Origin of the sequence: Streptomyces sp. CHD11, assembly GCF_018638295.1 — a bacterium.
Lineage (GTDB): Bacteria > Actinomycetota > Actinomycetes > Streptomycetales > Streptomycetaceae > Streptomyces.
Genome location: NZ_JABTTS010000012.1, coordinates 56,107 through 113,777, shown reverse-complemented (window position 1 = coordinate 113,777; position 57,671 = coordinate 56,107). Strand labels below are relative to the sequence as shown.

General features: G+C 70.7%; 47 protein-coding genes and 4 pseudogenes (2 of these 51 only partly in view). 33 read left to right on the top strand and 18 right to left on the bottom strand.

The window, feature by feature from the left end; genetic code table 11:
* Positions 1-1,260, bottom strand: the 5' end (the start) of a protein-coding gene (locus HTV45_RS15825; protein WP_215206416.1) for an ATP-dependent helicase. The gene continues 3,627 nt to the left of window position 1, outside the view; 1,260 of the gene's 4,887 nt are visible here — the first part of the coding sequence; it begins with the start codon at positions 1,258-1,260; its stop codon lies off the left edge, out of view.
* A gap of 92 nt (positions 1,261-1,352) precedes the next feature.
* Between HTV45_RS15825 and HTV45_RS15820 the strand changes: the two are divergent.
* The 7 genes and pseudogenes from HTV45_RS15820 to recX all read left to right on the top strand — a co-directional run.
* Positions 1,353-2,105: pseudogene (locus tag HTV45_RS15820) on the top strand (AraC family ligand binding domain-containing protein); the annotation flags it as partial.
* A gap of 113 nt (positions 2,106-2,218) precedes the next feature.
* Positions 2,219-2,977 (top strand): AzlC family ABC transporter permease, encoded by a 759-nt coding sequence (locus tag HTV45_RS15815; RefSeq protein WP_215206415.1) that lies wholly within the window; start codon positions 2,219-2,221, stop codon positions 2,975-2,977.
* The gene (locus tag HTV45_RS15810) at positions 2,974-3,282 is read left to right on the top strand and encodes an AzlD domain-containing protein (protein WP_215206414.1); all 309 of its coding nucleotides are present in this window, start codon (positions 2,974-2,976) and stop codon (positions 3,280-3,282) included. Before HTV45_RS15815 ends, HTV45_RS15810 begins: the two co-directional genes overlap by 4 nt.
* A 122-nt stretch (positions 3,283-3,404) precedes the next feature.
* Entirely contained in the window at positions 3,405-3,599 is a 195-nt protein-coding gene (locus HTV45_RS15805) for a DUF3046 domain-containing protein (protein WP_215206413.1), read from the top strand.
* Positions 3,600-3,657: 58 nt separating this feature from the next.
* On the top strand, positions 3,658-4,920 hold the full coding sequence (locus tag HTV45_RS15800; protein WP_215206412.1) for an AI-2E family transporter: 1,263 nt from the start codon (positions 3,658-3,660) through the stop codon (positions 4,918-4,920).
* A 228-nt stretch (positions 4,921-5,148) separates the two neighbouring features.
* Positions 5,149-6,279, top strand: coding sequence for a recombinase RecA (gene recA / locus HTV45_RS15795; protein ID WP_215206411.1), 1,131 nt, complete (start codon positions 5,149-5,151; stop codon positions 6,277-6,279).
* 3 nt (positions 6,280-6,282) lie between these two features.
* A complete protein-coding gene (gene recX / locus HTV45_RS15790; RefSeq protein ID WP_215206410.1) occupies positions 6,283-7,068 on the top strand; it encodes a recombination regulator RecX in 786 nt (261 codons plus the stop codon).
* 291 nt (positions 7,069-7,359) lie between these two features.
* Here recX and HTV45_RS15785 read toward each other — a convergent pair whose 3' ends face one another.
* Together HTV45_RS15785 and HTV45_RS15780 are read right to left on the bottom strand one after the other, a co-directional pair.
* A complete protein-coding gene (locus HTV45_RS15785; RefSeq protein ID WP_215206409.1) occupies positions 7,360-8,985 on the bottom strand; it encodes an FAD-dependent monooxygenase in 1,626 nt (541 codons plus the stop codon).
* 335 nt (positions 8,986-9,320) lie between these two features.
* A pseudogene (locus HTV45_RS15780) lies at positions 9,321-9,445 on the bottom strand (IS5/IS1182 family transposase); the annotation flags it as partial.
* A gap of 351 nt (positions 9,446-9,796) precedes the next feature.
* On the opposite strand from HTV45_RS15780, the gene HTV45_RS15775 reads away from it, so the two are divergent.
* Complete coding sequence (locus HTV45_RS15775; protein WP_215206408.1) at positions 9,797-10,240, top strand: hypothetical protein; 444 nt, start codon at positions 9,797-9,799, stop codon at positions 10,238-10,240.
* Between the two features lie 552 nt (positions 10,241-10,792).
* Here the strand turns inward: HTV45_RS15775 and istB are convergent.
* The 3 genes and pseudogenes from istB to HTV45_RS15760 all read right to left on the bottom strand — a co-directional run.
* Positions 10,793-11,611 (bottom strand): IS21-like element helper ATPase IstB, encoded by an 819-nt coding sequence (gene istB, locus HTV45_RS15770; RefSeq protein WP_215206407.1) that lies wholly within the window; start codon positions 11,609-11,611, stop codon positions 10,793-10,795.
* Complete coding sequence (istA, locus tag HTV45_RS15765; RefSeq protein ID WP_215206406.1) at positions 11,611-12,891, bottom strand: IS21 family transposase; 1,281 nt, start codon at positions 12,889-12,891, stop codon at positions 11,611-11,613. The genes istB and istA overlap by 1 nt, the downstream gene beginning before the upstream one ends.
* A 248-nt stretch (positions 12,892-13,139) precedes the next feature.
* A pseudogene (locus tag HTV45_RS15760) lies at positions 13,140-14,264 on the bottom strand (IS256 family transposase); the annotation flags it as partial.
* A gap of 342 nt (positions 14,265-14,606) precedes the next feature.
* Between HTV45_RS15760 and HTV45_RS34270 the strand changes: the two are divergent.
* The 3 genes from HTV45_RS34270 to HTV45_RS35220 all read left to right on the top strand — a co-directional run bounded on the left by HTV45_RS34270 (position 14,607) and on the right by HTV45_RS35220 (position 15,832).
* Complete coding sequence (locus HTV45_RS34270; RefSeq protein WP_251692148.1) at positions 14,607-14,939, top strand: hypothetical protein; 333 nt, start codon at positions 14,607-14,609, stop codon at positions 14,937-14,939.
* A complete protein-coding gene (locus HTV45_RS15755) occupies positions 14,936-15,340 on the top strand; it encodes a reverse transcriptase domain-containing protein (RefSeq protein ID WP_251692147.1) in 405 nt (134 codons plus the stop codon). Before HTV45_RS34270 ends, HTV45_RS15755 begins: the two co-directional genes overlap by 4 nt.
* Positions 15,341-15,568: 228 nt before the next feature.
* Positions 15,569-15,832: a group II intron maturase-specific domain-containing protein gene (locus tag HTV45_RS35220; protein ID WP_215206405.1), complete on the top strand. Its 264-nt coding sequence runs from the start codon at positions 15,569-15,571 to the stop codon at positions 15,830-15,832.
* Between the two features lie 57 nt (positions 15,833-15,889).
* Here the strand turns inward: HTV45_RS35220 and HTV45_RS15745 are convergent, their stop codons facing one another.
* Positions 15,890-16,660, bottom strand: coding sequence for a transposase family protein (locus tag HTV45_RS15745; protein ID WP_215206404.1), 771 nt, complete (start codon positions 16,658-16,660; stop codon positions 15,890-15,892).
* Between the two features lie 678 nt (positions 16,661-17,338).
* Here HTV45_RS15745 and HTV45_RS15740 point away from each other — a divergent pair.
* Positions 17,339-18,523 carry an IS701 family transposase gene (locus HTV45_RS15740; protein ID WP_251692162.1) on the top strand — a complete coding sequence of 395 codons (1,185 nt, stop codon included), beginning with the start codon at positions 17,339-17,341 and terminating at the stop codon, positions 18,521-18,523.
* 258 nt (positions 18,524-18,781) lie between these two features.
* Positions 18,782-19,576 (top strand): annotated as a pseudogene (locus HTV45_RS15735) (transposase).
* Positions 19,577-19,646: 70 nt separating this feature from the next.
* Here the strand turns inward: HTV45_RS15735 and HTV45_RS15730 are convergent.
* The 4 genes from HTV45_RS15730 to HTV45_RS15715 form a co-directional block, all read right to left on the bottom strand.
* Entirely contained in the window at positions 19,647-20,555 is a 909-nt protein-coding gene (locus HTV45_RS15730) for an amino acid ABC transporter permease (RefSeq protein ID WP_215206402.1), read from the bottom strand.
* Complete coding sequence (locus HTV45_RS15725; protein WP_215206401.1) at positions 20,552-21,220, bottom strand: amino acid ABC transporter permease; 669 nt, start codon at positions 21,218-21,220, stop codon at positions 20,552-20,554. Before HTV45_RS15725 ends, HTV45_RS15730 begins: the two co-directional genes overlap by 4 nt.
* 84 nt (positions 21,221-21,304) lie before the next feature.
* Positions 21,305-22,147 (bottom strand): glutamate ABC transporter substrate-binding protein, encoded by an 843-nt coding sequence (locus tag HTV45_RS15720; protein WP_215206400.1) that lies wholly within the window; start codon positions 22,145-22,147, stop codon positions 21,305-21,307.
* A gap of 81 nt (positions 22,148-22,228) precedes the next feature.
* Positions 22,229-23,005 (bottom strand): amino acid ABC transporter ATP-binding protein, encoded by a 777-nt coding sequence (locus HTV45_RS15715; RefSeq protein ID WP_215206399.1) that lies wholly within the window; start codon positions 23,003-23,005, stop codon positions 22,229-22,231.
* A gap of 287 nt (positions 23,006-23,292) precedes the next feature.
* Between HTV45_RS15715 and HTV45_RS15710 the strand changes: the two genes are divergently transcribed.
* On the top strand, positions 23,293-23,979 hold the full coding sequence (locus HTV45_RS15710; protein ID WP_215206398.1) for a response regulator transcription factor: 687 nt from the start codon (positions 23,293-23,295) through the stop codon (positions 23,977-23,979).
* A gap of 14 nt (positions 23,980-23,993) precedes the next feature.
* Entirely contained in the window at positions 23,994-25,427 is a 1,434-nt protein-coding gene (locus HTV45_RS15705) for a HAMP domain-containing sensor histidine kinase (protein ID WP_215206397.1), read from the top strand.
* Here HTV45_RS15705 and HTV45_RS15700 read toward each other — a convergent pair.
* The gene (locus tag HTV45_RS15700) at positions 25,406-26,401 is read right to left on the bottom strand and encodes a TAXI family TRAP transporter solute-binding subunit (protein ID WP_215206396.1); all 996 of its coding nucleotides are present in this window, start codon (positions 26,399-26,401) and stop codon (positions 25,406-25,408) included. The two genes, HTV45_RS15705 and HTV45_RS15700, sit on opposite strands and share 22 nt — an antisense overlap.
* Positions 26,402-26,488: 87 nt before the next feature.
* On the opposite strand from HTV45_RS15700, the gene HTV45_RS15695 reads away from it, so the two are divergent.
* The 4 genes from HTV45_RS15695 (at position 26,489) to HTV45_RS15680 (ending at position 29,917) form a co-directional block, all read left to right on the top strand.
* Positions 26,489-26,896, top strand: coding sequence for a MazG nucleotide pyrophosphohydrolase domain-containing protein (locus HTV45_RS15695; RefSeq protein WP_215206395.1), 408 nt, complete (start codon positions 26,489-26,491; stop codon positions 26,894-26,896).
* A gap of 78 nt (positions 26,897-26,974) precedes the next feature.
* Positions 26,975-27,559: a hypothetical protein gene (locus tag HTV45_RS15690; RefSeq protein ID WP_215206394.1), complete on the top strand. Its 585-nt coding sequence runs from the start codon at positions 26,975-26,977 to the stop codon at positions 27,557-27,559.
* A 49-nt stretch (positions 27,560-27,608) separates the two neighbouring features.
* Positions 27,609-29,126, top strand: coding sequence for a tRNA (N6-isopentenyl adenosine(37)-C2)-methylthiotransferase MiaB (gene miaB, locus HTV45_RS15685; protein WP_215206393.1), 1,518 nt, complete (start codon positions 27,609-27,611; stop codon positions 29,124-29,126).
* A 77-nt stretch (positions 29,127-29,203) separates the two neighbouring features.
* Entirely contained in the window at positions 29,204-29,917 is a 714-nt protein-coding gene (locus tag HTV45_RS15680; protein ID WP_215206392.1) for a class III extradiol dioxygenase subunit B-like domain-containing protein, read from the top strand.
* A 327-nt stretch (positions 29,918-30,244) separates the two neighbouring features.
* On the opposite strand, the gene HTV45_RS15675 is transcribed toward HTV45_RS15680, so the two are convergent.
* Positions 30,245-30,520 (bottom strand): antitoxin, encoded by a 276-nt coding sequence (locus tag HTV45_RS15675; RefSeq protein WP_215206391.1) that lies wholly within the window; start codon positions 30,518-30,520, stop codon positions 30,245-30,247.
* 499 nt (positions 30,521-31,019) lie between these two features.
* Here HTV45_RS15675 and miaA point away from each other — a divergent pair, with 499 nt between their 5' ends.
* From miaA to hflX, 6 genes are all read left to right on the top strand, one after another.
* A complete protein-coding gene (gene miaA / locus HTV45_RS15665; protein WP_215206389.1) occupies positions 31,020-31,958 on the top strand; it encodes a tRNA (adenosine(37)-N6)-dimethylallyltransferase MiaA in 939 nt (312 codons plus the stop codon).
* A 107-nt stretch (positions 31,959-32,065) separates the two neighbouring features.
* Positions 32,066-32,566, top strand: a complete 501-nt coding sequence (locus HTV45_RS15660; RefSeq protein ID WP_215206432.1) for a hypothetical protein — start codon at positions 32,066-32,068, stop codon at positions 32,564-32,566.
* 100 nt (positions 32,567-32,666) lie between these two features.
* Complete coding sequence (gene dapF / locus HTV45_RS15655) at positions 32,667-33,536, top strand: diaminopimelate epimerase (RefSeq protein ID WP_215206388.1); 870 nt, start codon at positions 32,667-32,669, stop codon at positions 33,534-33,536.
* 300 nt (positions 33,537-33,836) lie between these two features.
* Entirely contained in the window at positions 33,837-36,005 is a 2,169-nt protein-coding gene (locus HTV45_RS15650; protein WP_215206387.1) for a bifunctional (p)ppGpp synthetase/guanosine-3',5'-bis(diphosphate) 3'-pyrophosphohydrolase, read from the top strand.
* A 112-nt stretch (positions 36,006-36,117) separates the two neighbouring features.
* The gene (locus HTV45_RS15645) at positions 36,118-37,644 is read left to right on the top strand and encodes a M1 family metallopeptidase (RefSeq protein WP_215206386.1); all 1,527 of its coding nucleotides are present in this window, start codon (positions 36,118-36,120) and stop codon (positions 37,642-37,644) included.
* Positions 37,645-37,800: 156 nt separating this feature from the next.
* Positions 37,801-39,294, top strand: coding sequence for a GTPase HflX (hflX, locus tag HTV45_RS15640; protein ID WP_215206385.1), 1,494 nt, complete (start codon positions 37,801-37,803; stop codon positions 39,292-39,294).
* Positions 39,295-39,355: 61 nt separating this feature from the next.
* On the opposite strand, the gene HTV45_RS15635 is transcribed toward hflX, so the two are convergent.
* Complete coding sequence (locus tag HTV45_RS15635; protein ID WP_215206384.1) at positions 39,356-40,567, bottom strand: serine protease; 1,212 nt, start codon at positions 40,565-40,567, stop codon at positions 39,356-39,358.
* Between the two features lie 130 nt (positions 40,568-40,697).
* Positions 40,698-41,918 carry a serine protease gene (locus HTV45_RS15630; protein WP_215206383.1) on the bottom strand — a complete coding sequence of 407 codons (1,221 nt, stop codon included), beginning with the start codon at positions 41,916-41,918 and terminating at the stop codon, positions 40,698-40,700.
* Positions 41,919-42,833: 915 nt separating this feature from the next.
* Here HTV45_RS15630 and HTV45_RS15625 point away from each other — a divergent pair.
* The 3 genes from HTV45_RS15625 (at position 42,834) to HTV45_RS15615 (ending at position 47,389) form a co-directional block, all read left to right on the top strand.
* Entirely contained in the window at positions 42,834-44,705 is a 1,872-nt protein-coding gene (locus tag HTV45_RS15625) for an IucA/IucC family protein (protein WP_308309654.1), read from the top strand.
* A complete protein-coding gene (locus tag HTV45_RS15620; protein WP_215206431.1) occupies positions 44,600-45,271 on the top strand; it encodes a GNAT family N-acetyltransferase in 672 nt (223 codons plus the stop codon). Before HTV45_RS15625 ends, HTV45_RS15620 begins: the two co-directional genes overlap by 106 nt.
* Positions 45,272-45,406: 135 nt before the next feature.
* Positions 45,407-47,389, top strand: coding sequence for an ATP-dependent DNA helicase (locus tag HTV45_RS15615; RefSeq protein ID WP_215206381.1), 1,983 nt, complete (start codon positions 45,407-45,409; stop codon positions 47,387-47,389).
* A gap of 424 nt (positions 47,390-47,813) precedes the next feature.
* On the opposite strand, the gene lexA is transcribed toward HTV45_RS15615, so the two are convergent.
* Positions 47,814-48,593, bottom strand: a complete 780-nt coding sequence (gene lexA / locus HTV45_RS15610) for a transcriptional repressor LexA (protein ID WP_215206380.1) — start codon at positions 48,591-48,593, stop codon at positions 47,814-47,816.
* 522 nt (positions 48,594-49,115) lie between these two features.
* Here lexA and nrdR point away from each other — a divergent pair.
* Complete coding sequence (nrdR, locus tag HTV45_RS15605) at positions 49,116-49,673, top strand: transcriptional regulator NrdR (protein ID WP_215206379.1); 558 nt, start codon at positions 49,116-49,118, stop codon at positions 49,671-49,673.
* 164 nt (positions 49,674-49,837) lie between these two features.
* Positions 49,838-52,732, top strand: a complete 2,895-nt coding sequence (locus HTV45_RS15600) for a vitamin B12-dependent ribonucleotide reductase (RefSeq protein ID WP_215206378.1) — start codon at positions 49,838-49,840, stop codon at positions 52,730-52,732.
* A 132-nt stretch (positions 52,733-52,864) separates the two neighbouring features.
* Here HTV45_RS15600 and HTV45_RS15595 read toward each other — a convergent pair whose 3' ends face one another.
* Positions 52,865-53,398: a TerD family protein gene (locus HTV45_RS15595; RefSeq protein ID WP_215206377.1), complete on the bottom strand. Its 534-nt coding sequence runs from the start codon at positions 53,396-53,398 to the stop codon at positions 52,865-52,867.
* Positions 53,399-53,554: 156 nt separating this feature from the next.
* Here HTV45_RS15595 and HTV45_RS15590 point away from each other — a divergent pair, with 156 nt between their 5' ends.
* From HTV45_RS15590 to HTV45_RS15580, 3 genes are all read left to right on the top strand, one after another.
* A complete protein-coding gene (locus tag HTV45_RS15590; protein WP_215206376.1) occupies positions 53,555-54,160 on the top strand; it encodes a YdbC family protein in 606 nt (201 codons plus the stop codon).
* Between the two features lie 117 nt (positions 54,161-54,277).
* Positions 54,278-54,937 carry a histidine phosphatase family protein gene (locus HTV45_RS15585; protein WP_215206375.1) on the top strand — a complete coding sequence of 220 codons (660 nt, stop codon included), beginning with the start codon at positions 54,278-54,280 and terminating at the stop codon, positions 54,935-54,937.
* Between the two features lie 122 nt (positions 54,938-55,059).
* The gene (locus tag HTV45_RS15580) at positions 55,060-55,971 is read left to right on the top strand and encodes an ADP-ribosylglycohydrolase family protein (RefSeq protein ID WP_215206374.1); all 912 of its coding nucleotides are present in this window, start codon (positions 55,060-55,062) and stop codon (positions 55,969-55,971) included.
* A 345-nt stretch (positions 55,972-56,316) separates the two neighbouring features.
* Here the strand turns inward: HTV45_RS15580 and HTV45_RS15575 are convergent, their stop codons facing one another.
* Positions 56,317-57,671 carry the 3' portion of an MFS transporter gene (locus HTV45_RS15575; protein WP_215206373.1) on the bottom strand. It continues 193 nt past the right edge of the window, so 1,355 of the gene's 1,548 nt are visible here — the last part of the coding sequence; its start codon lies beyond the right edge, outside the window — the gene reads right to left on this strand; it ends in the stop codon at positions 56,317-56,319.

Genomic DNA, 57,671 nt, shown 5'->3' with positions numbered 1-57,671 from the left:
GTACTTCGGGAACACCACGCCCGTGGAGACGGCGCCCACCTGGTGTCCGGCGCGGCCGACGCGCTGGAGTCCGGAGGCGACCGACGGTGGCGACTCGACCTGGATCACCAGGTCGACGGCGCCCATGTCGATGCCCAGTTCCAGGCTGGAGGTGGCGACCACCGCGGGCAGCCGGCCCGCCTTGAGGTCCTCCTCGACCAGGGCGCGCTGCTCCTTGGACACCGAGCCGTGGTGCGCACGCGCGATGACGGCGGGCGCGCCCTGGGCGGCCCCGGAACCGCCCATGAGCTGGGCGGGGGTGTGGTGCTCCTCCAGGGGCTCCCCGGTGGCCCGCTCGTGGGCGATCTCGTTGAGCCGGTTGCACAGGCGCTCGGCGAGGCGGCGGGAGTTCGCGAACACGATGGTCGAGCGGTGGGACTGCACCAGGTCGGTGATGCGCTCCTCGACATGCGGCCAGATCGACGGGCGCTCGGCCCCCTCCGCGGCGTCGGCGGCCGGGGAGCCGCCCAGCTCGCCCAGGTCCTCGACCGGCAGCACCACGGAGAGGTCGAACCTCTTACCCGACTCGGGCTGCACGATCTCCACCTTGCGGCGCGGAGAGAGGAAACGGGCGACCTCGTCCACCGGGCGGACGGTCGCCGAGAGGCCGATACGGCGGGCGGGGCGGGGCAGCAGTTCGTCCAGCCGCTCCAGCGTGAGTGCCAGATGGGCGCCGCGCTTGGTGCCGGCGACCGCGTGCACCTCGTCGAGGATCACCGTCTCCACACCCGTCAGCGCGTCCCGCGTGGCGGATGTCAGCATCAGGAACAGCGACTCCGGGGTGGTGATCAGGATGTCCGGTGGCCGGGTGGCCAGCGCGCGGCGCTCCGCGGGCGGGGTGTCGCCGGAGCGGATGCCGACCTTGATCTCGGGCTCGGGCCGGCCCAGGCGCACGGCCTCCTGGCGGATGCCCGTCAGCGGGCTGCGGAGGTTGCGCTCGACGTCGACGGCCAGGGCCTTCAGCGGCGAGATGTACAGCACGCGGCAGCGCTTCTTCGGATCGGCCGGCGGGGGTGTGGAGGCCAGCTGGTCCAGGGCGGCGAGGAAGGCCGCCAGGGTCTTCCCGGAGCCGGTGGGGGCGACCACCAGCACGTCCGAGCCCTCTTCGATGGCCTGCCAGGCACCGGCCTGCGCGGCGGTGGGCGCCGAGAAGGCCCCCGTGAACCAGCCGCGGGTCGCGGGGGAGAAGCCGTCCAGGGCTCGCTGCGGATCGCTGACCATGCGTCCATCGTGCACCCGGTCACTGACAATCGGCGCCGAGCCGGGCGGTGGGCGCCCGGCGCAGGCGACGGGGACCGCGTGACAATGGCCGTATGGCTGACCAGCGGAAGGAGCGTGCGCGGCACTGGCAGTACGACGAACTGCCCGGTGTCGATCTGCTGCGTGCCCGCTACGTGCGGAAGACGTTCGTCCGGCACACCCACGAGCACTTCGTGATCGCCGCCATCGCCGACGGGGTGGAGGTCTTCCACCACGGTGCGGGCGACCAGTACGCGGGTGCCGGTTCCCTCGCGCTGGTGAACCCGGACACCCCGCACACCGGCCGGGCGGGCGTCCCCGAGGGATGGCGGTACGGGGCGGTGTACCCGTCGCCCGGGGTGGTGGCCGCTATCGCCGCCGAGACCACCACACTGCGCGGCGCGCCGGGGTTCGCGACGCCCGTCCTCGACGACCCGTACACCGTCCGGCTGGTGCACCAGGTGTTGCGGGCCACCGACGAGGGCAACGCGCTCGCCGCCGACACGCTGCTCCGGGTCGCGGTGACGCGGCTGCTGCGGCTGAACGGCGGGACGCTGCCCCGGCGTGAGGTCCGTACGGCGGGCGCCCGTCTCGCGGCACGGGCGCGGGCGGTGCTGGAGGAGCGGATGGCCGCGCCGCCGACGCTGGAGCGGCTGGCCGCGGAACTCGGCACCGGCCCGTTCGCCCTGCTGCGCGCGTTCCGTGACACCTACGGGATGCCGCCGCACACCTGGCTCACCGACGCGCGGGTGCGGCGGGCACGGCGGCTGCTGGACGCGGGGACGGCGCCGGCGCAGGCGGCCCTCACCGTCGGGTTCACCGACCAGCCGCATCTGAACCGGCACTTCAGCCGGATCGTCGGAGTGCCCCCGGGCTCCTATCAGCGCGAGCGCAAGAACGTACAAGACGCGGGTCCCGGCCTTCTCGTACCGTCCGGGGCGTGGCAGCGGAACGAACAGCGCGATGCGCGGATGTACAGGACGGACGGGACGGCGCGGGAGGGAAACCCGACAGCGCCGTCGTACGGGACGCCCTCGGCGTCGGGATCGCCGTCGGACTCTCGGGGTTCGCCTTCGGAGTGACCTCGGCCGGCAGTGGGCTCACCCTGCTCCAGACCTGTGTGCTCAGCCTGCTGGTGTTCACCGGCGCCTCCCAGTTCGCGCTGGTGGGCGCGCTGGCCGCCGGCGGGGGTCCGTTCACCGCGGCCGCGGGCGCGTTCTTCCTGGGGGTGCGCAACGCCTTCTACGGGCTGCGCCTGTCGCAGTTGCTGGCGCTGCCGCGCGCGGTGCGTCCGTTCGCCGCGCAGTGGGTCATCGACGAGACGGCCGCCGTGTCGCTCGCCCAGCCCACCCGGCGCAGTGCGCGCATCGGGTTCGTGGTGACCGGGCTCAGCCTGTACCTCCTGTGGAACCTGACCACGCTGCTCGGCGCCCTGGGCGCGGAGGCGATCGGGGACACCGACGCGTGGGGGCTGGACGCGGCCGGTCCCGCGGTGTTCCTGGCGCTGCTCGCCCCGATGCTGCGGACCGGCACCGAGCGGGCCGTCGCCGGGCTCGCCGTTCTCCTGGGGCTCGGTCTGCTGCCCGTCCTGCCGGCCGGAGTGCCGGTCCTGGTGGCCGCGCTCGCGGCCCCGGCAGTCCTGTGGGCGCGCGGCCGCGGGCGCGCGTCGCGTGGTGACGCACCGGGGGAGAACCGTTGAACATCTGGATCGCGATCGGTGTCACCGTCGTCGGCTGCTATGCCGTGAAGCTCGCGGGGCTGCTGGTGCCCGCCGGAGTCCTGGAACGGCCTCTCGTCCGGCGGCTCGCCGCGCTGCTCCCGGTCGCCCTGCTCGCCGCCCTGACCGCCCAGCAGACCTTCTCCGACGGGCAGGCCGTGGTCCTGGACGCCCGTGCGGCCGGAGTCGCGGCCGCGGCGGTGGCGCTGCTGCTGCGTGCCCCGTTCCTGCTCGTGGTGGCCGCGGCCGTCGTCGTGACGGCGGGGGTGCGGGCGCTGGGCGGGTGACACGGCCGCGCGGTGCCCGTCGGTGCGGCGCACCGGGTGCCGGCGGTGGACACGGGCGGGCACGGGGCGGGCACCCGGTGCGCGTGGCCGGGGGCCACCCCCACGGGCGGGATACTGGGGGCATGCGGTTGACGGTTTTCTGGGAGCGGATGGCGGAGCACTTCGGCGCGGGGTACGCCGACACCTTCGCGCGCGACCATGTCATGTCCGAACTCGGCGGGCGCACAGTGCACGAGGCGCTGGCGGCCGGCTGGGACGCCAAGGACGTCTGGCAGGTGATCTGCACGGTGATGGACGTCCCCCGGTCGAAGCGCTGATGGTCACAGTGTCCGCCCGGAGGCGGACACGGCCGTCGGCGTAGGTGAGACTTGGGCCGTGGCATCCACTGACGAGACCGGGCCGGCGGCCCAGCAACCCACTCTGCCCGGCGCGCCTTCGCCCGCCGGTCCTCCGGTGGACCCCACGGCCAGGCCCGGAGCCCGGATGCCGGGGTGGCTTCCGCGCGCGATGGTGCTGGCGCTCGCGCTGGTCGCCGTGTTCCAGCTGGGCAGCTGGGCCTTTCACCAGCTCACCGGCCTGCTGCTGAACATCCTCATCGCGTTCTTCCTGGCGCTCGCCGTCGAGCCCGCGGTGAGCTGGATGGCGGCGCGCGGGGTGCGCCGGGGTCTGGGCACCTTCCTCGTCTTCCTGGGCATCCTGGTCGCGTCGGCGGGTTTCGTCACGCTGCTGGGGTCCATGCTGGCCGGACAGATCGTCAAGATCGTCGAGGATTTCCCCGAATACCTCGACTCCGTGATCAACTGGGTCAACGCGCACTTCCACACCGAGCTGCGGCGGGTGGACATCCAGGAGGGCCTGCTGCGCTCCGACTGGCTGCGCAACTACGTCCAGAACAGCGCCACCGGTGTGCTCGACGTCTCCGCCCAGGTCCTCGGCGGTCTCTTCCAGCTGCTGACCGTCGGCCTGTTCTCGTTCTACTTCGCGGCGGACGGGCCCCGGCTGCGGCGCACCGTCTGCTCCATGCTGCCGCCCGCACGGCAGGCGGAGGTGCTGCGCGCCTGGGAGATCGCTGTGATCAAGACCGGCGGCTATCTGTACTCGCGCGGACTCATGGCCCTCGTCTCCGGCTCCGCGCACTACGTCCTGCTGGAGTTCCTCGAGGTGCCCTACGCGCCCGTGCTGGCCGTGTGGGTCGGCCTGGTGTCGCAGTTCATCCCCACCATCGGCACGTATCTGGCGGGCGCCCTGCCGATGCTGATCGCCTTCACGGTCGCGCCCTGGTACGCGCTGTGGGTGCTGATCTTCGTGGTGATCTACCAGCAGTTCGAGAACTACGTGCTCCAGCCCAAGCTGACCTCCAGGACGGTCGACATCCACCCGGCGGTCGCCTTCGGGTCGGTCGTCGCGGGCACCGCGCTGCTGGGTGCCGTCGGCGCGCTGATCGCCATCCCCGCCGTCGCCACCCTCCAGGCGTTCCTCGGTGCGTACGTGAGGCGGTACGACGTCACGGACGACCCCCGGGTGCTCGGCCACCGCGGCCCCGGGGGCGAGCGGGGAGCGTTCACCCGGGTCCGCCGCCTGTGGGCCCGGCGGCCCGGCGTGCCGCGCCCACGCGACGGTGACACCGGGGTCTCCTGAGGCAGACCGCCGCCCGTGGGGCCCGGCGTGGCGTGGCTTGACATGCAAATCGAACATCCATTCTTATGGGAGGGCCGGTGAGGCTCAACGGCGGGTGCTCTGTCCCGGTTCACACAGAAATGCATCCACGTTATCCACAGGCCGGACGTGCGTCGGGGCGCGTTGTCAGTGGCAGGCGTTAGCGTCTTTGACGTGAAGCGATCGACTCAAGCAAACCGGGTGGAACCCATGGCAGGAACCGACCGCGAGAAGGCGCTCGACGCCGCGCTCGCACAGATTGAACGGCAATTCGGCAAGGGCGCGGTCATGCGCATGGGTGACCGGACGAAGGAGCCCATCGAGGTCATCCCGACCGGGTCGACCGCGCTCGACGTGGCCCTCGGCGTCGGCGGTCTGCCGCGCGGCCGTGTGGTGGAGGTCTACGGACCGGAGTCCTCCGGTAAGACGACCCTGACCCTGCACGCGGTGGCGAACGCGCAGAAGGCCGGCGGCCAGGTCGCCTTCGTGGACGCGGAGCACGCCCTCGACCCCGAGTACGCGAAGAAGCTCGGCGTCGACATCGACAACCTGATCCTGTCCCAGCCGGACAACGGCGAGCAGGCCCTGGAGATCGTGGACATGCTGGTCCGCTCCGGCGCCCTCGACCTCATCGTCATCGACTCCGTCGCGGCGCTCGTCCCGCGCGCGGAGATCGAGGGCGAGATGGGCGACAGCCACGTCGGTCTGCAGGCCCGTCTGATGAGCCAGGCCCTGCGGAAGATCACCAGCGCGCTCAACCAGTCCAAGACCACCGCGATCTTCATCAACCAGCTCCGCGAGAAGATCGGCGTGATGTTCGGCTCCCCGGAGACCACGACCGGTGGCCGCGCGCTGAAGTTCTACGCCTCGGTGCGCCTCGACATCCGGCGTATCGAGACCCTCAAGGACGGAACCGACGCGGTCGGCAACCGCACGCGCGTCAAGGTCGTCAAGAACAAGGTGGCGCCGCCCTTCAAGCAGGCCGAGTTCGACATCCTCTACGGCCACGGCATCAGCCGCGAGGGCGGCCTGATCGACATGGGCGTGGAGCACGGCTTCGTCCGCAAGGCCGGCGCCTGGTACACCTACGAGGGCGACCAGCTCGGCCAGGGCAAGGAGAACGCCCGCAACTTCCTGAAGGACAACCCCGACCTCGCCAACGAGATCGAGAAGAAGATCCTGAAGAAGCTGGGCGTCGGCGTACAGGCCGAGGAGCCCGCCGCCGAGGCGGGCGCGGACGCGGCGGGCACCGCTGCCACCGAGCCGGCCGCGGTACCGGCCCCGGCCCCGGCCCCGGCGGCGAAGGCCTCCAAGTCCAGGGCCGCGGCGGCCAAGAGCTGACCCGTGACCCGACGAACCGACTGGGCCGAGTACGAGTTCGACGCTTCCGGTGCCTCACGGGGGAGGGGCATCGGAAGCGGTGACGCGGCGTACGACGACAGCACGGGGGAGGGCGGCCTCGAGGGCGCGGACTCCGGCGGGGGCCGGCGGCGCGGCCATGGCGCACGGGCGGGCGGCTCGCGTGACGGCGGGCCGCGCGGTGGACGCGGGCGCAGTCGCCGGACCTTCGGCGAGGCGGCCGCGGCGGACGGGGGCACCTCCTCCGAGTCGAGGGCGGAGCGGGAGGAGCCTTCGGGGGACCCGGTCGAGCGGGCGCGGGCCATCTGTCTGCGCCTGCTGACCGGGACCCCGCGCACCCGGAAGCAGCTCGCCGACGCGCTGCGCAAGCGGGAGATCCCCGACGAGGCGGCGCAGGAGGTGCTCTCCCGGTTCGAGGAGGTCGGACTGATCGACGACAGCGCGTTCGCGGACGCCTGGGTGGATTCCCGGCACCACGGCCGGGGACTGGCCCGGCGCGCGCTCGCCCGGGAGCTGCGCACCAAGGGCGTCGACCCCACGCTGATCGACGCGGCCGTCTCCCGGCTCGACGCCGAGCAGGAGGAGGAGACCGCGCGCGAACTGGTCGCCCGCAAACTGCGAGCCACCCGCGGCCTCGACCGCGACAAGCGCCTGCGCCGCCTCGCGGGCATGCTCGCCCGCAAGGGCTACTCCGAGGGCCTGGCCCTGCGCGTGGTCCGGCAGGCACTGGAGCAGGAGGGCGAGGACACGGAGTTCCTCGGCGACGAGTGAGCCGACGGGGAACGTGGCCGCGCCGCGTGCTCGCGCCGGGTGCTCCGGCCAGGCCCGCCGGCCCCACCGCCCATGCCACCCCGCAGGGCCCCGTACCGCCCGGAGCCGGCGTGCCACCGGCCCGCTCGGCGTCCGCGTGAACGACCGGCCCGGTGAACCGGACCGTGCCCACCGGCGTACCACCCCCGAGCACCGCCCGCAGCAGACCTGTGCAGGCGGCGCAGGCCGCACCGGCAGTCCCGCCCCACGTCAGGCATGGAAGCCGCTCACCAGGTCGGTGGCCCGGTGCAGTCAGCGCGAGCCCGCCCCCGCGTCGGCCGTCGCACTCGCGCCTTCCCCGGCCTCCTCCGCGGCCGGCCCGCCGAGCACCGCCTCCGCCGCCGTGTACAGATCCGCCGGACGGACCCCGCTCAGGGCCGCCACCAGATGGCCGTCGGGGCGCACCAGCAGCACGGTGTGGGCCGCCGCCCCCGGGTAGCTCTCGGCCACCAGCAGCTCGGCGGGGTGCGGCAGCGCCGAGACGGCAGCCGCCAGCCGGGGCATGATCCCGGCGGAGACCCAGTGCCGTCGCTCCCACACACCCGTACCCGGAGCGATCAGCACCACCAGCAGGGCACCCCGGCCGAGCCGGTCCCGCAGCCGGACGAACGTGCCGTCCTCCGCCGTGACCCGCACATCCGTCACCGCCTCCCCCGGCACCGTCCCGACCGGCGCGTCGCCCGCGAGCGGGCCGGGTGCGAGCGGCGAGGCGGCGTACGACCCCGGCGCACCCAGAGCGCCCCGCCCCAGGTGGCCGTCTGTCAGCAGCGTGTCGTGTCCCCGCGCGGAGCCGGGAACGTAGGCGCGCAGCACGCCACCGCCGCGCAGCAGCGGCAGCGCCTGGTCAGCGGCGCGCAGCCGGGCGGCGACGATCGCGCGGCGCTCGGTCTGGTAACTGTCGAGCAGTGCCTCGTGCGGACCGTGGTGCCAGGCCAGCGCCAGCTTCCAGGCCAGGTTGTCCGCGTCACGGAGCCCTTCGTCCAGCCCGTGCGTGCCCAGCGTGCCGAGCAGATGGGCCGCGTCCCCGGCGAGGAACACCCGGTCGGCCCGCCAGCGCCGGGCCAGCCGGTGGTGCACGGTGTGGACCCCGGTGTCCAGCAGTTCGTAGGGCGGGGTGGGGCCGCCGCCCCAGCCGGCCAGCGTCTCCCGGACGCGGGCCAGCAGCAGTTCGGGCGTGACCAGGTCCTTGCCCGGCGGCAGCAGCCAGTCCAGCCGCCACACGTCGTCCGGCAGCGGCCGCGCGGTGATCTCCCCGGCCGAGGGCCCGGACACACGCCAGGGCGGCTGGCGGTGCAGCAGCGCCTCCTCGTACCAGGGAAGCTCGGTGCGCAGGGCGGCCACGGCGTGACGCTCCACCGCGGTGCGTCCGGGGAAGCGGATGTCCTGGAGTTTGCGCACGGTCGAGCGCGGCCCGTCGCAGCCGACCAGATAGCTGCCGCGCCACCAGGTGCCCGCCGCGCCGCGGGTGTGGGCGGTGACGCCCGACGGTTCCTGCTCTATGGTGTCCAGCCGGCTCTCCACGGCGGTCCTCACGAGCCGCTCGCCGGCCAGAGCCGTGCGCAGGGCGTCCGTCAGGACGTGCTGGGCGATGTGCACGGGAGCGGGATCGGCGTCGCCGAAGGTCACCTCGCACATCACCTGCTTGCGCCGCACCGACCGCCATCCGGCCCAACGGACACCGGCGTGCGCGAGCGGTACGCCGGTCAGCCGCTCGATGAGCGCGGCGGTGTCCTCGCGCAGGACGACGGTGCGCGCCGGACGGGGCTCGTCCTTGCCCGGACCTTCGTCGAGGACCACACAGGGCACCTCCTGGCGTGCCAGCGCCAGTGCGAGCGTGAGCCCGACGGGCCCCGCTCCGACGATGATCACCGGGTCCACGGCGCGGCGCCCCCTGCCCGAAGTGACGTCCGAGGAGACGCGGAGGAACAGGAAGATGGAGCAGGGTGCACGATCACAGAACGTATGCAACCTATTGCCGGTGCTTGCGTCAAGTGACCGAAGGGCGGTTGGCGATCATGAGGGCCGCAGGTGCCTTCCCCTCACGTGACTGTTCATCACATGAGTCCGGGGTGTACCGCCTTGCCGCACCACCGACGCCGGTCGGCAATGTGATGTGGTGGCGCGGATGTCATGGGTGGCTCTGGGCAGGCGGGTGAGACGCGCAGCAGACGTCCTGCGGGGTTGGCGAGGACTTGGCCGTTCATGCCGTTGTCGAGGTGGGTGTCGGCGTCCATGACGACCTGGTGGTTGGTGGAGTACCGGTGTACCGGTAGTTCTCAGACCGCTCGGTGATGATGTGGTCGCGGGTGAGAACCGGGGCGCCGTCCACGATCAGCACGGTGCACTCGGTCCACACATTCCGATCGGTACACGCACGATCACCTGATACAAGCGGTTTCGTTGCCCGAGTTCTCAAGCCGCCCTGCGGGACGAGACTTCCTTGTGGGCCCGGCATCCAGCCACACCAGGGCGCCCGCCCGTCGTCGATCCGGATAGGTACCCGTGTCGATGGGCCAGAAGTAGATGAACTTCGAAATATTCCTGCAACCCTATCGCCGGCTAGTAACCAAGCTCAGATTCACCTCAAAAGAATCAAATATCACTTGTGGTGACCATGGCAGGCTGCCAAGATCGTGGGTGACCAGGAGCCTTCTTTGGGAAGCTCTGAGATCGGTGACAGGAGATTCGCATGCGTTCCGTAATGAAGAGGATCGGCATCACCGGAGTTGCAGCCCTTGGTGTTATTGCACTGAGTGCGCCGAGCGCCTCGGCAACGTCCAAGAACGTGGGCAAGGCGATGCTCATCAACCCGAATTGCCGCGTCACGGTATATGTGGACGACCACCAGTACTCTGGCAAAATACGCGCTCAGGCCCACTTCACCTGCACTAAGGGCGACAATCTCTTCACCCCCTACATCAGCATCGACCGCGACAATACTCGCAGCCTGGGGCGGAAGACCGCTGGCATGAAGGTGATCAACACGAGTAGGGGATTCGGGGGTTTCGAGACGACCATTGCGGACAAGTCTGGCACTCAGTGCTACAAGGGCGTGGTGCACATCAAGTACATTGAGCCCGGGGACACTGCGAACCGGTCGCAGATAGTCAAGACGCCGTGCCTCAACACCTGATCATTCTCCGGGGTGATTCCTCAATATCCGAGATAGTGTCATGGTTCTGATAGGCGCCTAGCCTCAGACACCTCTTATGGACCCTGGCTGCCTTCCCAGCAGTCAGGGTCTTTTCGCATGCATTCAATCGGCGTCCGAGCGCGTCTACTGACCTTTGACACGCGGCTGGATTGACGGTGGTGGTGTGTCGAGCAATGACCGGATGCCTCGACGAGGTCGAGGTCGGCGACGTAGTGAGGTCTTCTCGTGCGCCCAGCAGAACAGGAGGTGACACCGTTACGTAGCGGTGTTACTGCTGTTCGGAAGCTCGTCGTCGCCTGCCGGTGGAAGCCCGGTAGCAAGCTGGCGGCGTCGGAGGGAAACGTCCGGCGTCAACAGCCCTGTAACAGGGGGAGCGACGATACGGTCCGTAGCATCACGCGAAGCCTGCAGCGTCGTTACTCAGCCACTCTTCAGGGTGGAACGAGGGAGTGCCGAGCCTGTCGGCGGCGGCTGAATCCTGACCCAGTTTGGGCGGTCGAACTTTGACCCACCGGGTCTGGTTGCTGGTGTTCAGTCTGTGTCGTGTGTGGCGGTGGGGACGCGTCCGAGTTGGCGTCCGCGCATGCGGTAGGAGTCGCCTTTGAGGGAGTGGACCTCGGCGTGGTGGACGAGGCGGTCGATCATGGCGGCGGCCACGGTTTCGTCACCGAAGACTTCGCCCCAGCGTCCGAAGGGTTTGTTGCTCGTGACGATCACGCTCGCTCGCTCGTATCTGTTCGATATGAGCTGGAAGAACAGGTTCGCGGCCTCGGCTTCGAAGGGGATGTAGCCGACCTCGTCGATCACGATCAGCGGGTAGCGGCTGAGTTTGGTGAGCTCGGTCTGGAGGTGTCCGGCGTGATGGGCGGTGGCCAAGCGGTCGACCCATTCGGCGGCGGTGGCGAACGCGACGCGGTGGCCGGCTTGGCAGGCACGGACGGCCAGGCCGATCGCCAGGTGTGTCTTCCCTGTTCCTGGAGGTCCCAGGAATACGGTGTTCTCCTTCGCGGCGATGAAGTCCAACGTGCCCAGATGTGACAGTTGTTGGCGAGTTATGCCGCGCAGATGGGTGACATCGAGTTCCTCGATTGTTTTCATCGCGGGGAAGCGGGCGGACCGGATGCGGGCCTCGCCGCCGTGGGACTCGCGGGCGGAGACCTCCCGCTGGAGGCAGGCGACCAGGAACTCGGTGTGTGTCCAGGTTTCTTTCAAGGCGCGTTCGGCCAGTCGCTCGGCGGCGTCCAGGAGCGCGGGGGCCTTCATCGCCCGGGTCAGGAAGGACAGGTCGGCGGCGGTCTGACGGCCGGTTCGGGGCTTGTCGATGCCGGCCCCGTTGGCGGTGGGTGACATCAGGAGACCTCCGGTTCGTCGTGTCCGCCGCCGCCCTCGATGAGGGTGAACATGCGGTCGTAGCCGTCGAGTTTACGTTGCTCGACCTCGATGAGATCAGCAGCGGCGGCGGCGCCTGTCTGGCGGGTCGCCAGGGGCCGGGAGGTGTGATGGTAGCGGTAGTCGCCGCGCAGGAGGGCTGCGGCGCGGGCGTGGACGGGGTCGGTGATCGTCTGCTGCTTCGCCCAGCAGCGCGGGTGGCGGGCGACTTCCGCCCCGCCGGGGGTGAGGGTGACGATGACCTCGTCGGTGTCCGTGCGGACCTGGACTTTCTTGCCGATGGCCAGGGGGTGCACGGAGTAGTCGCAGGTGTCGACGCGGATGTAGTGGTCGCGGCCGATGCGGGTGGCGAAGCGCCACCAGCGCGGCGGATCGACGGGCGGCAGGGCGAGCATCTGGGCCCGGTCGGCTTCCCACCGGTCGATCGGGCGGGCGCCCAGGGTGCGGTGCTGACGCCGGTTGGCGATGTTGAGCCAGGCGGTGAGCTGGGTGGTGAAGTCGTTTGGTCCGGTGAAGGTGCGGCCGGGCAGGAACGACGTTTCCAGGTAGCCGTTGACCCTCTCCACCAGCCCATTCGCCTCTGGATCGCGAGGCCGGCAGAGATGGATTCGGGTGGCGATCAGGCCCGCGAACGCGGCGAAGTCGCTGGTCACCTTGCCGCGGCCGATGCCGGCCTCGTTGTCCCAGACCAGCATCCGCGGGACCGCGTTCCAGCAGGTCAGCAGCTTCCAGTGTCCGTCGATCAGGTCGCCGGTGGTGCGGGTGGGCAGCATCCGTGCGGCGATGATCCGCGAGTAGCCCGAGACCATGACGAGGACCGGCGGGTGTCCGCTCTGTCCGTAACCCAGCGGGATGTCGGCCGGCGGGAACCACAGATCGCATTGAGCCAGCTCGCCGGGTTGATACGTCGTGCGCGAGACCGGATCGACGGGCAGATAGGCAGGCCGCAACTCGCGGACCCGGTCCTTGAGCACCGTCATGCCCTTCTCCCAGCCGATCCGCTCGGCGATCACGGTCGTGGGCATGGTCGGAGTCTGCTTCAGCAGTTCCCGGATCTGCGGCTCGACCGCGTCGACCACCGAGCCTTTGACCGGGCGGGAGTACACCGGCGGCCGGTCGGTGGCCAGCGCCCGCTTCACGGTGTTCTTCGAGATGCCCAGGTGCCGTGCGATCGCCCTGATCGGCATCTGCTCGGCCCGGTGCAGCCTGCGGATCTCTGCCCAGTCCTCCACGGAAATCACCCTCTTCTCCTGACCTTCGATCAAGATCAGTTTGCTCGGAAGACCACGAAGCGGGTCAGTTTTGATCCGCCGTCAGAGGGTCACAATTCACCCGTCGCCGACAGAGCCTCTCGAAATCGGGGCGAACGCCATGGAAGCGGTGAAGATTCTGGACGGGCAGCCGTGAAGGACTCCCCGGCGTATGAGGCGCGGAACGTATCGAGGGTGGCGGCGGGAACTGGGGAGGCCCTCCCCGACCAGGCGATCCGCTCGTCGTGGAGTTCGGCGAGGACCGCGGTGGCCAGGCGGAGGACTGCGGTCGGGTTGGGGAAGACCTGGACGACGTCGGTGCGGCGTTTGATTTCCCGGTTCAGCCGCTCGAGCGGGTTCGTGGACTGGATCTTCTTCCAGTGCTGGTGGGGGAAGTCCGCGAACGCGGTCAGGTCTTCCTTCGCCTCCAGCAGCATCTCTCTGATCTTGGGGAACTGTCGGCCGAGCATGTCGGCGACGGTGTCGAGCTGGGCGCAGACCGCGTCCACGGTGGGCTGGGCGAAGACGGTGCGGATCGTCGCTGCGACCATCTCCGCCGAGCCTTTCGGGATGGCGGCGAAGACGTTGCGGACGAAATGGACCCGGCAGTGCTGCCAGGCGGCGCCGAGCATGACTTTGCGGATTGCTTTGACCAGGCCGCTGTGGCTGTCGGAGATGACCAGGCGGACGCCACTCAGGCCGCGTTCTCGCAGGTGACGCAGGAACTGGGCCCAGAAAACCTCGGTCTCGCTGTCGCCGACCATGACCCCGACGACTTCGCGGCCGCCGTCCTGGGTGACGCCGGTGGCGATGACGATCGCCTGGGAGACGATGCGGTGGTCGACGCGGGCCTTGACGTAGGTGGCGTCGAGGAACAGGTAGGGGAAGCGGATGTGGTCCAGCGGGCGGGTCCGGAAAGCGTCGAGCTGTTCGTCGAGGTCCGCGCAGATCCGGGGGACCTCGCTCTTGGATATCCCGGTGTCGGAGCCGAGGGCTTTGACGAGGTCGTCGACGGAGCGGGTGGAGACGCCGTGGACGTATGCCTCCATGATGACCGCGTAGAGAGCCTGGTCGATGCGCCGCCGGCGCTCGAGGAGGCTGGGGAAGAAACTTCCGGCCCGCAGTTTCGGGATGGCGAGTTCCAGGTCGCCGGCCTGCGTGGTCATCGTCTTCTCGCGGTGCCCGTTGCACCAGGTGGTGCGGGTGTCGGTGTGTTCGCCCCACTCGGCGCCGATCTTCGTGGTGGCTTCGGCCTCGATCAGTTCCTGCAGCTGCCGCTCGGCGACCTCGCGGACGAGTTCAAGACCATCGGCCGAACGTAGTGACTCAAGCAGGCGAAGTAGGTCATGCTGGGACAAGGCCACCGTGCACCCCCTGGGGTCGAACTGCCCGTTCACTCCGGACAGTTGCACGGTGGTCTGCCAGTTGAGTAGGGAGCAGACACCGGCAGACGGTGCACCCGAGGGAGCAGAACCCGCGCACGCAACCGCGGAGATCCCCTACACCACACAGCGGGACGCCATCCGGGCCGGCTGGGCGTCGGAGGTGGCCGTAGTACCGCTTGCAGCTGGGAGACAACACAACTCCCGGTGAGGGAAGGGCCACTGCTTCGTCGGTGCGTCATGAAGTGAAGGAGGGGCTCGGTGAGTGCCCGTGTGGCTGTTCCCGCCGTCGGGGGACGTACTCCCTCGGACAAGGTCCGTGCCTTGCAGCATGCGCTTTACCGGGCGGCCAAGGCCGGCCCCGGACGGCGGTTCCACGCGCTGGGAGACAAGATCCACCGCAGGGATGTGTTCCGGCGCGCGTGGGTCATGGTGCGTGCCAACAATGGCGCACCGGGCATCGACCGAACCACCCTGGCCCAGGTCGAGGAGCACGGCATCGACCGTCTCCTTGGCGAGTTGGCCGACGAACTGCGGCAGGGGAATTGCCGTCCCTTGCCTGCCCGCCGGGTGTTCATCCCCAAGCCGGGGGTGAAGAACAGCAAAGACCGCTGCCCATCCCGACGGTTCGTGACCGCATCGTGCAGGCCGCGATGAAGATCGTGCTCGAGCCGGTCTTCGAGGCCGACATGCTGCCGTGCAGCTTCGGGTTCCGCCCGAAACGCTCGGCCCACGATGCCCTGCAAGTGCTCATCGATGAGCACCAGCGGGGCAGGCGGTGGGTGGTGGAGACGGACATCGCCGAGTGCTTCTCGGCGATCGCGCACGAGAAGTTTATGCACGCGGTCGAAGGACGCGTCTGTGACCAGTCCGTCCTCAAACTCCTGCGGCAAATTCTCCGCGCCGGAGTGATGGAGGACGGGCAGGTGCGGCGGCCGGTGACCGGGACCCCGCAAGGTGGTGTGATCTCACCGCTGATGTGCAACGTCTATCCACCGGGCTCGACCGGGCATGGGACGAACACGATGGGAGCCTGGTCCGCTATGCCGATGACCTGATCGTGATGTGTTTCTCCCGCAGCCAGGCCGAACGGGCGCTTGCCTGATTGGTCGAACTGCTGGGGGAGTTGGGGCTGAAGCCGAAGGCGGCCAAGACGAGGATCGTGCACCTAAAAGTGGGCGGGGAGGCTTCGACTTCCTCGGATTCCACCACCGCCAGGTCCGCTCCCGAGGGCTGCACGGACGCCCACGTGTCAAGTTCCTCGCCCGCTGGCCCTCGAACCGGGGATGCAGCATGCCAGGGACCGAATCCGGAAGATCACTGCCCGGCGCCGGCTCCTGCTGCATCCACAAGTGATCGTGGAGGACCTCAACTTGTTCCTCCGGGGCTGGATGGCGTACTTCCGGTACGGCCATTCCGCTCGGCGCTTCAGCATGATCGGCCGGTATACCCGGGAGCGTGTCGCGCACTTATCAGCAGAAAGCACCGGCGCAGCCGGGCGTGCGGGAGATGGGTGCTGGCGGTCTCGTCCCCGCGGGATCTCAGCCTGATCAGCCCGTGCGGAACCGTCGTTGCACCCAGGGCGGGCAAGCCCTGGCGGGAGAGACCTAATGCCGCCGGTGAACGGCGTCGGTGAGCCGTGTGCGGGAGCACCGCATGCGCGGTTCGAAGCGGCGGGGGCTGGAAACGGAGCGGACGTACTCCGTCACCGCGCCAGCCCCCGACCCTACAGTGAAGATCACTTCCAGTGGTGGTTGAGAGTGAGGGCGGCGCGGGCTATGTCGCCGATGACTGGGGCTCAGGGTGACGCGCTTCAGCGTGCGCCAGCGTTCCTTGAGCTCGGCGGCGGTGCGCTCGCCGAGGGAGCGAAGGTCTCTGATCAGGGAATTCGTGATGCGCGTGTCGGCGTCCAGGGCTCGTTCCGACTTCCCTTTCGGGAGGCGGACCGGGACGCGGATGCCGATACCGGCACCGATGTAGCCCTTGTCGGCCAGGGTCGGCAGGCCGTCGGCCGCCGCCTTGTACAGCGCGGGCAGGACGTGCAGCCGGGCGGCGGTGATGTCCGGGGTGGAGCCCGGCTCGACGTCGGAGACCCACAACGGGGTGCCGTTCGGGGCGGACAGGAACTGGACGTTGCCGCCGAAGCCCTTGTGTTTCTGGCTGAAGCACAGGTCGTTGCCGTTGTCCCGGGTGCCGGCGAGGCGGTCGCTTTCGACGAGCATGCCGTCGAGGATCACGTGGCTAATCTCCTCCTCGCGGCAGCGGTCCAACACCTCGTGCAGGTCCGGTGCTTGGGTCGCGAGGACGTCGATGCCCTCGTGGAGGTAGCGGTAGCCGGTGGCCTGCGAGACGCCAGCGTCTCTGGCCAGGCAGTGCACACAACCGCGCTCACGGAACCAGCGCAGCGTACCAGGACCGCCTGGCGGAAGGTGCCCAGGGCTCGCGAGCCGAGCGGGGTGTTGAGGCCGCGACGGTGCACGGCGAGCAGCCGGGAGAGGTGCACCACGATGTGGCGGGGGACGTCGAGCACGGCAGCATAGGTGACCAACGTGAAGCCTCTGGTTCTACGGACGATCTTGTGGTGAGAACCGTCCGACCAGGGGTTTCACGTCTGTCCGCAGCTGGGGCCCCGAAGTGAATTTCGCTGAGAAAACCTCAGTGGCGAGCGACCTTTGGCACGGATCATTGCAGGCGGCCGCGACAGGGGTGGGAGTACGGCCACCTGATCGACAACCGCACAGACCAGTGGCCCCTCTGGCTCCGCCAAGGGCCCGAGGGATGGCGCTCGGAACTCGTGTCCGCCCTGCGGCGCGGTGACCAGTTTGATGGAGGGGACGAGGCCCGGTGGACTGCTGCAGGGCTAGTGCTCCAGCAGGACTTCGCTGTCTGACCTGGTCTTTCGCCGGGTGGCGGGAGTGTAGCGGGACTTCGGTCGTGCGGGGGCGGTCTCACGGAGACCGCCCCTCGATCGTGCGACAACGCCGCAGGTAGTGACAGCGGCGGGGCAGCCTCCGAGAGTGATCACCGAGTCTGCCGCCGCGCAGCGGGACCTCGAACTGGACGATCTCTTCCTGACCATCGGGCACCGCTTCGGCCGAGTCGAGCTCCGCCGCCGCATGGGGGACTACGTGCGCGGGCTGCTCGCCCCGGTCGCCCGCAGGAACAGCTGGCAGCTGGCGGAACAGGCCGGCCATCGCACGCCCGACGGCCTGCAGCACCTCCTCGCCGGATCGAAGTGGGAGCCTGATGAAATACGCGACGACCTGCAGGAATACGTCGCCGGCAAGCTTGGCGAGAACGACGGCGTGCTGATCATCGACGACACCGGGTTCATCAAGAAGGGCACCACCTCGGCCGGGGTCCAGCGCCAGTACTCCGGAACCGCAGGCCGGACCGAGAACTGCCAGATCGGCGTCTTCGCCGCCTATGCCTCCGCCTGCGGCAGGGCCCTGGTCGACCGCGAGCTCTACCTCCCGAAGTCCTGGACTGAGGACCGGGAACGCTGCCGCGCCGCAAGGATCCCCGACGAGCGGGAGTTCGCCACCAAGGGCGAACTGGCCCGGCATATGGTGCTGCGGGCCCTCGCCTCGTCGCTGCCCATTGCCTGGGTCACCGCGGATTCCGCCTACGGTCAGGACACCCGGTTCCGCCGGCTGCTGGAACAGTCGGGTGTCGGCTACGTGCTGGCCGTCCCCAAGTCCCAGTTCAGCGTGGGCTGTTCGCGGATCGAGGGTCTGTTCGCGCAGGCACCCGCCGAGGCGTGGGAGAAGATCTCGTGCGGCGACGGCGCGAAGGGGCCCCGCGTCTATCACTGGGCGGCGGTGCGGCTGCCGGCCGTCACCGAGTTCGACTACCAGGGCGAGGTCCCCCACCGGATGCGGTGGGCACTGGCCCGGCGCAGCATCAGCAAGCCCGGCGAGATCGCCTACTACCTCGCCTATACGCCCCTGGAGACCACGGTCCAGGAGTTGGTGCGGGTCGCCGGGGCACGCTGGTCGATCGAGGAGTGCTTCCAGGCCGCGAAGAACGAATGTGGCCTGGACCAGTACGAAGTTCGCCGCTATGTGGGCTGGTATCGGCACATCACTTTGGCCATGCTCGCGCACGCCTTCCTGGCCGCCGCCGCACGCGAGTCCTGGGAAAGAGGGGCGCAACCAGTGGGGCGGCCGGGGTCATCGAGCTCACAGTGGCGGAGGTTCGGCGACTCCTGGCAGCTTGTCGTGTCCGACCCCCGCACCTGAGCGGACACCGCGGACGACATCACGCGCTGAGCTGGTCGAACTGGCGCCGCCGACGCCAAGCAGTTGCCCGCCGCTGTCACTACCTGCGGCGTTGTCGCACGATCGAGGGGCGGTCTCCGTGAGACCGCCCCCGCACGACCGAAGTCCCGCTACACTCCCGCCACCCGGCGAAAGACCAGGTCAGACAGCGAAGTCCTGCTGGAGTACTAAGTGACACCTGACCTGGCTTGCTGAGAGGCGGCCTGGAAGGATGCTGCAGTGCCCAAGCCGTGTCCGAAGGAGTTCCGCGAGGACGTCGTGCGGGTCGCGTGCAGCCGCGAGCCCGGCGTCACGCTGGAACAGATTGCCGCCGACTTCGGCGTCCACCCGATCACGCTGTCGAAGTGGCTGCGCCGTGCCGACACCGATGAGGGTGCCAGGCCCGCGACAGCGTCGGGTGAGTCGGCTGAACTGCGCGAGGCCCGCAAGCGCATCCGGCTGCTGGAGCAAGAGAACGAAGTCCTCAGGAGGGCTGCGGCGTATCTGTCGCAGGCGAACCTGCCGTCGTAATGATCTACCCGCTCGTCCGCGAGCCGACCACCGCCGCTGCCCCCCACCGGGTGCCGGTGGCGGTGACGTGCCGGGTGCTCGGGCTGGCCCGCCAGCCCTACTACCGGTGGCTGGCCTCACCGGTCACCGGTTCAGTGCTCGCCGAGGCATACCAGGCCAACGCACTGTTCGACGCGCATCGCGACGATCCCGAGTTCGGTCACCGCTTCCTTCTCAACGAGGCCCAGGCCGCCGGTGAGTCGATGGCTGAGCAGACCGCCCGGCGGATCCATGGGCCGGGTCGGTGCGGCCGGCGACAACGCGGTGATGGACAGCTTCTTCGCGCTGCTGCAGAAGGACGTCCTTGACCGCCGAACCTGGGCCACCCGCCAGGAACTGCGGATCGCGATCGTCACCTGGATCGAGCGTACCTACCGCCGACGCCGACGTCAGAAACGCCTGTCCCGATTGACCCCCGTCAAGTACGAGACCATCATGACCCCAGCCGCAACCCTGGCTGCATAGCCTCGCCTCGACATGGCTTGGCCCGCCGGAATTCCGCCGGGCCACACCCACGTCGTACGGCAGCCGCGCACTACTGGCCTGCGCCGGTCTTGTAGGTGCCGCCGACCTCCGCGGCGTTGAGGTCGGTGACTTCCTCCGCGCCCACGACCGCGCCCGTGCTTTTCTTGCTGCGCCTGAGCCTCGCCTCCAACCAGCTGGCGAAGCTGGTCAGAGCAAAGTTCAACGCAATGAAGATCACGGCCACGATGGTGAAACTGGCAATGGTGTTGGCGCCGTAGTAGGCGCTCATCGTGTTTGCGGAGGCGAGAAGCTCGGAGAAGGTGAGGACGGCGCCGCCGAGGGCGGTGTCCTTCACGATGACGACGAGCTGGCTGACGATGGCCGGCAGCATCGCGGTAACCGCCTGCGGCAGCAGGATCGACCGCATCACCTGGCCCTTGCGCAGGCCGATCGCCATCGCACTCTCGGCCTGGCCCCTGGGCAGTGCCAGGATCCCGGCTCGGACGATTTCCGCCAGGACCGATGCGTTGTACAGCACCAGGCCCGTGACGACCGCGTACAGCGGACGGTCGTCCGAGCTGACGCTGGTGTACTCGGAGAAGAGGGCGAGACCGAAAATCATCAGGACCAGCACGGGGATGGACCGGAAGAACTCGACCACGATCGAGGCCGGGACGCGGACCCAGGCATGGTCCGACAGCCGGGCGATGCCGAGGACGGCTCCGAGCGGCATCGCGATGATCACCGCGAGGGCCGCAGCCTTCAGAGTGTTCTGCAGGCCTGGCCAGATGTACGTCGACCAGGCTTCTGTGCCGGTGAAGAACATCTCCCACTTGGCCCACTCGAGCTGGCCCTTGTCCGCGAGCGTGCTGATGACCCACCACAGTACGGCTGCGAAGGCGACCAGGAAGAGGGCCGTGAAGAGGACGTTGCGCCGCTTGGCACGGGGCCCCTGCGCGTCGTAGAGAATAGAGCTCATCGCTTCACCGCCACCTTCTTGCCCACCCAGCCGAGGAACAGTCCGGTCGGCAGCGTCAGAACCACGAACACAGCGGCGACGACCGCGGAGATCAGCAACAGCTGTGCCTCGTTCTCGATCATCTCCTTCATCAGCAGCGCCGTCTCCGCGACACCGATGGCGGCGGCCACCGTGGTGTTCTTGATGAGCGCGATCAGGACGTTCGCCAAAGGCACGACGGAGGAACGGAACGCCTGAGGCAGGATCACATGCCGCAGCACCTGGCCGAAGCTGAGCCCGATCGCCCTGGCCGCCTCCGCCTGGCCGACGGGCACCGTGTTGATGCCGGATCGCAGCGCCTCGCACACGAAGGCCGAGGTGTAGAGGATCAGACCGAGAACGGCGAGCCGGAAGTTGATCGTCTCGAAGTTGCCTTCGGCGCCCAGCGTGATCTGCAGGGTTTGGTTCAGGCCCAGCGACGCGAACAGGATGATCACGGTCAGCGGGATATTCCGCACGATATTCACGTACGCGGTTCCGAAGCCGCGCATCAACGGGACGGGGCCGACGCGCATCGCCGCAAGTACGGTGCCCCAAATCAGGGAGCCGACGGCCGAGAGCACAGCGAGCTGCACTGTCGTCCAGATGGCTCCCGCCAGGTCGTAATCCTGAAGAAAGTCGAACACGATCTCCCGCGCTTCCGCGTGTAGGGATGTCTGCCCCGTCGCGCCGCCCTCCGGAAGGGGCGGCGCGACGGGGCAGGCTCAGGCTCAGCTCTTGACGTCGCCGATCTTCGGCGCCTGCTCGTTCTTGTAGTTGGCCGGGCCGAAGTTGTCCTTGACCGCCTGGTCCCAGGCGCCGTCGGCAACCATGGCCTCGAGGGCGTCGTTGATCTTGTCCTTGAGGTCGCTGCCCTTCTTGACGCCGATGCCGTAATTCTCGTTGGTCATCTTGAAGCCGCCCAGCTTGAACTTGCCTTCGAACTGCGACTGCGAGGCGTAGCCGGCGAGGATCGAGTCATCCGTGGTCAGGGCGTCGATGGCGCCGTTCTGAAGCCCTGTCAGGCAGGCGGAGTAGGTCGGGTAGTTCTGCAGCTGAGCCTTGGGGGCCAGCTTCTCCTTGACGTTCTGCGCTGAGGTGGAGCCGGTGACCGAGCAGAGCTTCGCGTCGTTCAGGTCCTCCGGCGACTTGATCTTGTCGTCGTCGGCACGGAGCAGCACGTCCTGGTGGGCGAGCAGGTAGGGGCCGGCGAAGTCGACCTTCTCCTGGCGCTCCGGGGTGATCGAGTAGGTGGCCGCGATGAAGTCGACGTCACCGCGCTGCAGCATGGTCTCGCGGTCGGCGCTCTTCGACTCCTTCCACTCGATCTGGTCCTCGTCGTACCCGAGCTTCTCGGCGACATACGTGGCGACGTCCACGTCGAAGCCCTCGTAGCCCTGAGGCGTCTTCTGGCCGAGGCCCGGCTGGTCGTACTTGATACCGACGGTGATCTTCTCGCCACCGCCCGAGGAGGACGAGTCGCTGTCCTTGCTGTCGTCGCCGCCACAGGCGGTCGCGGTCAGGGCGAGAGCGAACACGGCGGCCGAGGCGGCGGTGACCTTGCGGAGCTTCATGGTGCACATCCTTTGACTGGTGAAATGACGCGGTCCGGTCCAGGTCCGGTGACGCGAGTCGTCAGGGCGCGAGGCGCGCTGTCAGTGGTGCAGGATCTTCGACAGGAAGTCCTTGGCGCGGTCGCTGCGCGGGTTGCTGAAGAACTGATCCGGCGAAGCCTCTTCGACGATGCGGCCGTCTGCCATGAACACCACACGATTGGCCGCCGAACGCGCGAATCCCATCTCGTGGGTGACGACGATCATGGTCATGCCGTCGCGGGCGAGCTGCTGCATGACCTCGAGCACCTCGTTGATCATCTCCGGGTCGAGAGCCGACGTCGGCTCGTCGAAGAGCATGACCTTGGGCTCCATCGCCAGGGCGCGCGCGATGGCGACTCGCTGCTGCTGGCCGCCGGAGAGCTGCGCGGGGTACTTCTCGGCCTGCGCGCTCACACCGACCCGGTCGAGCAGGGCGCGGGCCCGCTCCTCGGCCGCCTTCTTGTCCTTCCTGCGGACCTTGACCTGGCCCAGTGTCACGTTCTCCAGCACGGTCTTGTGCGCGAAGAGGTTGAAGGACTGGAAGACCATGCCCACGTCGGCCCGCAGCCGGGCGAGCTCCTTGCCCTCGTGGGGCAGCGGCTTGCCGTCGATCGTGATCGACCCGTCGTCGATCGTCTCCAGCCGGTTGATGGTGCGGCACAGGGTGGACTTGCCGGACCCGGAGGGTCCGATGACCACGACGACTTCGCCGCGGGCGATCGTCAGATCGATGTCCTGAAGTACGTGCAACGCGCCGAAGTGCTTGTTGACGCTCTTCAGGACGACCAGATCGCCGGTCGCGGCCTCGTCCTTCTTGGCCACCGATACTTCGGTCATCGCTCTCGGGCTCCGTCCTCCTCGGTTCCGGAGGACAGTAGTAATCCTCCAGACCTGCGTCATTACATCTGAGGGGAATCTGAGCATCACGATCCGATAGCAATCGGACACCTGCCGTAGCACTTGTGAGCAGGGCTCATTGCGGCGGGGTAACGGTACGAAAGCGGAACCGGAACCCTCTTGACGTCATCCTCACCCATCAGCGTCACTGCAGGGTGCGCACGCGCGGGTGCGCGCGCTTTTGTACATGGAGAGATCGTACGGCCGATGAACCGAAGGGGGCCCTGGTGAGACTGCTTCTTGTCGAGGACGACAACCACGTCGCCGCAGCCCTGTCGGCGGTGCTGGCGCGGCACGGATTCGACGTCACCCACGCGCGCAGCGGCGAGGAGGCCCTCCAGGCGCTGGTTCCCGAGGGCGACGGCTTCGGCGTGGTCCTGCTCGACCTGGGGCTGCCCGACCAGGACGGTTACGAGGTCTGCGGAAAGATCCGCAAACGCACCGCCACGCCGGTGATCATGGTCACCGCGCGGGCCGACGTCCGCTCCCGTATCCACGGGCTCAACCTCGGGGCCGACGACTACGTGGTCAAGCCCTACGACACGGGTGAGCTGCTCGCGCGGATCCACGCAGTCAGCCGGCGCAACGTCCACGAGGAGGCCACCGGCAGCACGGAGACGGAACTGCGCCTCGGGCGGGTCCGCATCGAGCTGCCGACCCGCCAGGTCAGCGTGAACGGTTCGGCGGTGCAGCTGACCCGCAAGGAATTCGATCTGCTCGCCCTGCTCGCCCAGCGGCCGGGAGTCGTCTTCCGCCGGGAACAGATCATCAGCGAGGTGTGGCGCACCAGCTGGGAGGGGACCGGACGCACCCTGGAGGTGCACGTCGCCTCCCTGCGCGCCAAGCTGCGGATGCCCGCCCTCATCGAGACCGTGCGCGGCGTCGGCTACCGGCTCGTCGCCCCCACGGCCTAGCGGGGCCGGGCCGGGTGCACACGCGTCTGCTTCCGCTGCTCATCATCCTGATGGCGGCCGTGCTGCTCGCCCTCGGCATCCCGCTGGCCGTCAGTCTCGCCGGTGCGCAGCAGCAGCGGGTCATCGTCGACCGGATCGACGACACGGCGCGCTTCGCGGCCCTCGCCCAGTTCGTCACCGAGCCCGCCGACCCGTCCGCCGGGGACATCAACGAGCGCCGGGAGACGCTCAGCAGCGAGCTCCGCAGCTACCACCGGGTCTACGGCATCCGCGCGGGCGTCTACTACCGCAACGACTCGCCCATGGCGCACGCCCCGGCCGACTGGTTCCTGCCCCGTACGGGTGAGGTGCGCGACGCCTTCGAGGAGGCCCTGCTCAGCCGCCGCAGCCACGATCCCGAACAGGTCTGGCCCTGGCAGCGGCGCAGTCTGGTGGTGGCCTCACCGGTCATCCGGGACGGTGACGTCGTCGCGGTCGTGGTCACGGACTCGCCGACCGGGCAGATGCGCTCCCGCATCCTGCACGGCTGGCTGGTCATCGCCGCGGGGGAGGCGGCCGCGATGCTGCTGGCCGTCGGGGCGGCCCTGCGGCTGGCCGGCTGGGTGCTCAGACCCGTACGGGTCCTGGACGCCACCACGCACGACATCGCCACCGGGCGGCTGAAGTCCAGGGTCGCTGCGGCGGGCGGACCGCCGGAGCTCAGACGGCTCGCCCGGTCGTTCAACGAGATGGCGGACAACGTCGAGAGCGTGCTGGAGCAGCAGCGGGCCTTCGTCGCGGACGCCTCGCACCAGCTGCGCAACCCGCTTTCGGCGCTGCTGCTGCGCATCGAGCTGCTGGCCCTGGAGCTGCCCGAGGGCAATGCGGAGATCGCCTCCGTCCAGGCCGAGGGCAAGCGCCTGGCGCAGGTCCTGGACGATCTGCTCGATCTGGCGCTCGCCGAGCACAGCGAGCCCGACCTCCGGATCGCCGACATCGGCGCCCTGGCCGCCGAGCGCGTCGCGGCCTGGTCGCCGACCGCCGAGGCCAAGGGCGTCCGGCTGACCGGCGTCTGCCCCCCGACCACGGCGTGGGCCGACCCCGTCGCGCTGTCCAGCGTGCTCGACGCGGTCGTCGACAACGCGGTGAAGTTCACGCCCGAGGGGGAGACCGTCGAGGTGAGGGTCGCCTCCAACGGCGACACCGCCACCGTCGTCGTCACCGACGACGGCCCGGGACTGACCGACGACGAGCTGACCCGTGTCGGCGACCGTTTCTGGCGCAGCGGCCGGCACCAGAACATCAAGGGGTCGGGCCTCGGTCTGTCCATCTCCCGCGCCCTGCTCGCGGCGGGCGGCGGCTCGATCGCGTACGAGCGTCACGAGCCGCACGGGCTGCGGGTGACGGTGACCGTGCCGAGGAACGCACCCGCGGGTGAGCCGACGGCTCAGGGCTTGACCGACCGGTAGTAGCGGCGCGCGCCCTCGTGCAGCCGCAGCGGATCGGTGTAGATCGCGGTGCGTACGTCCACCAGCTGGGCGGAGTGGACGTGCGCGCCGATGCGGTCACGGCTCCTGAGCACGATCCTGGTCAGCCACTCGGTGAGCCGCGGATCGGTGTCCGCCCGGGTGATCAGGAGGTTGGACACCGCCATCGTCGGGACGGCCGACCCGAGCTGACTGCCCGGGTAGGCGGACTCCGGCATGTTCGTGGCGCGGTAGTAGCGCGTGGCGCCGCCCTGCGCGTGCAGCTTCGCGACCAGCTCGGCCTCGATCGGTACGAACCGCAGCGCGGACTGTTCGGCGAGCGTCTTCAGGCCGTCGGTGGGCAGCCCGCCGGACCAGAAGAAGGCGTCCAGACCGTGTCCCAGCCGCCCCGGCCCGGTGTCGATGCCGTCAGAGGAGGGCCTGATGTCGGTCTCCGGGTCGATGCCGGCTGCCGTGAGCACCCGGTTGGCGATGAGCCGGACCCCCGACTTGGGCGACCCTATGGCGACCCGCTTGCCCCGCAGATCCCCGACGGAGCGGATACCGGAGTCGGGTGCGACCGCGAGCTGCACATAGTCGTCGTACAGGCGGGCCACCCCGCGCAGTCCGTCGGCGCCCCGCCGGTGGTTCAGCCGGTACGTCTCCACGGCGTCGGCCGCGGCGATCGCGAAGTCGGCCTGGCCCGTCGCCACCCGGCGCACGTTCTCCTGCGAGCCGTCACTCGTCTCCAGCCGGACCTCGAGGTCCGGCATGTGCCTGTCGAGCGAGGAGCGCAGCAGCTCGCCGTACTTCTGATAGACGCCCGCGCGGGTGCCCGTGCTCAGGGTGACCGCCCCGCCGGGCGGCTCCTCGCCCCAGGGCGCCAGCCACCACAGCAGCAGTCCGAGCGCCACGACGGCGGCGGCCGCGCCCCGCAGGGCACGTCGCCTGCCGAGCCGGGACAGCGCGTGGGACATGCGCGTGATCCTGCCAGCCCGTCTCTCCGCTGACCAGGGCGGAACTCACACGACGGGGCGCCGCGGTCGCGCCGGTACAGTCGCGGCATGAGTGCTTCTCCTGCCGATCTGGTGCGTGAGTTCCACCGTGCGTTCGGGCTGGGCACCCGGGACGCACCCTCCGAGGTCCCGCCGGACCTCGCCGCCCACCGGGGTGAACTGCTCGCCGAGGAGGCCAGGGAGGTGGCGGAGGTGGCGGTGACCGGACCGCTCGACCGGCTCGCGCACGAACTGGCGGACGTCGTCTACGTCGCGTACGGCACGGCGCTGGTCCACGGCGTCGACCTCGACGCCGTCATCGCCGAGATCCACCGCTCCAACATGACCAAACTCGGTCCCGGCGGGGAGGTCAGCCGGCGCCCCGACGGCAAGGTCCTTAAGGGCGATCACTACGAGGCTCCGGACGTCGCGGCGGTGCTGCGCCGGCAGGGATGGACACCCCGCGCGGAGGCCTGACCGGGCCAGGCCGCCGACAGGGTGCCCACGCATCGTGTGTTCTGCCTGGCGGCCACATGATCGCTGTACTCTCCGCCCATGCCGCCGATACGCCCCGCCGCGTCCACCGAGGACGCCGAGTGCCACGAGCTCACCCGGCAGCTCCGGCGCAGAGGGACGCTCGTACTCGCCGTGTTCGCCATGCTCTGGGCCTTCTCCGGGGCCTCCGGTACGGGCTCGGCGACGGACGTCGTACCCGTGACGGTGGAGGTGGCGGCCGTCCTCGTCACGGTGGTGGCGATCTACCTGGGACACCGCGAGGGCGCCGCCCCCTCGCCCCGGACGGTGAGCCTGCCGGCGAACTGGGCGCGTGGTGTGGGCATCGTCAACGGGGCCGAGGTGCTGGCCATCCTCGCCGTGATCGCCGCGACCGTCGGGACCGGCCACCCCCGGCTCGTCCCCTCCGCCGTCGCCCTCGTCGTGGGGCTGCACTTCTTCCCCCTCGCCCGCCTGTACGACCAGCGGCAGTACCGGTGGACGGGCGCCCTGCTGTCCGCCGTGGCGGTCGCCGGGTTCGCGCTGACCGCGGCCGGCCTGCCGGGCGAGAGCCTGCGGATCGTGGTGGGCCTGGGCTGCGCCCTGGTGCTCTGGGCCACCGCGTACCACCTGGCACTGCGGGGCTGACCGGCCTCCGTGGGGCGGGGCTGTCCGCGGCACCGCCTACCCTTGGGGCATGAGCAGCATCGACCGGAGCCAGTCAGTGGGCGGCACGCGCACCTATGAAGTACGCACCTACGGGTGTCAGATGAACGTCCACGACTCCGAGCGATTGTCCGGGCTGCTGGAGGACGCGGGGTACGTCCGCGCCGCCGGGGGCAGCGACGGCGACGCCGACGTCGTCGTCTTCAACACCTGCGCCGTGCGCGAGAACGCCGACAACAAGCTGTACGGCAACCTCGGTCACCTCGCCCCGAAGAAGGCGAGCCGGCCCGGGATGCAGATCGCGGTCGGCGGCTGCCTGGCGCAGAAGGACCGCGACACCATCGTGAAGCGGGCCCCCTGGGTGGACGTCGTCTTCGGCACGCACAACATCGGCAAGCTGCCCGTCCTGCTGGAGCGCGCCCGCGTCCAGGAGGAGGCACAGGTCGAGATCGCCGAGTCACTCGAGGCGTTCCCCTCCACGCTGCCGACCCGGCGCGAGAGCGCCTACGCGGCCTGGGTGTCCATCTCCGTCGGCTGCAACAACACCTGCACCTTCTGCATCGTCCCGGCGCTGCGCGGCAAGGAGAAGGACCGCCGCCCCGGCGACATCCTCGCCGAGATCGAGGCCCTGGTCGGGGAAGGCGTCTCGGAGATCACCCTGCTCGGCCAGAACGTCAACGCGTACGGCTCCGACATCGGCGACCGTGAGGCGTTCGGCAAGCTGCTGCGGGCCTGCGGGAAGATCGACGGCCTCGAGCGCGTCCGCTTCACCTCCCCGCACCCGCGCGACTTCACCGACGACGTCATCGCCGCCATGGCCGAGACGCCCAACGTGATGCCGCAGCTCCACATGCCGCTGCAGTCCGGCTCCGACCCGGTCCTGAAGGCGATGCGCCGTTCCTACCGGCAGGACCGCTTCCTCGGGATCATCGACAAGGTCCGGGCCTCGATCCCCCACGCGGCGATCAGCACCGACATCATCGTGGGCTTCCCCGGCGAGACCGAGGAGGACTTCCAGCAGACCCTGCACGTGGTCCGCGAGGCCCGCTTCGCGCAGGCGTTCACCTTCCAGTACTCCAAGCGCCCCGGCACCCCGGCCGCCGAGATGGACGGGCAGATCCCCAAGAAGGTCGTCCAGGAGCGCTACGAGCGGCTCGTCGCCCTCCAGGAGCAGATCTCCTGGGAGGAGAACAGGAAGCAGGTCGGCCGCACGCTGGAGCTGATGGTCGCCGAGGGCGAGGGCCGCAAGGACGGTGCCACCCACCGTCTCTCCGGCCGCGCCCCCGACAGCCGGCTGGTGCACTTCACCAAGCCCGAGCGGGACGTGCGCCCCGGCGACGTGGTCACCGTCGAGATCACCTACGCCGCCCCGCACCACCTTCTCGCCGAGGGTGCCGTGCTGGACGTGCGCCGCACACCCGCGGGTGACGCCTGGGAGAAGCGCACCACCGAGAAGGAGACGCGGCCCGCGGGCGTACTGCTCGGCCTGCCCAAGGTGGGTGTACCCGAGCCGCTGCCTGCGGTCACCGGGGGCTGCGCCGTCGGCTGAGCCGGCGTCCGTGCGGTCCGGCCCCGCACCCGTGGTGGGACGATGCCGCCGGTCCGGGCCGCAGTAGGCTGCCGATCATGCTTGTCGCCGCCGCAGTCTGCCCCTGCCCGCCGCTGCTCGTGCCGGAGGTCGCCGCCGGTGCCGCCCCCGAGCTGGACACCGTGCGTGCCGCCTGCACGGACGCGGTAGGGGTGCTCGCCGCCGCCCGGCCCGATCTGCTGGTGGTGGTCGGTCCGGGGGACGGCCCCGGGCCGGAGAGCTACCCGCAGGGGACCCCGGGATCCTTCCGGGGCTTCGGCGTCGACCTGGCCGTCCGGCTGGGGCGGGGCGAGGGCCCGGCCGGGCGGGAACTGCCCTACGGACTCGCCGTCGGCGCCTGGCTGCTGGGCCGTACCGGCTGGGCCGGCACTCCCGTCGAGGGGCGGGGCGTGGGGGAACCTCTCACCGCCGAGCGGTGTGTCGAAGAGGGGGAGAGTATCGCCGGCCGGGCGGAGCGGGTGGCGATGCTGGTGATGGGTGACGCCAGCGCCTGCCGCACCCTCAAGGCGCCGGGCTACCTCGACGAGCGCGCGGCCCCCTTCGACGCGGAGCTCGCACGCGCCCTGGGCGCCGCCGACACCGGGGCGCTGCGTGCGCTGGACACCGGACTGGCGGCCGAGCTGAAGGTGTCCGGCCGGGCGCCCTGGCAGGTCCTCGCCGGAGCGGCGAGGGGTGGTGCGGCGCTGCGGGGCACGCTCCTGCACGAGGACGCCCCGTACGGCGTGGGGTACATCGTGGCCGCCTGGTCCTAGCACCGGCCACCGCCGACGTTCCCGGCTGCCGTCCGGAACGATGTGGTTCTGGCGGCCCTGGCGCGTGGTCACCCCCGATGTCACCGCGGGCACCGGCATCCTGGAGAAGGCCGCCTTCGATGATCACCGACTTCTTCGCGGACACCTCCGCACCGGTTCTCGGCGACGGCCGCCGCCGGACGCGCCGCCCTGCCGCCGGCGGCCGACAGGGCACCGGCCCGGACTGCCGGTCCCGGTGCGTCGATGGGCCGTACCCACCCGGCGGGACGCCGTCGCGCCGGACGGCCGGGAGCGCTCGACGCGCTCCCGGCCGTCCGCCGGTGTGCTTCAGGAAGCGGGCGGCGGACCGGCCGGCGGTGTGGTGGTACCCGCTTCGCCCGGCCCGCCGGGGTCGTTCCTGTGCGTGAAGCGGTCCACGGCGCCCTTGGCCCTACCGGTACCCGACTGGATCCGGTCGCTGTACTTGCCCTTGGTCCGCTTGTCGACGGTCTGCGCGGCCTTGTCCAGGCCGTGCTGGATCCTGTCCTCGTGCTGCTGCGCGAGGCCGGAGACCTTGTCCTTGGCCGGGCCGATCTTGGCCTTCAGATTGTCCAGCAGACCCATGACGTACCTTTCCTCGGATTCCTTCGCGGCTATGTGCGGGCGCCCTCACCGGTTTCGCTGCCGGCGGCCTCGGAGGACTGCTGCTTCGGGATGTCGACGGCCTCGGCACCGGTGACCCGGCCGGCCTCCTTCACCGGCGGCTCAGCGGTCTCCGGGGCCCCGGCGGGTCCCGCCGGCTCAGCGGTCCCGGCCGTGTCCAGCGGACCGGTCCCGACGTCCGGATCCGCGCCGGCCGCGGCCCTGTCCGTGCGGGCCTCGGCGGTCCCCGTCTCCTCCGTGGCCTTCGACCTCCGAAAAAGTCGTGCAAAAACGCCCATATCCACTCCATACGTTACTCGTGCGGGCGAAATTCCGCGTCGCCCGGTGTGTCCGTTCGTGTGACCCGGGCCGTCGCCACCGCGATCCGGCGGCGGGAACCTCGCAACGGGCAACGACCCGGCGGGTGCCGCGTCACGTAACCCGTTCGAGAGTGGGGTGTGAGGTTTGCGAGACTGGATCAGTGAGCAGCGCACCCCTCGTCCCCCGTGTCATCGCCGTGGTCGGCCCCACCGCGGCCGGAAAGTCCGATCTGGGCGTTTTCCTGGCGCAGCGGCTCGGGGGTGAAGTCGTCAACGCCGACTCGATGCAGCTGTACCGGGGGATGGACATCGGTACCGCCAAGCTGACGCCCGGGGAGCGCGGCGATGTCCCGCACCACCTGCTGGACCTCTGGGACGTCACCGTCACCGCGTCCGTCGCCGAGTACCAGCGGCTGGCGCGGGAGCGGATCGACGCGCTGCTCGCCGACGGGCGCTGGCCCGTCCTGGTCGGCGGATCCGGCCTCTATGTCCGCGGGGCCGTCGACAACCTGGAGTTCCCGGGCACGGACCCCGGGGTCAGGGCCCGCCTGGAGGAGGAACTCACGCTGCGCGGCCCGGGTGCGCTGCACGCGCGCCTCGCCGCGGCGGACCCCGAGGCCGCGCGGGCGATCCTGCCGGGCAACGGCCGCCGTATCGTTCGCGCGCTCGAGGTCATCGAGATCACCGGCAGGCCCTTCACGGCCAACCTCCCGAGCCACGACTCGGTCTACGACACGCTCCAGATCGGCGTCGACGTCTCCCGCCCCGAACTGCACGAGCGCATCGCCCGCCGGGTCGACCGGATGTGGGACGCGGGTCTGGTGGACGAAGTGCGCGCACTCCAGGCGCAGGGGTTGCGCGAGGGGCGTACAGCGTCGCGGGCGCTCGGCTACCAGCAGGTGCTCGCGGCGCTCGCCGGGGAGTGCACCCTCGAGGAGGCCCGGACGGAGACCGTACGTGCCACCAAGCGCTTCGCGCGCCGTCAGGATGCGTGGTTCAGGCGCGATCCCCGGGTGCACTGGTTGAGTGGGGCCGCGGCGGACCTCGCGGAACTTCCCCAGCTCGCGTTGTCGTTGGTCGAACGACCGGTTACAGCCTGATCACGTCCTGGCATCGGGACGCCCAGGCCGTCATCCGGGCATGTGACGCCGTGCCATCATCGAGCTTCGATCGACCAGTGGAGTCCTAGTTGGGAGGGCGCGTGGCGATGGAGGCCGGCCCTCGCGATACCGCACACGGCACCGAACACCTCACCACCGAGCGAGGTGCACCGGAGCAGGAGGACGACCGTCTCAGCTCCGACGGGCCGGAGGAGGCGGGCGGTGTGACCGACGACGGCCCCGAGCCGGACGAGATGTTCGCGGGCGGTGACGAGGTCGAGGTGGAGTTGCGCCCGCAGCGCCGGCTGCGCCTGTGGCAGCTCGCGCCCATCGTCGCTCTGGCGGCGGTCGGCTCTCTGATGTTCGCCTTCCCGCTCGCCTTCGACTTCGGTGACAGCGGGGCGGTGATCGCCATGCTGGGGCTGCTGATCTGCTCCTGCTCGGCGGGCTGGGGCATGATGGCCGCCCGCAGAGTGGGCTACACGTGGCCGGGTCTGCCGGCCCGGGGCTCCGGCCGCAGAGCCGACTGGAGGGTCGCGACCGCCTACGCCGTGATGGTCGCCGCGGTGGTCGTCCTGGCGGTCTGGCGGGTCGCGCGGCTGCGCTGACACCCTGCGCGGCCGTTGCGGCGGCGCCGCGCCGACGCCGTGCGGGGCGGCGGTTCACCGGCGACGACGCGCTGTCCCCGGCACGCCGTACGATCGAGGAATGAGCACGCGGATCGCCTTCCTCAAGGGGCACGGCACGGAGAACGACTTCGTGATCGTCCCGGACCCCGAGAACACCGTCGACCTCCCCCCGGCCGTCGTCGCCGCCCTGTGCGACCGCCGCGCGGGCATCGGCGGTGACGGCCTGCTGCACGTGGTGCGGTCCGCCGCCCATCCGGAGGCCGCGGGGATGGCCGCCGAGGCGGAGTGGTTCATGGACTACCGCAACGGCGACGGCTCGGTCGCGGAGATGTGCGGCAATGGAGTGCGTGTGTTCGCGCGCTGCCTCCAGCGCGCCGGCCATGTGTCCGAGGGGGACATCGCGGTGGCCACGCGCGGGGGAGTGAAGACCGTGCACCTCGCCAAGGACGGCGACATCACCGTCGGCATGGGCCGGGCACTGTTCCCCGAGGGGGACGTCACCGTGAGTGTCGGCGGGCGCGACTGGCCCGCGCGGAACGTGAACATGGGCAATCCGCACGCCGTGGCCTTCGTCGAGGACCTCGCCCACGCGGGCGATCTGTTCATCCCTCCGCCGTTCAGCCCGCCGTCCGCCTACCCGGACGGTGTGAACGTGGAGTTCGTCGTCGACCGGGGACCGCGGCACGTGGCGATGCGGGTGCACGAGCGCGGGGCGGGCGAGACCCGGTCCTGCGGTACGGGCGCGTGCGCGGTCGCCGTGGCCGCCGCCCGCAGGGACGGGGCCGACCCGGCCGTCACCGGCGCCCCCGCGACGTACACGGTCGATGTGCCCGGTGGCACCCTCGTGATCACCGAACGGCCCGACGGTGAGATCGAGATGACCGGTCCCGCGGTGATCGTCGCCGAGGGCGTGATCGAGACGGAGTGGCTGGAGAATGCCGTGCGCTGACCGGGGTACCGGCTCGGTATCCAAGTCTGCGGACCACCCCGTAGCCGTATCCGCAGGACAGGAAGGGTGATCAAGCTTCAAGATCATGGCAGACCATCGCCCCGATGGCGTGAAAGCGACTGCCGATCGACCATCGCTCGATGGAGTGATCCGTTTCACGCTCGGCCGGAGGCGGTCGGTCCGGCGGGGTCGGGGTCGGTAGCATCAAGCACCGGCCCGGACGGGGGACGAGCACCGTCTCCTGAGCCCGAGTCCGCCCTGGGGCACGCCGTCCGCCGGTCCACGCAGCCGGAGGTGCCCATGAACGCGGAGGCCGTGAATCCCGCGACCCCAGGCCCTGTGACATCGGGTCACGTCACACCCACGGGGTCGCGCCGCAAGTCCCGCCCCCGGCTCGACCTGCGCCGGCTCGGCCGTGCCGCGCTGCTCGGCGGCACCGCCCGTGACCGGCTCCCCGACGCCATCGGCCATGTCGTCGACGCCCACCGTGCGCACTACCCCGACGCCGATCTCGAACCGCTGCGCCGCGCCTATGTACTGGCCGAGTCCTCCCACCGCGGCCAGATGCGCAAGAGCGGCGAGCCGTACATCACCCATCCGCTGGCCGTGACTCTCATTCTCGCCGAACTCGGCGCGGAGACCACGACGTTGACCGCGTCCCTGCTCCACGACACCGTCGAGGACACGGAGGTGACGCTCGATCAGGTGAAGGAGGAGTTCGGCGAGGAGGTCCGGTACCTCGTCGACGGCGTCACCAAGCTGGAGAAGGTCGACTACGGCGCCGCCGCCGAACCCGAGACCTTCCGCAAGATGCTCGTGGCCACCGGCAACGACGTCCGCGTGATGTCGATCAAGCTCGCCGACCGTCTGCACAACATGCGCACGCTCGGCGTGATGCGCCCCGAGAAGCAGGTACGCATCGCCAAGGTGACCCGGGACGTGCTCATCCCGCTCGCCGAACGCCTGGGTGTCCAGGCACTCAAGACGGAACTGGAAGACCTCGTCTTCGCGATCACGCATCCCGACGAGTACAGGCGGACACGCGAGCTGATCGTGCGCAACGCGTCCCGCGCGGACGACCCGCTCGCCGAAGTCGCCGACGGCGTACGCAAGGTGCTCCGTGAGGCGGACATCACCGCCGAAGTCCTCATCCGCCCGCGCCACTTCGTGTCCGTACACCGGGTGTCGCGCAAACGCGGGCCGCTGCGGGGCGCCGACTTCGGCCGTCTGCTGGTGCTGGTGAACGAGGACGCCGACTGCTACGGCGTCCTGGGTGAGCTGCACACCTGTATGACGCCCGTCGTCTCGGAGTTCAAGGACTTCATCGCCGTACCGAAGTTCAACCTGTACCAGTCGCTGCACACCGCCGTCTCCGCCACGGACGGCCAGGTGGTCGAGGTGCTCATCCGCACCCACCAGATGCACAAGGTCGCCGAGGCCGGGGTCGTCGCCCTCGGCAACCCCTACGCCGCCCCGCCGGAGGAGCAGTCCTCGGCCGACGGCGAGCGTGTCGACCCCACCCGGCCCGGCTGGCTCTCCCGGCTCCTCGACTGGCAGCGGGCCGCGCCCGACCCGGACACCTTCTGGTCCACCCTGCGCGAGGACCTCGCCCAGGACCGCGAGATCACCGTCTTCCGCCCCGACGGGGGCACGCTGGGCCTGCCCGAGGGAGCGACCTGTGTCGACGCCGCCTACGCGCAGTACGGCGAGGACGCCCACGCGTGCATCGGCGCCCGGGTCAACGGCCGGCTGGCGACGCTGAGCACCGTGCTGAAGGACGGCGACACCGTCCAACTGCTGATGGGGCAGGACGCGGCCTCCGAGCCCTCCCGGGAGTGGCTGGAGCACGCGCACACCCCGGCGGCGCGGATCGCCATCCAGCGGTGGCTGGCCGCCCACCCCGCACAGGACGACACGGCCGCGGAGGAGGCGGCCGCGTCCTCCCGGAGCCCCGCCGGGGACCCGGCCCCGCCGCAGCCGGCGGACGCCCCGGAGCCCGTGCCCGGCCGTCCCGCCGCCGCCCAGGTACTGACCGACCGGGCCGGCGCCACCGTCCGGCTGGCCGGCTGCTGTACCCCCGTGCCTCCCGACGACGTGACCGGCTTCGCCGTGCGCGGGGGCGCGGTCACCGTGCACCGCGCGGGGTGCGCCGGAGTGGCGCGGATGAGGAGCGCGGGGCGCACCGAGGTCGGTGTGCGCTGGGGGGAGGGGGCCGAGTGCCGGGTCACGCTGGTCGCGGAATCGTTCGTCCGTCCGCATCTCCTCGCGGATCTCACCGAGGCCATGGCCGCGGAGGGCGCCGAGATCGTCTCCGCGACCGTCGAGCCGCCGGACCGGCAGCAGGTGCGGCACACCTACACGGTGCAGCTTCCGGACGCCGCCCGCCTCCCCGTCCTGATGCGCGCGATGCGTGACGTGGCCGGGGTGTACGACGTGAGCCGGGCCCAGCCGCAGACCCCGGGCGACTGACGCGGGCCGAGCGGACCCTGGCGCCTGGCGTCCGAGCGGTGTGATTACCCGATCGGGTGGGCCGGAAGCGCGCCGCCGCCGTCGCGCCCCCGCGCGCTGATAGCCGTGGGGGATGCCCCTGCCGCTCACCCCGCGCCACCACGTCCGCCGCCGGAGGGCGGCCGCGGCGCTGTTCGCCTGCGCCGCCTCTCTCTCCCTGCTCTCCGCGAGTGCCCCGGCCGTACCGCTCGGCATCGGTGACCGCCTCTTCCCCCACCTGGGCAACCCCGGCTACGACGTGCTGTCGTACGACCTCGCCCTGACCTATTCCGGCCGCAACGACCAGCCCCTCCAGGCCGTCACCACCCTGAACGCCCGCATCACCGCGGGCCTGGAGCGGATCAACCTCGACTTCAGCCACGGCACCGTCCGCTCCGTCGAGGTCGACGGCCGCCCCGCGGCGTTCACCGGTGCCGGCGAGGACCTGGTGATCACCCCCGGGGACGGCCTCCGCGCCGGCGACCTGTCACGCATCACCGTCCGGCACACCAGCGATCCCGTGGCCGGTGACCGCGAGGGCGGCTGGGTGCGCACCGCGGACGGTCTCGCCCTGGCCAACCAGGCGGACGCCGCCCACCTGGTGTTTCCCTGCAACGACCACCCCTCAGACAAGGCGATGTTCACCTTCCGCGTCACCGCCCCCGAGGGCCACACGGTCGTCGCCAACGGCCTGCCGGACGGTGTCGAGCACACAGGCGGCGCCACCACCTGGACGTACCGGACCCGGCACCCCATGGCGACCGAGCTCGCCCAGGTCTCCGTCGGCCGCTCCACGGTCGTGCACCGCACCGGCCCGCACGGCCTGCCCCTGCGGGACGTCGTCCCCGCCCGGCACCGCGCGAAGGCCGAACCGTGGCTGGCCAGGACCGCGGACCAGATCTCCTGGATGGAGGAGAAGGCCGGACGCTTCCCGTTCGCCACCTACGGCATGCTCCTCGCCGACGCGTCCACCGGCTTCGCGCTGGAGACCCAGACGCTCTCCCTCTTCGAGCGCGAGATGTTCACCGACCCCGCCCTGCCCGCCTGGTACGTCGAGTCGATCATGGTCCACGAACTGGCCCACCAGTGGTTCGGCAACAGCGTCAGCCCGCGCACCTGGTCCGACCTGTGGCTCAACGAGGGACACGCCACCTGGTACGAGGCGCTGTACGCCGAGGAGAAGGGCGGAGGATCCCTCGAGGCCCGGATGAAGGCCGCCTACCGGGCCTCCGACGGCCGGCGCGCGGCAGGAGGGCCGCCCGCCGCGCCCGAGCCGCCGGAGCCCGGCCGGAAGACCGGCATCTTCCGGCCGAACGTCTACGCGGGCGGCGCCCTCGTGCTGTACGCCCTGCGCGAGGAGATCGGCCGTACCGCCTTCGAACGCCTGGAGCGTGCCTGGGTGACCCGCCACCGCGACGGCACGGCCGGCACCTCCGACTTCGTCCGGCTGGCCTCCGAGACCGCCGGGCGTGACCTGACCGGCTTCCTGCACCCCTGGCTCTACGGCGCCACGACCCCGCCGATGCCGGGCCACCCGGAGTGGAAGACGGCGGCCCGGGACGCGCCGCCCGCCCGGCGGCCGGTGCCGCACGCGCATCGGGCGGGCGTGAGCCGGGAATAACACGATGACGGGGCGTGTGCTCCGTGCGACCATCGTCAGGTCCGCACCACCCGGGACGCGGGAATCTCCCGGGCCGCCCGGACGTTGTGCCCGATGACGGGGCGTTCTCCGGACCGTCCCGCCGCGCAGACGGTGACCCGACCACGTTAGGACCCAATGACCTCCTCTTCTTCCCCTTCCCAGGACACCAAGCGCTTCGCGGCCACCCATCCCGAAGGTCTTCGGGCCGATGCCCTGATGGAAGAGGACGTCGCCTGGAGCCTCGGGACCGACTCGGAGCGGGACGGCGACCAGTTCGACCGCTCCGAGCGAGCGGCCCTGCGCCGTGTCGCCGGCCTCTCCACCGAGCTCGAGGACGTCACCGAGGTCGAGTACCGGCAGCTCCGCCTGGAGCGCGTCGTACTCGTCGGTGTATGGACCTCGGGAACCGCGCAGGACGCGGACAACTCCCTGGCGGAGCTCGCCGCCCTCGCCGAGACGGCGGGCGCCCTCGTCCTCGACGGCGTGATCCAGCGCCGCGACAAGCCCGACGCCGCCACCTACATCGGCTCCGGCAAGGCCGAGGAGCTGCGTGACGTCGTACTCGGATCGGGCGCGGACACCGTCATCTGCGACGGTGAGCTCAGCCCCGGCCAGCTGATCCACCTCGAGGACGTCGTCAAGGTCAAGGTCATCGACCGGACGGCCCTGATCCTCGACATCTTCGCCCAGCACGCCAAGTCCCGCGAGGGCAAGGCACAGGTCGCGCTCGCGCAGATGCAGTACATGCTGCCGCGACTGCGCGGCTGGGGTCAGTCGCTGTCCCGGCAGATGGGCGGCGGCAAGGGCGGCGGCCTCGCCACCCGCGGCCCCGGTGAGACCAAGATCGAGACGGACCGGCGCCGGATCCGCGAGAAGATGGCGAAGATGCGCCGTGAGATCGCGGAGATGAAGACCGGCCGCGAGATCAAGCGCCAGGAGCGCAGGCGCAACAAGGTGCCGTCCGTGGCCATCGCCGGCTACACCAACGCCGGCAAGTCCTCGCTGCTCAACCGCCTCACGGGCGCGGGCGTACTGGTCGAGAACGCCCTGTTCGCGACCCTCGACCCGACCGTGCGCCGGGCCGAGACCCCGAGCGGCCGGCTGTACACGCTGGCCGACACCGTGGGCTTCGTCCGGCACCTGCCGCACCACCTGGTCGAGGCGTTCCGCTCCACGATGGAGGAGGTCGGCGACGCCGACCTGATCGTGCACGTGGTGGACGGTTCGCACCCGGTCCCCGAGGAGCAGCTGGCAGCCGTGCGCGAGGTGATCAGGGACGTCGGCGCCACCGACGTACCCGAGATCGTCGTGATCAACAAGGCCGACGCGGCGGACCCGCTGACCCTTCAGCGGCTGCTGCGGGTGGAGAAGAACTCCATCGCCATCTCGGCCCGCACCGGCCAGGGCATCGAGGAGCTGCTCGCCCTCATCGACAGCGAGCTGCCCCGCCCGTCCGTGGAGATCGAGGCACTCGTGCCGTACACCCAGGGCAAGCTGGTCGCCCGCGCCCATGACGAGGGCGAGGTGATCTCCGAGGAGCACACCCCGGAGGGCACCCTGCTCAAGGTGCGGGTGCACGAGGAGCTGGCGGCCGAATTCACGTCGTTCGTTCCCACTCCGGCCGGCTGATCCCGCCCGAGGCAGAGCGAAGGCCCGCCCCCCCCGTGGGCGGGCCTTCGGCACGTCCGGATCACCGACCGCCGTGGGTCCTGCTCATGTCCTGGTAGAGCGCCTCGGCGTCCTCGCCCAGCTGCGGGCCCGCGAGCCAGGTGTTGTCGGTCGGGCCGATCGAGGTGTTGGAAACCAGCACCGTCCGGCCGTTCAGCACCCGGAACCAGCCGCCGCCGGACGAGCCACCGGTCATGGTGCAGCCGATGCGGTACATCGTCGGCAGATCCGAGGAGAGCGAGAACCGGCCCGGTGAGTCGAGGCACTTGAACATCCGCAGACCGTTGTAGGGCGGTGCGGCCGGGTAGCCCCAGGCGCCCATGCTGCCCGACTCCGCCGGGGACGGGGCGGAGAAGTCCACGTCGAGCGCGGCGCCGACCGTCTCCTCCAGCGACTTGCTTCCTTGCTCGGGCTTCACGTGCAGCACGGCGTAGTCGTACGGTGCGCCGTCGCCGCCGCTGCGCGAACCTCCCTGGATCCAGCGGCCCGGGGTCGAGGCCCAGTCCGCCCACCAGTTGCCGTAGGGGGCGATCTCGTGGGCGTTCGCGGTGGCCGGGTCGGCCTCGGACGTGCCGAGGTCGTTGTAGGCCGGGACGAAGACGATGTTGCGGTACCAGCCGCCGTCGCCGCCGGCGTGCACACAGTGTCCGGCCGTCCAGACGAGGTTGGACCTGCCCGGATGGTTCACGTCCTTGATGACCGTGCCGGAGCAGACGGCCGGGCCCTGCGGGGAGTCGAAGAACACCTTCCCGACCGGCGCCGCGTGTTCGTGGTACGGCGTCTTCTCGGCCTCCGCCCGGACCGGGGCCGGCTCCGGGTCACTGACGCCCCGGGCCGCCGAGGCGTCCTTCGTCGTGACGGTCTTGTCGGCCTCCTCGGCGGAGCTCATCCGCTCGGGCTCCCAGAGGCCTTCGACCACCGGGTTCACGAAGTCCTGCGCCTCGCTGAGCCACTTGTCCCTGTCCCAGTCCTTCCAGGCGCCGTCCTTCCACCGGTCGACGTCGATCCCGTGCTCCTCGAGCCGGTCCGCGAGGCCGGCCGGAACCCCGGCCTCGCCGCCGTCACGGTCCGCTGCCTGCGAGGTGGCGGCGCCGGGCCTGTCGTTCGCCTCGCTCCCGCCGGAACCGCCGCACGCCGTCGCGGTGAGCGCCAGCGCGGCGACCAGGCCGGTGGCGGCGAGGACGGTGCGACGACGTCCGCGCCCGCGCGGACCGGACGTACCTGTGGAACGCATGCTGCTATGACCCCCGTGGTGACGAACAAATGGTGCGCCGCGTCCGCGTGTTCCCCCGGGCGGGGGCGCGGGGCGCCGCCGCCCGCCCGGCCCCCCGCGCGCGGCGGCACGCGGGGCCGGGCAAGACCGGTCACCGACCGGAGAACTTCTCACTGACCGCGTCGTACACGCCCTTGGCCTCGTCACCGAGGCGCGGGCCGGCCAGCCAGCCCGACGTCACCGGGCCGATGGAGGTGTTGGACACCAGCGCGGACTCGCCGTCCGACCCCGTCGCGACCCAGCCACCCCCGGAGGAACCGGCGGTCATGCTGCACCCGATGCGGTACATCGTCGGCTCGTCCGCGGCGATCGACAGCCGGCCGGGCTGGTCCGCGCACTGGTACAGGGTCTGGCCGTCGTACGGCGGGCCGGCCGGGTAACCGGTCGCCGTCATCTCCTCCAGGTCGGCGACCGGGGGAGCGTCGAAGTCCACCGGCAGCGCCGAACCGACCGTCTCCTCCAGCGACTTGCCGTCCCCGCCCTTCTCCGGCGTCACATGGATGACCGCGAAGTCGTAGCTGGCGCCGTCACCGCCCGTGGCGCCGCCCTGCTCGATCCACTGGTCCGAGGTCTGCGCCCAGTCACCCCACCAGAGGCCGTACGGAGCGACCTCCTTCTCGGTGGCGCCCTCGAGCTCCTTCGCCGACCTGCCCGCGTCGTTGTACGACGGCACGAACATGATGTTGCGGTACCAGCCGCCCTTCTTGCCGGCGTGCACACAGTGCCCCGCCGTCCACACCATGTTGGACTTGCCCGGGTTGGCCGGGTCCTGCACCACCGTCGCCGAGCAGACCATCGTCCCCTCGGGGGAGTCGAAGAAGACCTTCCCGGCCGTCGGGGCGCTGTCGTGGTACGACGGGGTGACGGCCGCCGCCTGCACCGGCTCCGGAGTGGGGTCGGTCACGCCCTGGTCACCGGAGATGTCGTTCTCGTCGACACCCTGGTCGGGCTCCTCGGCGTCCCGCATACGGTCCGGGTCCCACAGGTCCTCGATGATCGGGTTGACGTAGTCCTGCGCCTCACGCAGCCAGTCGTCCTTGTCCCAGTTCTTCCAGGCGCCGTCCCGCCACTTGTCGATATCGATGCCCTGTTCCTTGAGCCGGTCCCGGATGTCGTCCGGGATCTTCAGCTTGCCGTCGTCGGCAGCGGCGGTCGCGGAGGGATCGGCGCTCGCGTCGGCGTCGCCCGAACTACAGGCGGTGGCGGTGAGGACGAGCGCCGAGGCGAGCGCGACAGAGGCCAGCACGGGGGAGGTTCTGCGACGGGACCGCCCTCCTCGGTGAACGGTGGACGACGGCCGTATGGATCGCATGATGTGACTCCCCCTGGAATGAACGAACTTGGTGCTGCGGCCGTCTTCACACCCGGACCCGCGCGGGGTACCCGGGTGCTCCCACGGCCATCGGGAACGGCATCACACACTATGCGTTCGCTGTGGGGGACGTCCGACGGAACGGCAACGGTTCGGCTACAAGCCGCCTGACCTGGCCGATCGTCCGGGGGCACGCCGATGTGAGGCCGGCGGGCGTCCACGTCGCCGGGCGCCCGCGCGGACACATGCCTCAAGGTGACCCGTAACCCCATGGGCGGCCCGGGGTTGATAGCGGTGGGGAGCCCGCTGCCCGCGGTCTCGTTCGGCAGGACAGGGGAGGGCCGGGGACGGTGAGGCAATCCGCGTACGCGGGACGGGGGAGCGGGGCCGGGGACGGCCCCGCAGACGGACGTCCGCGGGGACCCTGGGCCGGCCGTCGGGGGCGCGGGTCCCGCCACTTCCTCCGCCCGCCCGCGACGATGTCCGCATCGGCTGACCGCAGAGGGCTCGGACCCCGCTGCCCCTGCCGCCCTCCACCGCTACGCACGAGCCTGCCCGCAGCGCGGTGGGACACCGTCTGTCCGGCGGGGGAAGCCCCGGCCCACCGCGGTGTCTTCCGAAGCCGGCGGCTCGGGCGCGTCGCCCCGGCTCCCCGGCCAGGAGGCCGGTGCGGGCAGCCTTCGCCGGAGTGCTGCGGTGCGCCCGGCTCGCCCGACACGTCCGCTGCGGCGGGGACCGGGCGGCCGCGGTCCCCAACCGGGCCGCCGACGCCCTCCGCCCTGTGATCACCACGACCCGCACCGAAGAATGCCGTCTCCCCGAAGGCCGTTGCGCACGGACGGGCCGGCCCGTCCCGCTCCACGAGGATCCGCCTTGCACACCACCCCCACACCGGCCGCCCGCACGAACTCCCCGGTGCCGCACCAGGAGCGCAGACCGCCCGGCGCCGACTGGCTCAGGGACACCGGCGTTTGCCCCCTGGAGCACCCCGACCCCTGCCGGGCGGCCGAGGCGGCGGCCACGGAGAACCTGCTGCGCTGCTGGGTACGTGAGACCGGCGTCCGCGCGCCGCGCGGCGCCATCCTCGGCCTCCCCCTGCCCGCCAGCGGCACGGCCCTGCTCGTCCCCGTCCTGTACTGGTCCCCGACGGGCCGGCACCGCTTCGGCCCGCCCTACCTGGCCGACGCCCCCGATCCCGCCCCGCCCGTGGACGCCGTACTGCTCGCCGCCCTCCTGGGCAGAGAGATGGCCGGACCGGTACTCCGTCCGGCCGGCAGCGGCACCGACGGGCAGGCCGCGCGCACCGATGCCGGCCGGGCGGCCGCCGGCTCCGGCGTGGGCGCCGCGGGTAGCGGCACCGACCTGGTCGCGCGCGTCGCCGACTCCGTCCGGCGCGTGGCCCTCTTCCTCACCGACCGGCGCGCCCGTACGGAGGACCATCCGGACCTCTTCCTCGCCGCGGAACAGGCGCTCGTCCTGGGCCATCCGCTGCACCCCGACCCGAAGAGCCGCGACGGCCTCCGCGACGCCGAGGCGCGGCGGTACTCACCCGAGGTGCGCGGATCCTTTCCCCTGCGCTGGATGGCCGTCGCTCCCTCCCTGCTCGCCACCGACTCCGCCTGGACGGAGCGCGGCCGCCCCGTCACCGCGCCGGACCTCACCGCACGGCTCGCCGGCCCCGGCCTTCCGCTGCCCGACGGCTGTGCGGCCCTGCCCCTGCACCCCTGGCAACTGCGACACCTCCGCGGGCATCCCCAGGCCGCCGCGCTGCTGGAGGCCGGGCTCCTCCGCGACCTCGGCAGCCACGGCGAACCCTGGCACCCCACCTCCTCCGTACGGACCGTGCACCGCACCGGTGCCCCCGCCATGCTCAAGCTGTCGCTGACCCTGCGCATCACCAACTCCCGCCGGGAGAACCTCCGCAAGGAACTCCACCGGGGCGCCGAGGTCCACCGGCTGCTGCGCACGGGACTGGCCCAGGCGTGGCGGGCCGCACACCCGGGCTTCGACATCGTCCGCGACCCGGCCTGGATCGCCGTCGACGGACCGGACGGCGACCCCGTACCCGGACTCGACGTGGTGATCCGGCACAACCCCTTCGGACCGCACGACGACGTCGCCTGCGTCGCCGGACTCGCCTCGCCGCGGCCCCGCGCCGGCGGACCCATGCGATCCCGGCTGGCCGAGCTGATCACCCGCCTCGCCACCCGGACCGGACGGCCGCACGGGACGGTCGCCGCCGAGTGGTTCCTGCGCTACCTCGAGCACGTGGTGCGGCCCGTGCTCCGGCTGGACGGAGCGGCCGGCATCGCGCTGGAGGCGCATCAGCAGAACACCCTGGTCCTGCTGGACGCCGACGGCTGGCCCGCGGGGGGCCGGTACCGGGACAACCAGGGCTACTACTTCCGCGCGTCGCGACGCCGCGAGCTGGACGCCCGGCTGCCCGGCATCGGCGAACACAGCGACACCTTCGTCCCCGACAGCGTCGCCGACGAACGTTTCGCCTACTACCTGGGCATCAACAACGTCCTGGGACTCATCGGCGCCCTCGGCTCCGAACGGCTCGCCGACGAAGGGCTGTTGCTCGCCGCCTTCCGCCGCTTCCTCACCGGGGTCTCCGCCGGACCGGCCCAGTCCCACGGCACCCTGCCCGCCCTGCTGCTGGACTCACCCACCCTGCGCTGCAAGGCCAACCTGCTGACCCGGGTGCGCGGCCTCGACGAACTCGTCGGCCCGGTCGACACCCAGTCCGTCTACGTCACCATCGCCAACCCGCTGCACGCATGACGGCCGGCGACATCACCGCCTGGGGCCCGGCGGACACACCCGCGGGTCTCTTCCGGCTGCGCCCCCTCCAGGTGGACCGTGACCTGCCCCTGCTGGCACGCTGGATGAACGATCCGGCCGTGGCCGCCTTCTGGGAACTCTCCGGACCGCCGGCCCGGACGGCCCGCCACGTACGGGCCCAGCTCACCGGCGACGGCCACAGCGTCCCGTGCCTGGGCCTCCTGGACGGTACGCCGATGAGCTACTGGGAGATCTACCGCGCGGACCTCGAGCCCCTGGCCCGCCACTACCCCGCCCGCCCGTACGACACCGGCCTGCACGTCCTGATCGGCGCCCCCGGCGACCGGGGGCGGGGCCTCGGCGGCACCCTGCTCAGGACCGTCGCCGACCTCGCCCTCGACAACCGGCCCGCCTCACCTCGTGTCGTCGCGGAACCCGATCTGCGCAACACCGCCTCCGTCGCCGCCTTCCTGAAGGCCGGCTTCCGCTTCGCCGCCGAGGCCGATCTGCCCGCCAAGCGGGCGGCCCTCATGATCCGGGACCGCTCTCTGCGTCATCTGCTGTAGCGAGTCCCTCACCCGTACGCCCTCCGATCTCCTTTCCCTCCCTTTCCCCAGACCGAGGAGACCCGTCTTGATCACATCAGTGGCCCCCGCCGTGATCGCACGAATGTCAGTGCCGGGTCGTAGGGTGGTCGCGCTATGACGAAGCCCTCACTCCCCGAACTCCTGCACGCCGCCGTCGCCGCCGTCGGCGGTACCGAGCGCCCCGGCCAGGTGACCATGGCCGAAGCCGTCGCCGAGGCGATCGACGACGGAGCCCATCTGCTGGTCCAGGCCGGTACCGGCACCGGAAAGTCGCTCGGCTACCTGGTGCCCGCGCTCGCGCACGGGGAGAGGGTGGTGGTGGCGACGGCCACCCTGGCCCTGCAGCGCCAGCTGGTGGAGCGGGACCTGCCGCGCACGGTGGAGTCGCTGCACCCGCTGCTGCGGCGCCGCCCCGAGTTCGCGATGCTCAAGGGCCGCTCCAACTACCTGTGCCTGCACCGGCTGCACGAGGGGATGCCGCAGGACGAGGAGGAAGGGCTCTTCGACCAGTTCGAGGCGGCCGCCCCCACCAGCAAGCTGGGCCAGGACCTGCTGCGGCTGCGTGACTGGTCGGACGAGACGGAGACCGGCGACCGGGACAACCTCACGCCGGGCGTGTCCGACCGGGCCTGGTCCCAGGTGTCGGTCTCGTCGCGGGAGTGCCTGGGCGCCACGAAGTGCGCCTACGGCGCGGAGTGCTTCGCGGAGACCGCCCGCGAGCGGGCCAAGCTGGCCGAGGTGGTCGTCACCAACCACGCCCTGCTCGCCATCGACGCCATCGAGGGCGCACCGGTGCTCCCGCAGCACGAGGTGCTGATCGTCGACGAGGCCCATGAGCTGGTCTCCCGGGTCACCGGAGTCGCCACCGGGGAGCTCACCCCCGGACAGGTCAACCGCGCGGTCCGGCGCGCGGCGAAGCTGGTGAACGAGAAGGCCGCGGACCAGCTCCAGACCGCCGCGGAAGGGTTCGAGCGGCTGATGGAACTGGCCCTTCCGGGCCGGCTGGAGGAGATCCCGGAAGATCTCGGCTACGCGCTGATGGCACTGCGCGACGCGTGCCGGACCGTCATCTCGGGGATCGGCAGCACCCGCGACAAGTCCGTCCAGGACGAGGACGCGGTCCGCAAACAGGCGCTCGCCTCCGTGGAGAGCGTGCACGACGTGGCGGAGCGGATCACCAACGGCTCCGAATGGGACGTCGTCTGGTACGAGCGCCACGACCGGTTCGGGGCATCCCTGCGGGTCGCCCCCATGTCCGTCTCGGGTCTGCTGCGCGAGAAACTCTTCACCGACCGCAGCGTCGTCCTGACGTCCGCGACGCTGAAGCTGGGCGGCGACTTCAACGGCGTGGGGGCGTCACTGGGGCTCGGCCCCGAGGGGGCCGGGGGCGAGGACCTCCCGCAGTGGAAGGGCGTGGACGTGGGGTCCCCGTTCGACTACCCGAAGCAGGGCATCCTGTACGTCGCGAAGCATCTGGCGCGCCCGGCCCGGGACGGTGACCGCGGGGACATGCTCGACGAGCTCACGGAACTGATCCAGGCGGCCGGCGGCCGCACGCTGGGCCTGTTCTCGTCGATGCGGGCCGCGCAGCTCGCCGCCGAGGAGCTGCGCTCCCGCATTCCGCAGTTCCCGATCCTCCTCCAGGGCGAGGAGACGCTCGGCGAGCTGATCAAGAACTTCGCGGCCGACCCGAGGACCTGCCTCTTCGGCACGCTGTCGCTCTGGCAGGGTGTCGACGTACCCGGCCCGAGCTGTCAGCTGGTGGTCATGGACAAGATCCCCTTCCCGCGCCCGGACGACCCTCTGATGAGCGCCCGCCAGAAGGCCGTGGAGGAGGCGGGCGGCAACGGCTTCATGGCCGTCGCCGCCACCCACGCCGCCCTGCTCATGGCACAGGGCGCCGGCCGGCTGGTACGCGCGTCGGGGGACCGGGGCGTGGTGGCCGTACTGGACCAGCGGCTGGCCACCGCCCGCTACGGGAGCTATCTGAAGGCTTCGCTCCCCGACTTCTGGTACACCACGGACCGCGGTCAGGTCAGGAAGTCGCTGGCCGCCATCGACGCGGCGGCCGTCCGGACGGAGGCGGAGGAGTCGTGAGCGGATGCGGTGCCGCTCCAGGTCCTCGGCGCTGAGCGCGGTGGCCGGCGCACGGAAGCGCCGCCCGGGTGATCGGCGGCCCGCCGGTGCAGTGGCTCGGTGTCCCGGCGTCCGGTGTCCGCCGGGTCAGTGGCCCGGACGGGAGCGGTCGGGGGCAGTCGCGATCCTCGGGGTGGAAGGGTTCGCCCATGGGTCGTGAGCCGGTCGGTGCGGCGGTTGCGGGCCGTTCCGGCGTGGCGGAAGGAGCCTCGGCTTCCGGCCCAGCCGCTGACCGGCGTCCGCCGGAAAGCGCCGGGGAGTCGTCCCCGGCGGTGCGACGGTGGCTCGACCACCCGGGCAGCACAGGACCCCGGAACCGGCGCAGGGGTCCCGGGGTCCGGTCAGGGGGCGGGGGCCGTAGTCGAAGCCGGCCCCCGCGCCATGCTCAGACGCGGCGCAGTACGGCCACCACCTTGCCCAGGATGGTCGCGTCGTCGCCGGGGATCGGTTCGTAGGCCGCGTTGTGCGGGAGGAGCCACACATGGCCGTCCTCGCGCTTGAAGCGCTTGACGGTCGCCTCGCCGTCGAGCATCGCCGCCACGATGTCGCCGTTCTCCGCGACCGGCTGGCGGCGGACCGTGACCCAGTCCCCGTCACAGATCGCCGCTTCGATCATGGAGTCACCCACGACCTTCAGCACGAACAGCTCACCGTCGCCGACCAGCTGCCGGGGCAGCGGAAAGACGTCCTCGACGGACTCCTCGGCGAGGATCGGGCCACCGGCGGCGATCCGGCCGACCAGCGGCACGTAGGACGCGGCCGGCTTGCCGGCGGTGTCGGTGGGCTGCACGGAGGTGGCCTGGTCGGAGCCGCGCACCTCGTACGCCCGCGGGCGGTGCGGATCACGGCGCAGGAAGCCCTTGCGCTCGAGCGCCATGAGCTGGTGCGCCACCGAGGAGGTGCTGGACAGGCCGACCGCCTGGCCGATCTCCCGCATCGACGGCGGGTAGCCCCGTCGCTGCACCGAATCCCTGATGACCTCGATCACCCGCCGCTGGCGGTCGGTCAGTCCCGAGCTGTCCGCCCGGATGCCGGGAGGTCGCCCCGGCAGGGAGCGCTTGGGCACCTCGGGGTTCATGGCTTCGTTCATCGCGTGCACCGGCTCGGGCCGGCCCTGGGAGCGGTCCTGGGCAGTGATGGCGGCACTGTCTGCGGTCGTGGTCACGTCGGCCCCTCTCGATGGTCTCCCTGCAGCACAACGGTAGTAGCTTTCGAAAGGTTGCGCCAAACACACGTTCGAGTGAAAAATCGCGAATTACGGTACGCAATCTTTCGTCGAGGTGTATTGGTAGCCAGGCTCTCGGCCGGACGAGCGGTCCGGTCGCTGTACTCTTCACCGCCGAGGCGACGACCTCCCGGGCTGGTCGGTCACAGTCTGCCATCGGGTGTGCCGGCGCGCGGGTACCGGCCCCCGTTCCGCCCGCGCGTCGCTCCCTCTCCTGCCCCCGGGAGTCCGGCGTCTCCCCTGTCGCGCGGTGTCCGGCGGCGACGCCCGGGCGACACGCTTCCAGAACGTGAATGTCTGAGCCAATCACCACATGTAGTGGTTGGATTGCGGCAGCAGCCCAGAAGTTGTGGTCCCCCCGGTCTTCGCGCCCTCTGCGATCGCCTATGCTGGTGCTGCTTCGGGAGGCCCGAGAGGGCCGAAGAGGCCCATGAGTCTGCCGTGAGGAGGGTTGGGAGTTCCATGCACTGCCCCTTCTGCAGGCACCCCGACAGCCGGGTCGTCGACAGCCGTACGACCGACGACGGCACGTCGATCCGCAGGCGCCGCCAGTGCCCGGACTGCTCCCGTCGTTTCACGACCGTGGAGACGTGTTCGCTCATGGTGGTCAAGCGGTCCGGTGTCACCGAACCGTTCAGCCGCACCAAGGTCATCAACGGTGTGCGCAAGGCCTGCCAGGGCCGGCCCGTCACCGAGGATGCCCTCGCCCAGCTCGGCCAGCGGGTCGAGGAAGCGGTACGGGCCACCGGAAGCGCCGAGCTGACCACCCACGACGTGGGGCTGGCCATACTCGGCCCGCTGCAGGAACTCGACCTCGTCGCCTATCTGCGGTTCGCTTCCGTCTACCGGGCGTTCGATTCGCTCGAGGACTTCGAGGCCGCGATCGGGGAACTCCGGCGGGCGGAACGGCACGCCGAGGGTGACGGGGACGGCGACGGGACCGTCCCGGGGGACCAGGAAGACGGCAGCGGGTCCGGCGGGACCGTCCAGGTCCCCGAACCCGCTCCCGCCGCCGACTGACCGGCGGGCCGGCCCCGGACGCCAGATGCGGGGACCGGCAGGGCGGCGGCGATGAGAAGACCTGTTGCGGGCAGACGAGTGGTGCCCGCAGCACCAGACAGCACACCGTGCCACGGGAACAATCGGGGCACTTCAGGGCGTTTTCGCCCGTACAGGGAGGCGGCATGACAGAGACGGCGAGCGGTCCGGCAAGGAGTCCCCGAGCCAAGAGCAACAAGGCCGGCAAGGGACTGCGTGTCGAGCGCATCCACACCACCCCTGGAGTCCACCCCTACGACGAGGTGGCCTGGGAGCGCCGTGACGTCGTGATGACCAACTGGCGCGACGGCTCGGTCAACTTCGAGCAGCGTGGCGTGGAGTTCCCCGACTTCTGGTCGGTGAACGCGGTCAACATCGTCACCAGCAAGTACTTCCGCGGGGCCGTGGGCACCCCGCAGCGCGAGACCGGCCTCAGGCAGCTGATCGACCGCATCGTGAAGACGTACCGGAAGGCCGGCGAGGACAACAGGTACTTCGCCTCGCCCGCCGACGCCGAGATCTTCGAGCACGAGCTGGCCTACGCCCTCCTGCACCAGATCTTCAGCTTCAACAGCCCCGTGTGGTTCAACGTGGGCACGCCCCAGCCGCAGCAGGTCAGCGCCTGTTTCATCCTGGCCGTCGACGACTCCATGGAGTCGATCCTCGACTGGTACAAGGAAGAGGGCATGATCTTCAAGGGCGGCTCCGGCGCCGGCCTGAACCTCTCCCGGATCCGCTCCTCCAAGGAGCTCCTCTCCTCCGGCGGCAACGCCTCCGGACCGGTCTCCTTCATGCGCGGAGCCGACGCCTCCGCCGGAACCATCAAGTCCGGTGGCGCCACCCGCCGCGCCGCCAAGATGGTCGTCCTCGACGTGGACCACCCGGACATCGAGGGCTTCATCGAGACCAAGGTCAAGGAGGAGGAGAAGATCCGCGTCCTGCGCGACGCGGGCTACGACATGGACCTGGGCGGCGACGACATCGCCTCCGTCCAGTACCAGAACGCCAACAACTCGGTCCGCGTCAACGACGAGTTCATGCAGGCGGTCGAGCAGGACGGCAAGTTCGGCCTGCGCGCCCGGATGACCGGCGAGGTCATCGAGGAGGTCGACGCCAAGGCGCTCTTCCGCAAGATCGCCGAGGCCGCGTGGGCCTGCGCCGACCCGGGCATCCAGTACGACGGTGTCATCAACAACTGGCACACCTGCCCCGAGTCCGGCCGGATCACCGCGTCGAACCCGTGCAGCGAGTACATGCACCTGGACAACACGTCCTGCAACCTGGCCTCGCTGAACCTGATGAAGTTCCTCAAGGACGACGGCCAGGGCCACCAGTCCTTCGAGGCCGAGCGCTTCCAGAAGGTCGTCGAGCTGGTCATCACCGCGATGGACATCTCGATCTGCTTCGCGGACTTCCCCACCGAGAAGATCGGTGAGAACACCCGCGCCTTCCGGCAGCTCGGCATCGGCTACGCCAACCTCGGCGCCCTGCTGATGGCGACCGGCCACGCCTACGACTCCGACGGCGGCCGCTCCCTGGCCGGCGCGATCACGTCCCTGATGACCGGCACGGCCTACCGGCGCTCCGCCGAACTCGCCGCCATCGTCGGCCCGTACGACGGCTACGCCCGCAACGCCGACGCCCACAAGCGCGTCATGAAGCAGCACGCCGACGCCAACGGCACGGCCGTGCGCGTGGACGACCTGGACACCCCGGTGTGGGCCGCCGCCACCGAGGCCTGGCAGGACGTGATCCGCGTCGGCGAGAAGAACGGCTTCCGCAACGCCCAGGCGTCCGTGCTCGCCCCGACCGGCACCATCGGTCTGGCGATGTCCTGCGACACCACCGGTGTCGAGCCCGACCTGGCGCTGGTGAAGTTCAAGAAGCTCGTCGGCGGCGGCTCGATGCAGATCGTCAACGGCACCGTGCCTCAGGCCCTGCGCCGCCTGGGCTACCAGGAGGAGCAGATCGAGGCGGTCGTCGCCCACATCGCCGAGAACGGCAATGTGATCGACGCCCCCGGTCTCAAGCCGGAGCACTACGAGGTGTTCGACTGCGCCATGGGCGAGCGGGCCATCTCCCCGATGGGCCACGTCCGCATGATGGCCGCGATCCAGCCCTGGATCTCCGGAGCCATCTCCAAGACGGTCAACATGCCGGAGACGGCGACCGTCGAGGAGGTCGAGGAGATCTACTTCGAGGCCTGGAAGCTCGGCGTCAAGGCGCTCGCCATCTACCGCGACAACTGCAAGGTCGGCCAGCCCCTCTCCGCGAAGACCAAGGAGAAGGAGAAGGCCGAGGTCACGGAGAAGGCCGAGGAGACGATCCGCGCCGCGGTCGAGAAGGTGGTCGAGTACCGCCCGGTCCGCAAGCGCCTCCCGAAGGGCCGTCCCGGCATCACCACCTCCTTCACCGTCGGCGGTGCCGAGGGCTACATGACCGCCAACTCCTACCCGGACGACGGTCTCGGCGAGGTCTTCCTCAAGATGTCCAAGCAGGGCTCCACCCTCGCGGGCATGATGGACGCCTTCTCCATCGCGGTCTCGGTGGGCCTCCAGTACGGCGTGCCGCTGGAGACGTACGTCTCGAAGTTCACCAACATGCGCTTCGAGCCGGCCGGTATGACGGACGACCCGGACGTGCGGATGGCGCAGTCGATCGTCGACTACATCTTCCGCCGCCTGGCGCTGGACTTCCTGCCCTTCGAGACGCGCTCCGCGCTCGGCATCCACTCCGCCGAGGAGCGCCAGCGTCACCTGGAGACCGGTTCGTACGAGCCGTCCGACGACGAGCTGGACGTCGAGGGCCTGGCCCAGTCGGCGCCGCGGGCGCAGGAACTGAAGGCGGTCGCCGCGCCGAAGGCCCAGGCGGAGGCGGCCAAGCCGGCCCCGCAGGAGGCCCACACCAGCGCGGAACTGGTGGAGATGCAGCTGGGCATCCAGGCGGACGCCCCGCTCTGCTTCTCCTGCGGTACGAAGATGCAGCGCGCCGGTTCCTGCTACATCTGCGAGGGCTGCGGCTCCACGAGCGGCTGCAGCTGACGTGTCCGGGCGCAGCCCGGAGCTGAGGTGACGCGTCGAGGGCGGTGGTGCCGGAGTTCCGGTACCACCGCCCTCGGCGTCGTGCACGGGTCGCGTGCGGTCCGCCCGGGGGCGCGGGGCTCCCGCCCGCGTCTAGGCCCGGCGTGCGGTTCCCATCTCGCGGGAGAAGTCCGCCGGGTCGCCGTCGAAGGCATGGACACCCGGGCGGAACTCCCAGGGGCCCGCACCCTCGCGGACGAACTCCGCGACCGTCGCCGCCGTGGCCCCGAGAACACTGCCGAAGTCGTCCTCGGCCAGGACGGTGTATCCCTCGCGGATACGCAGGCCCGGGTGGCCCACACCGGAGAACGTCCGCGGTGTGTGGTGCTGCTGTACGACGACACCGACCAGCACGCGCGCGTAGCGCTCGTCGAGCCGGTCCAGCTCCAGCGTCATGACCTCGTCGTAGCCGAAGCCCTGGCCGTCCTTGCTGTCCCGGTTGAGGATGATGGTGCCGTCGGGGGAGCGACTGTCGAAGTGCACGACATAGGCGGGATCACCGTGCGGGTCGCTCGCCGGATAGGGTGCGGCGACGAGATCCAGGTCGGTGGCGGGTTCACCTGATGGGCTCGGGTCCCACTTCAGTGCGATCTCGACTTTGCTGAAGCCCTTGTTGAGGCCGTTCACCAGTCTTCCCTTCCTCGTGACGGTCCTGTCCGCTCACCCCAACTGCTGGTTGATTGTGACAGGTTGTCCATCCTGCCATGCGGGCGGTGACGGATGCCGGGAAGCAGTCTCCCCGAGGGTGACCGGCCCCACGCTCCCTGGCCTTACGATGGCGCGGTGCTGGTCAAGTGGATTCGCTGCACCGTGGTGGACCGCCGCGGGTTCGAGCGGGGGCAGCGGAAGTGGGCGGGGCTTCTGGGGGAGCCGGGTTTTCGGGGGCAGGGCGGGGGCTGGAGCCGGGGGCGGTCGGACGTGGCGCACATCTTCTCCTTCTGGGAGAGCCGTGCCTTCTACGACTCCTTCATGGCGCGCTCCCACGACCGGCTCGCCTCGACCCAGTCGGGGACCTTCAAGGACACCCAGGTCAGGCTCTTCGACCACCGCTTCGACGTGAAGACCGGATTCGAGCCGCGTTTCACCGACGCCGACCTGATCAGGGTGGCGCTGTGCCGGGTGCACCAGGAACGGGCGGAGCACTTCGTACTGATGCAGGAGAAGGTCTGGAACCCGGCGATGGCCGGCTCGCCCGGCATGATCCGCGGGCTGTTCGGCGAGGCGCCCGGGAGTGAGTTCCTGGTGCTGTCGATGTGGCGCTCGGCCGCCGAGCACGGCAAGTACCGCACCGAGCGGGTGGAGCGCCTCGCCCTGAGGGCGCAGACGGAGGCCGACGTCGCGGCCCTCGCGGGGGACATCGTGGACATGGAGGCGGCCTGGACGGTCTGACTCCGGGCGTGGAACGGGAACGCTTCTGCCGCTCCCCGGGCCGGGACGGGTGTGATGTACGCCGTACGGGGCGCGCAGGATTGCCCGCCGGGACGTCACCCGTTCTAGGGTCTTGGCATGGCACGACCACGGCGCATCGTCCTTGTCCGGCACGGCGAATCAACGGGCAATGTTGATGACTCCGTTTATGAGCGCGAACCCGACCACGCCCTGGCGCTGACCGAGAGGGGACGGCGGCAGGCGGAGGAGACGGGGGAGCGGCTGCGGAAACTGTTCGGACACGAGCGGGTCAGCGTGTACGTCTCCCCGTACCGGCGCACGCACCAGACGCTGGGCTCCTTCGGGCTGGACCCCGGACTGATACGGGTGCGCGAGGAACCGAGGCTGCGCGAGCAGGACTGGGGCAACTGGCAGGACCGTGAGGACGTGCGGCTGCAGAAGGCCTACCGGGACGCGTACGGGCACTTCTTCTACCGCTTCGCCCAGGGCGAGTCCGGAGCCGACGTGTACGACCGGGTCGGCGGCTTCCTGGAGAGCCTGTTCCGCAGCTTCGAGGCCCCCGATCATCCGCCGAACGTCCTGATCGTCACCCATGGTCTGGCCATGCGGCTGTTCTGCATGCGGTGGTTCCACTGGACGGTGGCGGACTTCGAGTCCCTGTCGAACCCGGGGAACGCCGAGATGCGGATGCTCGTCCTGGGGGAGAACGGCAAGTACACCCTCGACCGGCCCTTCGAGCGCTGGCGCGAACCGGAACCGTACGGGGTCACCGGATAGACGGAGCGCGGAGGGGCGGGCATGCCGGGCGGCCGGGGCCGGCGGTCGGGGAAGAGCGGCGCGGACGGACGGCGCGGACGGATGGCGCGGACGGACGGGGGCACGGATAGAGTGGCAGGGCGATGACCACTGATTTCTCTCCCGCCGGGCGCCTGGAGCGCGCCCTGGCAGCGCTGCGCGGACTGTCGGTGGGGGACGCGCTCGGTTCCCAGTTCTTCGTCCCGGTGAACTATCCGCTCCTCAAGCGCCGCGAACTGCCCCCAGGCCCCTGGCAGTGGACGGACGACACAGAGATGGCGTGCTCCGTCGTCGCCGTCCTGGCCGCGCACCACCGGATCGACCAGGACGCCCTCGCCCGGTCCTTCGCCGGGCACCACGACTTCGACCGGGGATACGGTCCCGCGGTCAACCGGCTGCTGCGGCTGGTCCGGGAGGGCGGGGACTGGCGCGAACTGGCGGCCGGCCTCTTCAACGGACAGGGGTCCTGGGGCAACGGCGCCGCGATGCGGATCGCGCCGCTGGGCGCCTGGTACGCGGACGACCCGGAGCAGGCCACCCACCAGGCGGAGATCTCCGCCTACCCCACTCATCAGCACCGCGAGGCGGTGGTCGGCGCCATGGCCGTCGCCGCGGCCGCCGCGCTCGCCGCCGCACCCGGCGGGCCGCCCGCGCCGGGCGGCCTCCTCGACGGGGTGATCGATCTGGTGCCCGCGAGGAGCGCGGTCGGCGCCGGACTGCGCCGGGCCAGGGACATGCTGGACTACGGCGACGCCGTGACCGTCGCGGCCGTGCTCGGCTGCGGACGGCGTACGACGGCACACGACACCGTGCCCTTCGCGCTCTGGTCGGCCGCCCGGTCCCTCGGCGACTACGAGCGGGCGTTCTGGAGGACCGCGCAGGTGGGCGGAGACGTCGACACGACCTGTGCGATCGTCGGCGGGGTGACCGCCGCCGCGGGAAAGGCCGGAGCGCCCCCCGCCGAGTGGGCGGACCGGGTCGAGCCCCTGCCCGGATGGATGCGGGTCCCGGCCTGAGGTGCACGGAGTTCGGGACTCTCCGTGCACCCCGGGAACTCTCTGTCACCGCTCCTCGTTGTCGGGGCATCCACCGCCTGAGGCATGAGGCCTGATCGCGGCGGGTGCTCCGTGCGGGCGTCGTCACGTCGGCCGCTTGGGCAGCGCCGACGGTGTGGACGGTGTCGGCCGTGGCGGTTTGCGTCCGGGGAGGGATCGGTTGCGGTGGCCATGAATGCCTGGATGGTCGTTCGGCTCGTACCGGGGGCTGTGCCGGTGCGCCGCGCGGGCCGGCCCGGCGCTCCCCGGCCGACCCCCGTGACGCCGGTCGGAGAGCTGCCAAGCCTGCCCCGCGGCTTGCCTGGCTCAGCCCATGCCGGGTCCGGCCGAGCCGGACAGGGCCTCCAGGTCGCTCTTGCGGACCCGGATGACGAACCACGCGGTGGCCAGGGCGAGTACGGCCATCGCGGCGGCGGGGACGAAAGCCGTGGAGATGCCCTGCGTGAGCACCTCGTTCCCCCAGGGCGCGGGCAGTTGCTGTGTCCGGGCGAACTCCGCCTTCTGTTCGGCCGTCCCGTCGGCGAGGAAGTCCGGGACCTGCTTCTCCGCCTCGTCCCTGCTCGCCGTGCCGAACACCGTGGTCAGAAGGGCCAGACCCACGGACCCGCCCACCTGCTGAGTGGCGTTGAGGAGCCCGGACGCCGCGCCGGCCTCGTGCTGGGCCACCCCGGAGACGGCGGTGAGCGTCAGCGTCACGAAGTTCAGCCCCATGCCGAAGCCGAAGACCAGCATCGGGCCCAGGATTCCGGTGACGTAGGAACTGTCGGAGCTGATCAGGGTCTGCCAGGCCAGACCGGTCGCGGCGAGCGCCGAACCGACGAGCATGAACGGCTTGGGCCCGAACACGGGCAGGAACCGCTGCGACACCCCTGCCCCGAGTGCGATCACGACCGTCACCGGCAGGAAGGCGAGGCCCGCCTCGATCGGGGTGTATCCGAGGACGTTCTGCACGAAGAGGACGATGTAGAAGAACATGCCGAACATCGCCGCGGCCAGGCTGAGCATGATCACGTAGCTGCCCGCGCGGTTGCGGTCGGTGAACATCCGCAGTGGGGTGATCGGTTCCTTGGCCCGGGATTCGATCAGCGCGAAGGCCACCAGCAGGACCACGGCGGCCGCGAAGGAGCCGATGGTCACAGCGTCCCGCCAGCCTTCTTCCGCCGCCCGGATGAAGCCGTAGACGAGGGAGGCCATACCGGCGGTCGAGGTCACCGCGCCCGCGATGTCGAAGCGGCCGGAGTGCCGCTCGGACTCGTTGATGTACATCGGTGTGAGGGCGGCGATCAGCAGGCCGATCGGCACGTTGACGAAGAGCACCCACCGCCAGTCGAGCCACTCGGTGAGCATGCCGCCCGCGAGCAGCCCGATGGCGCCACCGCCGGCGGAGACCGCGGCGAAGACACCGAAGGCCCGGTTGCGCTCGGGTCCTTCCGGGAACGTGGTGGTGATGAGTGCCAGCGAGGTGGGAGACGCGATCGCACCGCCCACACCCTGCAGGACGCGTGCGGCCAGCAACTGCCACGGCTCCTGGGCGAACCCGCCGAGCAGCGAGGCGAAGGTGAACAGCAGGATGCCGCTCATGAAGACGCGGCGGCGGCCGAGGATGTCGCCCGCGCGACCGCCGAGCAGCAGCAGACCACCGAAGGTCAGAGTGTAGGCGC

What these genes read in the sequence shown, in the direction of transcription:
- HTV45_RS15615 (WP_215206381.1), top strand. Translation starts at nt 45,407, where the DNA reads ATGACGAAGCCCTCACTCCCCGAACTCCTGCACGCCGCCGTCGCCGCC.
- HTV45_RS15585 (WP_215206375.1), top strand. Translation starts at nt 54,278, where the DNA reads ATGGCACGACCACGGCGCATCGTCCTTGTCCGGCACGGCGAATCAACG.
- HTV45_RS35220 (WP_215206405.1), top strand. Translation starts at nt 15,569, where the DNA reads ATGCAGCATGCCAGGGACCGAATCCGGAAGATCACTGCCCGGCGCCGG.
- HTV45_RS15660 (WP_215206432.1), top strand. Translation starts at nt 32,066, where the DNA reads ATGGAGGCCGGCCCTCGCGATACCGCACACGGCACCGAACACCTCACC.
- istB (WP_215206407.1), bottom strand. Translation starts at nt 11,611, where the DNA reads ATGTCACCCACCGCCAACGGGGCCGGCATCGACAAGCCCCGAACCGGC.
- nrdR (WP_215206379.1), top strand. Translation starts at nt 49,116, where the DNA reads ATGCACTGCCCCTTCTGCAGGCACCCCGACAGCCGGGTCGTCGACAGC.
- dapF (WP_215206388.1), top strand. Translation starts at nt 32,667, where the DNA reads ATGAGCACGCGGATCGCCTTCCTCAAGGGGCACGGCACGGAGAACGAC.
- HTV45_RS15680 (WP_215206392.1), top strand. Translation starts at nt 29,204, where the DNA reads ATGCTTGTCGCCGCCGCAGTCTGCCCCTGCCCGCCGCTGCTCGTGCCG.
- HTV45_RS15675 (WP_215206391.1), bottom strand. Translation starts at nt 30,520, where the DNA reads ATGGGTCTGCTGGACAATCTGAAGGCCAAGATCGGCCCGGCCAAGGAC.
- recA (WP_215206411.1), top strand. Translation starts at nt 5,149, where the DNA reads ATGGCAGGAACCGACCGCGAGAAGGCGCTCGACGCCGCGCTCGCACAG.
- HTV45_RS15600 (WP_215206378.1), top strand. Translation starts at nt 49,838, where the DNA reads ATGACAGAGACGGCGAGCGGTCCGGCAAGGAGTCCCCGAGCCAAGAGC.
- HTV45_RS15645 (WP_215206386.1), top strand. Translation starts at nt 36,118, where the DNA reads ATGCCCCTGCCGCTCACCCCGCGCCACCACGTCCGCCGCCGGAGGGCG.
- HTV45_RS15755 (WP_251692147.1), top strand. Translation starts at nt 14,936, where the DNA reads ATGAAGATCGTGCTCGAGCCGGTCTTCGAGGCCGACATGCTGCCGTGC.
- HTV45_RS15650 (WP_215206387.1), top strand. Translation starts at nt 33,837, where the DNA reads ATGAACGCGGAGGCCGTGAATCCCGCGACCCCAGGCCCTGTGACATCG.
- HTV45_RS15630 (WP_215206383.1), bottom strand. Translation starts at nt 41,918, where the DNA reads ATGCGATCCATACGGCCGTCGTCCACCGTTCACCGAGGAGGGCGGTCC.
- HTV45_RS15580 (WP_215206374.1), top strand. Translation starts at nt 55,060, where the DNA reads ATGACCACTGATTTCTCTCCCGCCGGGCGCCTGGAGCGCGCCCTGGCA.
- miaB (WP_215206393.1), top strand. Translation starts at nt 27,609, where the DNA reads ATGAGCAGCATCGACCGGAGCCAGTCAGTGGGCGGCACGCGCACCTAT.
- HTV45_RS15720 (WP_215206400.1), bottom strand. Translation starts at nt 22,147, where the DNA reads ATGAAGCTCCGCAAGGTCACCGCCGCCTCGGCCGCCGTGTTCGCTCTC.
- HTV45_RS15730 (WP_215206402.1), bottom strand. Translation starts at nt 20,555, where the DNA reads ATGAGCTCTATTCTCTACGACGCGCAGGGGCCCCGTGCCAAGCGGCGC.
- HTV45_RS15805 (WP_215206413.1), top strand. Translation starts at nt 3,405, where the DNA reads ATGCGGTTGACGGTTTTCTGGGAGCGGATGGCGGAGCACTTCGGCGCG.
- hflX (WP_215206385.1), top strand. Translation starts at nt 37,801, where the DNA reads ATGACCTCCTCTTCTTCCCCTTCCCAGGACACCAAGCGCTTCGCGGCC.
- HTV45_RS15695 (WP_215206395.1), top strand. Translation starts at nt 26,489, where the DNA reads ATGAGTGCTTCTCCTGCCGATCTGGTGCGTGAGTTCCACCGTGCGTTC.
- HTV45_RS15700 (WP_215206396.1), bottom strand. Translation starts at nt 26,401, where the DNA reads ATGTCCCACGCGCTGTCCCGGCTCGGCAGGCGACGTGCCCTGCGGGGC.
- HTV45_RS15715 (WP_215206399.1), bottom strand. Translation starts at nt 23,005, where the DNA reads ATGACCGAAGTATCGGTGGCCAAGAAGGACGAGGCCGCGACCGGCGAT.
- HTV45_RS15775 (WP_215206408.1), top strand. Translation starts at nt 9,797, where the DNA reads ATGCGTTCCGTAATGAAGAGGATCGGCATCACCGGAGTTGCAGCCCTT.
- HTV45_RS15635 (WP_215206384.1), bottom strand. Translation starts at nt 40,567, where the DNA reads ATGCGTTCCACAGGTACGTCCGGTCCGCGCGGGCGCGGACGTCGTCGC.
- HTV45_RS15690 (WP_215206394.1), top strand. Translation starts at nt 26,975, where the DNA reads ATGCCGCCGATACGCCCCGCCGCGTCCACCGAGGACGCCGAGTGCCAC.